The organism is Kocuria sp. GQ42, from assembly GCF_059758435.1.
The window spans coordinates 1-56,041 of record NZ_JCAXEN010000007.1; the positions used below are offsets into that span (position 1 = coordinate 1).

The 56,041-nt window shown below is 73.4% G+C and carries 53 protein-coding genes, 1 tRNA gene and 1 riboswitch (1 of these 55 cut by a window edge); of the genes, 25 read left to right on the top strand and 29 right to left on the bottom strand.

What is annotated here, in order from left to right; genetic code table 11:
* From AC6CH6_RS14105 to ppgK, 4 genes are all read left to right on the top strand, one after another.
* On the top strand, positions 1 to 739 hold a 739-nt coding region (locus AC6CH6_RS14105), incomplete at its 5' end, for an SGNH hydrolase domain-containing protein (RefSeq protein ID WP_498255596.1).
* 204 nt (positions 740 to 943) lie between these two features.
* On the top strand, positions 944 to 2,467 hold the full coding sequence (locus AC6CH6_RS14110; RefSeq protein ID WP_498255597.1) for a SulP family inorganic anion transporter: 1,524 nt from the start codon (positions 944 to 946) through the stop codon (positions 2,465 to 2,467).
* 607 nt (positions 2,468 to 3,074) lie between these two features.
* A complete protein-coding gene (locus AC6CH6_RS14115) occupies positions 3,075 to 3,374 on the top strand; it encodes a hypothetical protein (RefSeq protein WP_498255598.1) in 300 nt (99 codons plus the stop codon).
* 208 nt (positions 3,375 to 3,582) lie between these two features.
* Positions 3,583 to 4,419 (top strand): polyphosphate--glucose phosphotransferase, encoded by an 837-nt coding sequence (gene ppgK / locus AC6CH6_RS14120; RefSeq protein WP_498255599.1) that lies wholly within the window; start codon positions 3,583 to 3,585, stop codon positions 4,417 to 4,419.
* On the opposite strand, the gene AC6CH6_RS14125 is transcribed toward ppgK, so the two are convergent.
* The gene (locus tag AC6CH6_RS14125) at positions 4,389 to 4,997 is read right to left on the bottom strand and encodes a CDP-alcohol phosphatidyltransferase family protein (protein WP_498255600.1); all 609 of its coding nucleotides are present in this window, start codon (positions 4,995 to 4,997) and stop codon (positions 4,389 to 4,391) included. The two genes, ppgK and AC6CH6_RS14125, sit on opposite strands and share 31 nt — an antisense overlap.
* 342 nt (positions 4,998 to 5,339) lie before the next feature.
* Here AC6CH6_RS14125 and AC6CH6_RS14130 point away from each other — a divergent pair, with 342 nt between their 5' ends.
* On the top strand, positions 5,340 to 5,756 hold the full coding sequence (locus AC6CH6_RS14130) for a VOC family protein (protein WP_498255601.1): 417 nt from the start codon (positions 5,340 to 5,342) through the stop codon (positions 5,754 to 5,756).
* Positions 5,757 to 5,819: 63 nt separating this feature from the next.
* Here the strand turns inward: AC6CH6_RS14130 and AC6CH6_RS14135 are convergent, their stop codons facing one another.
* Positions 5,820 to 6,371: a DinB family protein gene (locus tag AC6CH6_RS14135; protein ID WP_498255602.1), complete on the bottom strand. Its 552-nt coding sequence runs from the start codon at positions 6,369 to 6,371 to the stop codon at positions 5,820 to 5,822.
* Between the two features lie 76 nt (positions 6,372 to 6,447).
* Positions 6,448 to 6,981, bottom strand: a complete 534-nt coding sequence (locus AC6CH6_RS14140; protein ID WP_498255603.1) for a hypothetical protein — start codon at positions 6,979 to 6,981, stop codon at positions 6,448 to 6,450.
* 68 nt (positions 6,982 to 7,049) lie between these two features.
* Here AC6CH6_RS14140 and AC6CH6_RS14145 point away from each other — a divergent pair, with 68 nt between their 5' ends.
* Together AC6CH6_RS14145 and AC6CH6_RS14150 are read left to right on the top strand one after the other, a co-directional pair.
* Entirely contained in the window at positions 7,050 to 7,763 is a 714-nt protein-coding gene (locus AC6CH6_RS14145; RefSeq protein WP_498255604.1) for an HAD family hydrolase, read from the top strand.
* A complete protein-coding gene (locus AC6CH6_RS14150) occupies positions 7,760 to 8,419 on the top strand; it encodes an HAD family hydrolase (RefSeq protein WP_498255605.1) in 660 nt (219 codons plus the stop codon). The genes AC6CH6_RS14145 and AC6CH6_RS14150 overlap by 4 nt, the downstream gene beginning before the upstream one ends.
* A gap of 91 nt (positions 8,420 to 8,510) precedes the next feature.
* On the opposite strand, the gene AC6CH6_RS14155 is transcribed toward AC6CH6_RS14150, so the two are convergent.
* From AC6CH6_RS14155 to AC6CH6_RS14165, 3 genes are all read right to left on the bottom strand, one after another.
* Entirely contained in the window at positions 8,511 to 10,037 is a 1,527-nt protein-coding gene (locus tag AC6CH6_RS14155) for a DEAD/DEAH box helicase (RefSeq protein ID WP_498255606.1), read from the bottom strand.
* Positions 10,038 to 10,399: 362 nt separating this feature from the next.
* Positions 10,400 to 11,152, bottom strand: coding sequence for an SDR family NAD(P)-dependent oxidoreductase (locus AC6CH6_RS14160; RefSeq protein WP_498255607.1), 753 nt, complete (start codon positions 11,150 to 11,152; stop codon positions 10,400 to 10,402).
* A 133-nt stretch (positions 11,153 to 11,285) separates the two neighbouring features.
* Positions 11,286 to 12,062, bottom strand: a complete 777-nt coding sequence (locus tag AC6CH6_RS14165) for a type 1 glutamine amidotransferase domain-containing protein (RefSeq protein WP_498255608.1) — start codon at positions 12,060 to 12,062, stop codon at positions 11,286 to 11,288.
* A gap of 188 nt (positions 12,063 to 12,250) precedes the next feature.
* On the opposite strand from AC6CH6_RS14165, the gene AC6CH6_RS14170 reads away from it, so the two are divergent.
* Complete coding sequence (locus AC6CH6_RS14170) at positions 12,251 to 12,646, top strand: hypothetical protein (RefSeq protein ID WP_017832595.1); 396 nt, start codon at positions 12,251 to 12,253, stop codon at positions 12,644 to 12,646.
* Positions 12,647 to 12,767: 121 nt separating this feature from the next.
* A complete protein-coding gene (locus tag AC6CH6_RS14175; RefSeq protein ID WP_498255609.1) occupies positions 12,768 to 14,381 on the top strand; it encodes an HNH endonuclease signature motif containing protein in 1,614 nt (537 codons plus the stop codon).
* 20 nt (positions 14,382 to 14,401) lie between these two features.
* On the opposite strand, the gene AC6CH6_RS14180 is transcribed toward AC6CH6_RS14175, so the two are convergent.
* The 3 genes from AC6CH6_RS14180 to AC6CH6_RS14190 form a co-directional block, all read right to left on the bottom strand.
* Positions 14,402 to 15,277: a D-hexose-6-phosphate mutarotase gene (locus AC6CH6_RS14180; protein ID WP_498255610.1), complete on the bottom strand. Its 876-nt coding sequence runs from the start codon at positions 15,275 to 15,277 to the stop codon at positions 14,402 to 14,404.
* Between the two features lie 66 nt (positions 15,278 to 15,343).
* A complete protein-coding gene (locus tag AC6CH6_RS14185) occupies positions 15,344 to 16,789 on the bottom strand; it encodes an alanine/glycine:cation symporter family protein (RefSeq protein WP_017832598.1) in 1,446 nt (481 codons plus the stop codon).
* A 155-nt stretch (positions 16,790 to 16,944) separates the two neighbouring features.
* Positions 16,945 to 18,210, bottom strand: coding sequence for a multidrug effflux MFS transporter (locus tag AC6CH6_RS14190; RefSeq protein WP_498255611.1), 1,266 nt, complete (start codon positions 18,208 to 18,210; stop codon positions 16,945 to 16,947).
* Between the two features lie 157 nt (positions 18,211 to 18,367).
* On the opposite strand from AC6CH6_RS14190, the gene AC6CH6_RS14195 reads away from it, so the two are divergent.
* From AC6CH6_RS14195 to AC6CH6_RS14205, 3 genes are read left to right on the top strand one after another with little or no spacing between them, the layout of a single operon-like run.
* Positions 18,368 to 18,982 carry an LOG family protein gene (locus AC6CH6_RS14195; protein WP_498255612.1) on the top strand — a complete coding sequence of 205 codons (615 nt, stop codon included), beginning with the start codon at positions 18,368 to 18,370 and terminating at the stop codon, positions 18,980 to 18,982.
* A gap of 4 nt (positions 18,983 to 18,986) precedes the next feature.
* A complete protein-coding gene (trmB, locus tag AC6CH6_RS14200) occupies positions 18,987 to 19,778 on the top strand; it encodes a tRNA (guanosine(46)-N7)-methyltransferase TrmB (RefSeq protein WP_133409163.1) in 792 nt (263 codons plus the stop codon).
* The gene (locus tag AC6CH6_RS14205) at positions 19,775 to 20,302 is read left to right on the top strand and encodes a GNAT family N-acetyltransferase (protein ID WP_419966332.1); all 528 of its coding nucleotides are present in this window, start codon (positions 19,775 to 19,777) and stop codon (positions 20,300 to 20,302) included. Before trmB ends, AC6CH6_RS14205 begins: the two co-directional genes overlap by 4 nt.
* 26 nt (positions 20,303 to 20,328) lie before the next feature.
* On the opposite strand, the gene AC6CH6_RS14210 is transcribed toward AC6CH6_RS14205, so the two are convergent.
* The 4 genes from AC6CH6_RS14210 to dnaK form a co-directional block, all read right to left on the bottom strand.
* Entirely contained in the window at positions 20,329 to 20,769 is a 441-nt protein-coding gene (locus tag AC6CH6_RS14210; RefSeq protein WP_133409162.1) for a heat shock protein transcriptional repressor HspR, read from the bottom strand.
* Between the two features lies 1 nt (position 20,770).
* A complete protein-coding gene (locus AC6CH6_RS14215) occupies positions 20,771 to 21,796 on the bottom strand; it encodes a DnaJ C-terminal domain-containing protein (protein ID WP_109221681.1) in 1,026 nt (341 codons plus the stop codon).
* 164 nt (positions 21,797 to 21,960) lie between these two features.
* Complete coding sequence (locus AC6CH6_RS14220) at positions 21,961 to 22,623, bottom strand: nucleotide exchange factor GrpE (protein ID WP_109244091.1); 663 nt, start codon at positions 22,621 to 22,623, stop codon at positions 21,961 to 21,963.
* A complete protein-coding gene (gene dnaK, locus AC6CH6_RS14225) occupies positions 22,620 to 24,476 on the bottom strand; it encodes a molecular chaperone DnaK (protein ID WP_031282565.1) in 1,857 nt (618 codons plus the stop codon). Before dnaK ends, AC6CH6_RS14220 begins: the two co-directional genes overlap by 4 nt.
* Positions 24,477 to 24,802: 326 nt before the next feature.
* Here dnaK and AC6CH6_RS14230 point away from each other — a divergent pair, with 326 nt between their 5' ends.
* From AC6CH6_RS14230 to AC6CH6_RS14245, 4 genes are all read left to right on the top strand, one after another.
* The gene (locus AC6CH6_RS14230; RefSeq protein ID WP_498255613.1) at positions 24,803 to 26,776 is read left to right on the top strand and encodes a BCCT family transporter; all 1,974 of its coding nucleotides are present in this window, start codon (positions 24,803 to 24,805) and stop codon (positions 26,774 to 26,776) included.
* An 84-nt stretch (positions 26,777 to 26,860) separates the two neighbouring features.
* Positions 26,861 to 27,400: a low molecular weight protein-tyrosine-phosphatase gene (locus tag AC6CH6_RS14235; RefSeq protein WP_133409159.1), complete on the top strand. Its 540-nt coding sequence runs from the start codon at positions 26,861 to 26,863 to the stop codon at positions 27,398 to 27,400.
* Entirely contained in the window at positions 27,397 to 27,990 is a 594-nt protein-coding gene (locus AC6CH6_RS14240) for a uridine kinase family protein (RefSeq protein ID WP_498255614.1), read from the top strand. The genes AC6CH6_RS14235 and AC6CH6_RS14240 overlap by 4 nt, the downstream gene beginning before the upstream one ends.
* Before the next feature lie 29 nt (positions 27,991 to 28,019).
* The gene (locus AC6CH6_RS14245; RefSeq protein ID WP_498255615.1) at positions 28,020 to 28,901 is read left to right on the top strand and encodes an aminotransferase class IV; all 882 of its coding nucleotides are present in this window, start codon (positions 28,020 to 28,022) and stop codon (positions 28,899 to 28,901) included.
* A gap of 8 nt (positions 28,902 to 28,909) precedes the next feature.
* Here the strand turns inward: AC6CH6_RS14245 and AC6CH6_RS14250 are convergent, their stop codons facing one another.
* From AC6CH6_RS14250 to AC6CH6_RS14295, 10 genes are all read right to left on the bottom strand, one after another.
* Positions 28,910 to 29,707: an energy-coupling factor transporter transmembrane component T family protein gene (locus AC6CH6_RS14250; protein WP_498255616.1), complete on the bottom strand. Its 798-nt coding sequence runs from the start codon at positions 29,705 to 29,707 to the stop codon at positions 28,910 to 28,912.
* Complete coding sequence (locus AC6CH6_RS14255) at positions 29,704 to 31,539, bottom strand: ABC transporter ATP-binding protein (protein ID WP_498255617.1); 1,836 nt, start codon at positions 31,537 to 31,539, stop codon at positions 29,704 to 29,706. Before AC6CH6_RS14255 ends, AC6CH6_RS14250 begins: the two co-directional genes overlap by 4 nt.
* Entirely contained in the window at positions 31,536 to 32,159 is a 624-nt protein-coding gene (locus AC6CH6_RS14260; protein ID WP_498255618.1) for an ECF transporter S component, read from the bottom strand. Before AC6CH6_RS14260 ends, AC6CH6_RS14255 begins: the two co-directional genes overlap by 4 nt.
* A gap of 90 nt (positions 32,160 to 32,249) precedes the next feature.
* Positions 32,250 to 32,369: riboswitch (TPP riboswitch) on the bottom strand.
* Positions 32,370 to 32,506: 137 nt separating this feature from the next.
* Positions 32,507 to 32,785: a DUF4235 domain-containing protein gene (locus tag AC6CH6_RS14265; protein ID WP_498255619.1), complete on the bottom strand. Its 279-nt coding sequence runs from the start codon at positions 32,783 to 32,785 to the stop codon at positions 32,507 to 32,509.
* A gap of 60 nt (positions 32,786 to 32,845) precedes the next feature.
* The gene (gene mnhG, locus AC6CH6_RS14270) at positions 32,846 to 33,313 is read right to left on the bottom strand and encodes a monovalent cation/H(+) antiporter subunit G (protein WP_498255620.1); all 468 of its coding nucleotides are present in this window, start codon (positions 33,311 to 33,313) and stop codon (positions 32,846 to 32,848) included.
* On the bottom strand, positions 33,310 to 33,582 hold the full coding sequence (locus AC6CH6_RS14275) for an MrpF/PhaF family protein (protein ID WP_498255621.1): 273 nt from the start codon (positions 33,580 to 33,582) through the stop codon (positions 33,310 to 33,312). The genes mnhG and AC6CH6_RS14275 overlap by 4 nt, the downstream gene beginning before the upstream one ends.
* Entirely contained in the window at positions 33,579 to 34,286 is a 708-nt protein-coding gene (locus AC6CH6_RS14280; RefSeq protein ID WP_133409152.1) for a Na+/H+ antiporter subunit E, read from the bottom strand. Before AC6CH6_RS14280 ends, AC6CH6_RS14275 begins: the two co-directional genes overlap by 4 nt.
* Complete coding sequence (locus AC6CH6_RS14285; protein WP_498255622.1) at positions 34,283 to 35,923, bottom strand: Na+/H+ antiporter subunit D; 1,641 nt, start codon at positions 35,921 to 35,923, stop codon at positions 34,283 to 34,285. The genes AC6CH6_RS14280 and AC6CH6_RS14285 overlap by 4 nt, the downstream gene beginning before the upstream one ends.
* Complete coding sequence (locus tag AC6CH6_RS14290) at positions 35,920 to 36,414, bottom strand: Na(+)/H(+) antiporter subunit C (RefSeq protein WP_133409150.1); 495 nt, start codon at positions 36,412 to 36,414, stop codon at positions 35,920 to 35,922. The genes AC6CH6_RS14285 and AC6CH6_RS14290 overlap by 4 nt, the downstream gene beginning before the upstream one ends.
* Positions 36,411 to 39,509 (bottom strand): Na+/H+ antiporter subunit A, encoded by a 3,099-nt coding sequence (locus tag AC6CH6_RS14295; RefSeq protein ID WP_498255623.1) that lies wholly within the window; start codon positions 39,507 to 39,509, stop codon positions 36,411 to 36,413. Before AC6CH6_RS14295 ends, AC6CH6_RS14290 begins: the two co-directional genes overlap by 4 nt.
* 265 nt (positions 39,510 to 39,774) lie before the next feature.
* On the opposite strand from AC6CH6_RS14295, the gene AC6CH6_RS14300 reads away from it, so the two are divergent.
* On the top strand, positions 39,775 to 41,118 hold the full coding sequence (locus tag AC6CH6_RS14300; protein WP_498255624.1) for an MFS transporter: 1,344 nt from the start codon (positions 39,775 to 39,777) through the stop codon (positions 41,116 to 41,118).
* Between the two features lie 95 nt (positions 41,119 to 41,213).
* Here the strand turns inward: AC6CH6_RS14300 and dcd are convergent, their stop codons facing one another.
* The gene (gene dcd, locus AC6CH6_RS14305; protein ID WP_017832625.1) at positions 41,214 to 41,789 is read right to left on the bottom strand and encodes a dCTP deaminase; all 576 of its coding nucleotides are present in this window, start codon (positions 41,787 to 41,789) and stop codon (positions 41,214 to 41,216) included.
* A 133-nt stretch (positions 41,790 to 41,922) separates the two neighbouring features.
* Here dcd and AC6CH6_RS14310 point away from each other — a divergent pair.
* The 7 genes from AC6CH6_RS14310 to AC6CH6_RS14340 all read left to right on the top strand — a co-directional run bounded on the left by AC6CH6_RS14310 (position 41,923) and on the right by AC6CH6_RS14340 (position 48,377).
* Positions 41,923 to 41,993 (top strand) — tRNA-Gly (locus tag AC6CH6_RS14310).
* Positions 41,994 to 42,157: 164 nt separating this feature from the next.
* On the top strand, positions 42,158 to 42,604 hold the full coding sequence (gene panD / locus AC6CH6_RS14315) for an aspartate 1-decarboxylase (RefSeq protein ID WP_017832626.1): 447 nt from the start codon (positions 42,158 to 42,160) through the stop codon (positions 42,602 to 42,604).
* A gap of 92 nt (positions 42,605 to 42,696) precedes the next feature.
* The gene (locus tag AC6CH6_RS14320; RefSeq protein WP_498255625.1) at positions 42,697 to 43,623 is read left to right on the top strand and encodes an AEC family transporter; all 927 of its coding nucleotides are present in this window, start codon (positions 42,697 to 42,699) and stop codon (positions 43,621 to 43,623) included.
* A gap of 294 nt (positions 43,624 to 43,917) precedes the next feature.
* A complete protein-coding gene (locus tag AC6CH6_RS14325; protein ID WP_017832628.1) occupies positions 43,918 to 45,240 on the top strand; it encodes an extracellular solute-binding protein in 1,323 nt (440 codons plus the stop codon).
* Positions 45,237 to 46,229, top strand: coding sequence for a carbohydrate ABC transporter permease (locus AC6CH6_RS14330; RefSeq protein ID WP_498255626.1), 993 nt, complete (start codon positions 45,237 to 45,239; stop codon positions 46,227 to 46,229). The genes AC6CH6_RS14325 and AC6CH6_RS14330 overlap by 4 nt, the downstream gene beginning before the upstream one ends.
* A gap of 3 nt (positions 46,230 to 46,232) precedes the next feature.
* Positions 46,233 to 47,066 carry a carbohydrate ABC transporter permease gene (locus AC6CH6_RS14335; RefSeq protein ID WP_095650364.1) on the top strand — a complete coding sequence of 278 codons (834 nt, stop codon included), beginning with the start codon at positions 46,233 to 46,235 and terminating at the stop codon, positions 47,064 to 47,066.
* A gap of 51 nt (positions 47,067 to 47,117) precedes the next feature.
* Positions 47,118 to 48,377, top strand: a complete 1,260-nt coding sequence (locus AC6CH6_RS14340; RefSeq protein ID WP_133409144.1) for an ABC transporter ATP-binding protein — start codon at positions 47,118 to 47,120, stop codon at positions 48,375 to 48,377.
* Between the two features lie 157 nt (positions 48,378 to 48,534).
* Here AC6CH6_RS14340 and AC6CH6_RS14345 read toward each other — a convergent pair whose 3' ends face one another.
* Entirely contained in the window at positions 48,535 to 49,185 is a 651-nt protein-coding gene (locus tag AC6CH6_RS14345) for a hypothetical protein (RefSeq protein WP_498255627.1), read from the bottom strand.
* A gap of 147 nt (positions 49,186 to 49,332) precedes the next feature.
* On the opposite strand from AC6CH6_RS14345, the gene AC6CH6_RS14350 reads away from it, so the two are divergent.
* Positions 49,333 to 50,316 (top strand): hypothetical protein, encoded by a 984-nt coding sequence (locus AC6CH6_RS14350; RefSeq protein WP_498255628.1) that lies wholly within the window; start codon positions 49,333 to 49,335, stop codon positions 50,314 to 50,316.
* A gap of 84 nt (positions 50,317 to 50,400) precedes the next feature.
* On the opposite strand, the gene AC6CH6_RS14355 is transcribed toward AC6CH6_RS14350, so the two are convergent.
* The 4 genes from AC6CH6_RS14355 to AC6CH6_RS14370 form a co-directional block, all read right to left on the bottom strand.
* The gene (locus AC6CH6_RS14355) at positions 50,401 to 52,293 is read right to left on the bottom strand and encodes an NHL domain-containing thioredoxin family protein (RefSeq protein ID WP_368810141.1); all 1,893 of its coding nucleotides are present in this window, start codon (positions 52,291 to 52,293) and stop codon (positions 50,401 to 50,403) included.
* 75 nt (positions 52,294 to 52,368) lie between these two features.
* The gene (locus AC6CH6_RS14360) at positions 52,369 to 54,525 is read right to left on the bottom strand and encodes a bifunctional copper resistance protein CopD/cytochrome c oxidase assembly protein (protein WP_498255629.1); all 2,157 of its coding nucleotides are present in this window, start codon (positions 54,523 to 54,525) and stop codon (positions 52,369 to 52,371) included.
* A 107-nt stretch (positions 54,526 to 54,632) separates the two neighbouring features.
* Positions 54,633 to 55,901: a Dyp-type peroxidase gene (locus AC6CH6_RS14365; RefSeq protein ID WP_498255630.1), complete on the bottom strand. Its 1,269-nt coding sequence runs from the start codon at positions 55,899 to 55,901 to the stop codon at positions 54,633 to 54,635.
* Positions 55,894 to 56,041 carry the 3' end of a copper chaperone PCu(A)C gene (locus AC6CH6_RS14370; RefSeq protein ID WP_498255631.1) on the bottom strand. The gene runs 569 nt beyond the window's last position, so 148 of the gene's 717 nt are visible here — the last part of the coding sequence; the start codon falls outside the window, past its right edge; it ends in the stop codon at positions 55,894 to 55,896. The genes AC6CH6_RS14365 and AC6CH6_RS14370 overlap by 8 nt, the downstream gene beginning before the upstream one ends.

A 56,041-nucleotide genomic window follows, 5' to 3' on the forward strand; every position in this document is an offset into this window, starting at 1 on the left:
GGACCCCTGTCCCCCCGACCAGACCCCGGCGGGCATCGCCGAGCTGGGCGAGTGCTGGATCATCACCCCCGACCCCGCCGGTGGCACCGATCCCCGCGGCACCGAGCCCGGGCTGACCCTGGTGGTGCTCGGGGACTCCCACGCCCGGCAGTTGCTCACGCCGATCCACCGGGTCGCCGACGCCCAGGGCTGGACGGTGGTCTCCTACCTGCGGATGGCCTGCCGCTACACGAGCGAGTCGGAGAACTACCAGGCCGAGTGCAACGACTTCAACACCGCCGCCCGGGAGGCGGTCCTAGAGGACGAGCCCGACGCGGTGCTGACCGTCGGCACCCTGAGCCTGCCCGAGGCCCCGCACGAGAAGCTCGTCGAGGGCTACGAAGCCGGTGTGCGGCCCTTCCTGGACGCCGGCATCCCGGTGGTGGCCTTCCGCGACAACCCGCGCTTCCCCTACGACATGTTCGAGTGCGTGGAGACCTATGGGCCCGACCGGGACCGCTGCAACGTCCCCCGCTCCGAGTCGCTGCTCCCCGTCAACCCGCTGGAGGAGCTGGCCGCCCGGCACGAGGACCTGCACAGCATCGATCTCACCGACCGGCTGTGCACCGGGACCACCTGCCCCGGGGTGATCGGCAACATCATGGTCTACCGCGACCTCGACCACGTCACCTCCAGCTACGGAGAGACGCTGGTGCCCGACGTCGAGGAGCGCCTGCTGGACGCCCTCGACCGGACGTGAGCCACCTCTCCCCTGCCCCGCGGCGGAGGACCCTACCCTCACGTTAGGATCGAGTGACGACGCGGTCTCCGCCGGCGCGCCTCCGCGCCCGGACGCCGCACCTCCCGCGCAGCGCCGTGTCCACCCGCGTGCACGCCACCCGGGACGACTCCAGCCCTTCCGCCCAGCCCTCCCCCGTCCTCCTCCCCTGCGAACGGAGCCTCCTTGGCCACGACGACAGCCGGCCCCGCGGCCGACCTCACCCCCGAGCAGCGCCAGTCGGTGCGCCTGACCCTCCGGTCCCCCCGCCACCTCAAGACCGAGGTCCTCGCCGGGCTCGTGGTGGCCCTGGCGCTCATCCCGGAGGCGATCGCCTTCTCGATCATCGCCGGGGTGGATCCCCGCCTGGGCCTGTTCGCGTCCTTCACCATGGCCGTGACCACCGCCGTGCTGGGCGGCCGGCCCGCGATGATCTCCGCGGCCACCGGCGCGGTGGCCCTGGTGATCGCCCCGCTGGTGGCCTCCCACGGGCTGGACTACTTCATCGCCGCGGTGATCCTGGCCGGGGTCTTCCAGGTGGTCCTGGCCCTGATCGGCGCGGCGCGGCTGATGCGCTTCATCCCGCGCTCCGTCATGGTGGGCTTCGTCAACGCCCTGGCCATCCTGATCTTCAGCTCCCAGATCCCCGAGCTGATCGGGGTGCCCTGGGCCGTCTATCCGCTGACGGCCCTGGGCCTGGCCATCGTGTTCCTGTTCCCCCGGCTGACCGGCGCGGTCCCCGCCCCGCTGGTGGCCATCGTGGTGATCACCGCGATCGTGGTGCCGATGGGCATGGACGTGCCGAGCGTCGGCGACAAGGGCGAGCTGCCCGAGTCCCTGCCGTCGCTGTTCTTCCCCGACGTCCCGCTGGACCTGGAGACCTTCCGGATCATCGCCCCGTTCGCCCTGACCATGGCGCTGGTGGGCCTGCTCGAGTCGCTGATGACGGCCAAGCTCGTCGACGACATCACGGACACTCGCTCGAACAAGACCCGCGAGTCCTGGGCGCAGGGCGCGGCCAACATCGTGACCGGCTTCTTCGGCGGGATGGGCGGGTGCGCGATGATCGGCCAGACGATGATCAACGTGCGCGCCTCCGGGGCCCGCACCCGCATCTCCACCTTCCTGGCCGGGATCTTCCTGCTCCTCCTCGTCGTGACCCTCGGCGAGGTCGTGGCGGTCATCCCGATGGCCGCCCTGGTGGCCATCATGATCTTCGTGTCCTGGGCGACGTTCGACTGGCACTCGGTCCGCCCCTCGACCCTGGCGCGGATGCCCCTCCCGGAGACCCTGGTGATGCTCTCCACCGTGGCCGTGACCGTGTGGACCCACAACCTCGCCCTCGGCGTGATCGTGGGGGTGCTCGTGGCGATGGTCGCCTTCGCCCGCCGGGTGGCCCACTTCGTCACCGTCGACCGTGCGCTCGAGCGGCGCGACGGCCGGGAGACGGCGGTCTACACCGTGCACGGGGAGCTGTTCTTCGCCTCCTCCAACGACCTCTACACGATGTTCGACTACGCCGGGGATCCCCAGCACGTGGTCATCGACTTCTCCGACTCCCACCTCTGGGACGCCTCCACCGTCGCCGCCCTGGACTCCGTGACGGACAAGTACGCCCACTACGGCAAGGACGTGGCGATCGTCGGGCTCAACCAGGCCAGCCGCCGGATGCGGGTGCGCCTGGGCGGATTGCTCAACTCCGAGCACTGACCCGGCGCACCGGCCCGACGGGTCGAGCCGCGGCACGGCGCTTGAGCACGCTCTGCCGACCCGTGCATTTGCGATCACAACCCTTTGTGTCTGCATGTGAACTGGGTCACACGAAAGGCCTTGCCGTACGCCGCAGGATCGAGCATTGTTGCTTCTCACCAGGGGATTCTGTGGTCCGCCAAGGATCATCCCCCGGCTCCCGCACCGTCGACCGACAGCGCGCCGCCTCCGGACTCCGGGGGGCGTCACCCGCATCGGGTCCGGGCGCGGGAGCAGCAGGGAGCGGGGCCGGCTGGGGGGCCGCCCCGCTCCCCTTCTGTGTGCCGGCCCCGTCCGCCGGCACCCCCGCACCCCGCTCCACCCGACCCCGTCGGTGCTTCCTCCGGACCCGGGCGTCCGGAGGAAGCACCGACGGTCCGGAAAACGCACGCGCCCGGGCTCCGTGTGGTGACCCCGCGGCCCACCCGGAACCATGATGGGGGCGGCGGCGCCACCGCGCCGCCACGGACGGTCCCGGACCGCTGCGCAGCGTCGCGCCCGGTCCGGGACCGTCCTCGGACCGACGCACCACAGTGGGGGGACCGTGGACGACGACAGGATCGGAGCCGTGCAGGCACGCCTCGCCCGGCACGCCGTCGAGCGCGCCGGTCTCGACGCGACCCGGGTCTGGTGGCACTGCTTCCAGCTCGGCGGCGAGGCCGGGATGCTGGAGGTCGACGCGTACCTGCACGGGTGCCTGAGACTGCCGGCCGCCCACCGCGACCTGCTCGCCCGCGCGGTCAACGGACTCGTCCGGGACGCGCCCGTCGCCCGGGTCCCGTTCTCGTGGGAGATCGACGCGGGCTCCCGGGACGACGCGGGCCCGCAGGACCGCGGCAGCGCGCCGGGCCTCTGGCCGCGCGCCTGAGCCGGCACCGCCACCGCGACGGATCCTCCTCGGAGCCCCCCGGACCGTGCCTCGGGCGCGGCGCCACCTCCACGGCCCCGGCGGCCGCGGTGGCACAATGGTCCGGGGTGCCGGCCCCGACGACGGCCCGCACCCGGTCGGGCGCAGCGAGCCGGACGCAGCGCGCCCGTCGTCGCCCCGTGCCCCCACCTCGACCCTAGGATGTCGGATGGCCAACCTCTCGCCCCGCCCCGTCCCACCCCCCGCGCCGGCCGGCTGGTCGACCCTGCACCGGCACCACATCGGGGTGGACGTCGGCGGCACCCTGATCAAGTACGCGGCCGTGGACATGGCCGACGGCGAGCTGACCACCCCGGTCCTCCAGCGCCCCACGCCCCTCCCTGCCACACCGGAGGCCCTGGCCGAGCAGCTCGTGCTCATCGTGCAGGAGCTCGCCGCGAGCCCCCAGGCCCCGCACCCGGAGGCCAGTGTGGGAGTGGCGCTCCCCGCGATCATCCGCCACGGCGTGGCGCGCTCCGCCGCGAACATCGACGACGCGTGGATCGGCCTGGACGTCCACCGGTTCCTCACGGAGCGGCTGGGACGCACCGTCCACGTCCTCAACGACGCCGACGCCGCGGGCCTGGCCGAGCTCCGCTACGGCGCCGGGCGCGGGACCAGCGGCACCGTCCTGGTCATCACCCTGGGCACCGGCATCGGCTCGGCGCTGTTCGTGGACGGGAAGCTGGTGCCCAACGTCGAACTGGGCCACCTGGAGCTCGGCGGGGTCGACGCCGAGGTGCGGGCCTCGGCGGTGGCCCGGGAGCGGGATGGACTGGACTGGCCGGACTACGCCGAGCGTCTCCAGCAGTACTTCGCGCACCTGGAGTTCCTCTTCTCACCGGACCTGATCGTGGTCGGCGGCGGGATCTCCGCCCGGCACGAGGACTTCCTGCCCCGTCTGCGCCTGGACACACGCGTCGTCCCGGCCGAGCTGCGCAACGCGGCGGGCATCATCGGCGCCGCCCGGCACGCCTACCTCGCCGTGCCGCCGGCGTCGGCCTGACCCCGGAGGGCCTGACGGAAGTACTGCACGCCCGCCAGGACGTGCAGGACGGCCGCCACCTGGACCATGACCCGGCCGACGTCCGTCACCTCGGGGGTGGACCAGGCGGGCCCCGCCAGGACGAGCACGGTCCCCATCATGAGCAGAGCGGTCTTCGCCTTGCCGACCGTCGTGACCCGCAGGGTGCCGAGGGACCGCCGGACCAGGGTGGCGATCCCCACCACGACGTCGACGACCGCGATGACGACCAGCACCCACCAGGGGAACAGCCCGACGATGCTCGCGGCCACGGCGATCGCCACGGTCCCCAGCCGGTCGGCGATGGGGTCCATGACCTCCCCGACCCGGCTGCGCTGCCGGAGCGCCCGGGCCAGGGTGCCGTCGACCCAGTCCGTCAGGGAGAAGAGGGCGACGAGGACCAGCGCGCGCACCGGCCGCTCGTCGATGTCGAGGACGGCCAGCACGGCCGGGACGATGAGCGCGAAACGCACCACCGAGACCACGTTGGGCACCGTGAGCACCCGGTCGTAGTACGGCGACTCCGCCGGCTCGACCGCGTCCTGGTGCTGCTGTGCCATGTGCCTCGTCCCGTCCTCCGGCGCTCCCGGGCGAACGGTCCGCGCCCGTCGGTGCTGCCCTCGAGACTATCCCGTCGGCGCCGGGCGACCCGGGAGATGACGCCGCCCGGCGCGAGGGCCGGCACGGTCCCTGGCCGCGCACGGGCCGCCCGGGCAGAATGGGACGGGAGCCTCGTCGCCGGTCGTCGGTCCGCCCGCAACGGTTCCGCCGGCGCACGCCGTGCACCCTCGTCCGGTGGGCCGCGACCCGGTGCGCGTCCTCGGCCCGACACCGGGCGCGCCACCCCGTCCGCCCCGCTCACCGGGGCCGGACCCGACCGAAGGACCGCTGTGGATCCTCGCGTGCACTTCCTCACCCTGTCCACCCCGGACCTCGACGCCGCCCGCGAGTTCTACGCGCGGGGTCTCGGCTGGGAGCCGCTGCTCGACGTCCCGGGCGAGATCCTCTTCTTCCAGATCGCCCCGGGGACGGTACTGGGTCTCTTCGACGCCGGGAAGTTCGCCGAGGACCTGGGCCTCCCGTCGGCCACCCCGGCGCAGGGCGTGACGCTCGCGCACAACGTGGACGGCGAGGCCGCGGTGCGCGCGAGGGTCGACGCGATGAGCGCCGCGGGCGGGACCGTGCTCACGAGCCCGCGGCCGGGCGCCTTCGGGGGCGTCTTCCACGCGCACGTCGCCGATCCCAACGGCGTGGTGTGGGAGATCGCGCACAACCCGGGGTGGCGGATCGACGACGACGGGACCGTGCACCTCGGCTGAACCAGCTCGCCCGGCCCGTCCCCGCCCGGCCCGTCCGCGCCGGGAGGTGCGGCCGGGGCCGGCTCAGCCGCGGACGTCGACGCGCAGGTGGTGCTCGACGTCGTGCAGGAAGTACGCCGCGAAGCTCGCCACGGTGAAGTCCTTGCCGTCCCCGCGCCGGCCGGTCCGGGCCCACTGCTCCCCGGTCACGGCGTCGAAGGCGTCCGCGGTGGCGCGGACCTCCTGCGCGAGCTCCCCGGAGACCTCGTAGGGGTCCTGCAGGTTGTACTGTCCCTCGACCGCCGCGGCGTCCTGGTCCCAGTCCGCGAAGACCGGGTCCTGCTCGTCGAGCATGAGCCGCAGCCGCTCGCGGAAGACCCGGCAGAGGTCCCGGACGTGGCAGGCGTATTCCAGCGGGGACCACGTCCCCGAGCCGGGCCGGTCCGTCATGCCCAGACGGTCGAGGACCGCCGCCCAGCGCTCGACCGTGGCCCGCGCCCGCTCCCCCGTGCTCGTGACGTCGTAGTCCGGGTCGAACCCGCAGTCGGGACAGCCCCGGTCGAGCACCACGGTCCAGTCCTTGGTCTCCGGAGGGACCGGGGAGGTGTCGGGGGTTCCGGGGCGCTCGGTGGTCATGCGGCCAATGTACCCGGGCCCACCGGGTGCGGCGAGGTCCCGCGGCGGACGGGGCGGGCCGGGCGGGCCGGGCGGGTCACAGCCCCTGCCGGTCCAGGATCTCGTCCTCGTCGAGCGGCTCCCCGCGCTGGACCCGGCGGGTCCGGCGCAGGTCGGTCGCGGCAAGCACCACGGCGGCGGTCGCCAGGACGAACGAGAGGATGCCGAGGGTGTTGGCGAACCCCGCGGACAGGCCCAGGTGGACGGGGTCGGTGGCCCGGGTCAGCACGGAGGCGCCGGCGCCGTCCACACGGTCCGGGAGAACGGCGCCGAAGCCGAGGAGCACGGCCCACGCGGCGAGCACCGTCAGCGAGGACCGCAGGGACACCCCGGGCGGGACGTGGGCGCGGGCGTCCCGGCGCAGCAGGACCCCGGCCACCACGAGCAGCGCGGTCAGCGGAAGGGCCAGCGTCAGCGTGTGGAGCAGCACCAGGTCACCGGCGGCGCCGGCCAGACCGCGGCCCACGGCCACCCACACCCCGAGCAGCAGGGCCGCGGGGATCCCGAGGACGGGCACGGCGCGCTGCAGGACGGCGGGACGGTGCGGCACGCGGTCGAGGGCTGTTTCCACGCCCGCCAGTCTATCGACGGGCCTCCCGCCAAAGACCCGCCCGCGGGCGCCCCGGTAGGCTGGAGCGCATGCCCTCCCCCGGATTTCCGCACGCCGTCCTCTTCGACCACGACGGGACCCTCGTCGACACCGAGCCGCTCTGGGACCGCGCCAAGCAGAACCTCGCCGCCGAGCACGGACGGCTCTGGACCCCCGAGGACTCGCTCGCGACCCTGGGCCGGCCGGTCGCCGCGACGATCGACCGGCTGCAGCGGGTCGGCGTGCCGCTCGGTCCGGACGAGCTGTTCCGGGCGGTCTTCGAGCACAGCATCCGCGTCCTGGAGGACACCGAACTGACCTTCATCGAGGGGATCGAGGAGCTCCTCGAGGAGCTTTCGGCCGCGGGGATCCCCGCGGCGATCGTCACCAACGCGAGCTCGGCGATGGGCCACCACACCGCGGCCACCGCTCCGGAGGATCTGTTCCGGGTCGTCATCGGCACGGACGAGTACGCGCAGGGGGTCCGCCCCAAGCCGGACCCGGACGCCTACCTCACGGCGGCGCGCCGCCTCCGGGTCGACCCCCACCGGTGCGTCGTGGTCGAGGACTCCCCCGCCGGGGCCGCCGCGGGCGTCGCGGCGGGCATCCCCACGGTGGTCGTCCCCGGCGAGCTGGAGGTCGAGCGCGGCCCCGGGCTGCTGCACCTGGGATCCCACCGGGAGCTGACCCTGGAGCTGCTGCGCTCGCTGGACCCGCAGTCCCCGTCGTCGCCCTTCCACCCCGTGCAGGAGACCCGCCCGTGAGCGCCCCCGACTTCCCCGCCGCCGTCCTGTTCGACCACGACGGCACCCTCGTGAACTCCGAACCCCAGTGGGCCGTGGCCAAGCGGGCGGTGGCCGGCCGGTACGGCGTCGGCTGGAGCACCGAGGACGACCTCGCCACGCTGGGCCGGACGGTGCCCGCGTCGGCGCGGCTGATGGTCGAGCGCGGCGCCGAGGGGACCGTCGAGGCCATCACCGCCGAGCTCGGGCGGGAGGTCGCGGCCTCGCTCACGGGCGAGGTCCCGTTCCTGCCCGGCATGCGCGAGCTGCTGACCGAGCTCGAGCGGGCCGGCATCCCCGGCGCGGTGGTGACGAACGCCCTGACCGTGGTCGCGGAGGGCACCGCGTCCGGGGCGCCCGAGGTGCTGCGGGTGGTGGTCTCGCAGGAGGACGTGGAGCACGCCAAGCCGCACCCGGAGCCCTACCTGCTCGCGGCGCGGCGGCTGGGCGTGGACCCGGCACGGTGCGTGGCGGTCGAGGACTCGCAGACGGGGGCCGCGAGCGCGGCGGCCGCCGGGATGCCGGTGGTGGTGGTGCCCGGGGAGCTGCCCGTGGATGCCGCCCCCGGCCTGGTGCTCGTGGACGCCCACACGGACGTCACCCTGGAGTTCCTGCGCGGGCTGGGTCCGACCGCCTGACGAGGGCCACCACGACGACGAGGGCCCGTTCCCGGCCGGTCCGCGCGATGCGGGACGGCAGGGAACGGGCCCTCGAGCGAGGTGCCGGGGCTCAGCGGGTCGCGGTGCCCTGGGGGGAGGACGCGCGGCGCGGGCTCCGGGTGCGGCGACGGGCCGCGGCCTGGGTGGAGCGGTCCGGCGCGGACTCGGTCGAGTACGCGGGCGCCGCGGAACGGCTGGGCGCGGCCGAGCGGGCCGGTGCCGCCGAGCGGGAGGCCGAACCGTTGCCGGGGCGGGAGCCGCCGCGGCCGCCGGTCTCGCCACGCTGGTCGCGGGAGGCGCTGCGCGGCTGCTCGGAACGGTTCTGTCCGCCGCGGCCGCGGTTGCCGCCGGAGCCGGCACGGCCACCGGAACGGCCGGCGCCGGAGCGCTGACCGCTCGCCGGGCGGCCCTGCGCCTGGACGGGCGGCGCCACGTAGGCGACCTTGTCGGCGAGCTCGCCCACGAGCGCCGTGACGGCCGGGGAGCCGACGGTCACGGTGTCGAAGTTCGCGGTGACGCCCGCGGCCTTCATGAGCTGCGTGACCTCGCGGCGCTCCTCCTTGGTGGCCACCGTGACCACGGAGCCGGAGGCGCCGGCGCGGGCGGTGCGCCCGGAGCGGTGCAGGTAGGACTTGTGCTCGGTGGGCGGGTCGATGTGCACGACCAGCTCGACCTCGTCCACGTGCACGCCGCGTGCGGCGACGTCGGTGGCGACGAGCACGCGCACGTCACCGGCGGAGAACTGGGCCAGGTTGCGGTCGCGGGCGTTCTGGGACAGGTTGCCGTGCAGGTCCACGGCGGGGATGCCCATCTGGCTGAGCTTGCGGGCCATCTTCTTGGCGCGGTGCTTGGTGCGCGTGAACATCACGCGGCGGCCGGTGCCGGAGGCCAGGGCCTCGATGAGCTCCTGCTTCTCGTCCGCGTCCACGACGAGCACGTGGTGGTCCATGGTGGACACGGACGCCTGCGGGGCGTCCACGGAGTGCTTGACCGGGTTGGACAGGAACTGCTTGACGAGCTTGTCCACGCCGCCGTCGAGCGTCGCGGAGAAGAGCAGCCGCTGGCCGCCCTGGGGGGTGCGCTTGAGGATGCGGGTCACCACGGGCAGGAAGCCCATGTCGGCCATGTGGTCGGCCTCGTCGATGACCGTCACGCGGACGTCGTCGAGCGTGAGGACGTTCTGCTTCAGCAGGTCCTCGAGCCGGCCGGGGCAGGCGATGACGATGTCGGCGCCCTTGGCGAGCGCCTTCTCCTGGTTGCGCTGGGAGACCCCGCCGAAGATGACGGTGGTCGTCTGCCCGGCGGCCTCGGCCAGCGGGGCGATCGCGCGGTCGATCTGGGTGGCCAGCTCGCGGGTGGGGGCGAGGACCAGGCCGGTGGGCCGGTTGGCCCGCCGGGCGGCGCGGGCGCCGTTGCCGGTCAGTCCGGCGAGCCGGGACACGAGCGGCAGCGCGAACGCCACGGTCTTGCCCGAGCCGGTCTTGCCGCGGCCGAGCACGTCACGGCCGGCCAGCGAGTCGGGGAGGGTCTTCTCCTGGATGGGGAACGCCTGCTCGATGCCCTGCTGGGCGAGGACGGCGGAAAGGGCCTTGGGCACGCCAAGGTCGGTGAAAGTAGCCAAAACTGGGATACGTCTTTCGATCGGATGTCCCGGCAAGGGGGTAGCGCGCCGGGTTGCGCCGAATGACTCCTGGAGCCCCTGCGAGCGGGCTGAGACCGTCTGGAACGGTGCCACGCTGGAAGAAGAACGGGGTGCTCGACGCCTGCCTGCTCACCCGGGAACGGGGAGCAGTGCCATATGCAATACGCCTCACCCTACAGCACCGGCGGCACGCCACCACCCGGATGTGGCGGAGGGCACGGCCGCGCCCTGACGGCGCCGGACCCACCGCGCCGGTGCGGGGTGCGGTGACGCGTGCACGCATCCGGGGCCGGTGCGGTGAGTCCGCGGTGCGGGGGCTACAGCGCGGTGTAGCCGCCGTCGACCAGGTAGTACCCGCCCGTCATGAAGGAGGCCTGCTCCGAGAGGAGGAACGTGGTCAGGGCGGCGACCTCTTCGGCGCGGCCCAGCCGGCCGAGCGGGTGCTTGGCGGTGAGTCCCTCGAGGACGGACGCCGGCGCGGTCCTGAGCAGCGGGGTGTCGATGTAGCCGGGGCCGACGGCGTTGATCCGCACCCCGCGCCCGCCGTACTCCACACCGGCCTGCTTGGTGAGCCCGACCACACCGTGCTTGGCGGCGGTGTAGGCGCTGTTGCCCGTTGCCACGGCCACGGTGCCGTGCACGGAGGCCATGTTGACGATCGCCCCGCCGCCGGCCTGCTCGATGGCGGGCAGCTGGTAGCGCATGCCGAACATGACGGAGTGCAGGTCGATCTGCACGGTGCGCACCCACGCGTCGAGGTCCGACTCCCCCACCGCGTCCGCCGCGCCGCCGACCCCGGCGTTGTTCACCGCCAGGTGCAGGGCGCCGTAGGTCTGCTGGGCGAACTCGACCGCGGCCTCGCAGTCCTCGGGCTTCGCCACGTCCTGCCGGAAGCCGGCGGCGTCGCCGCCGGCGGCCATGATCGCCTGGACGACGTCGTCGATCCGCCGGGTGTCGATGTCCGTGACGACGACCTTGGCGCCCTGCGCCGCGAGGTCCTTCGCGCAGGCCTCGCCGATGCCGGAGGCGGCGCCGGTGACGAGCGCGACCTTGTCCCTGAGGTCAGCCATGTGGTTCTCCTGCCGTGTGTCCGCTGGGCCGGGCCGGACGGCCCGACGCTCCCAGTCTGTCCGGAAACGCCGGGGCCCGCGAGGGGTGGCACGGGCGCCGCCGGCCGTGCCGCCCCTCGCACCGGACGGAGGCTCAGCCCTCGGCGTCCTCGGACTTCTCGGCGTCGTGCGCCTGGCGCAGCGCGGCGGAGTCCGCCTCCTGGGCGGCCTTCTGCTCGCGCACCACCTCGGTCAGGAGCTTGGTCATCTCCTTGGCCACACCGGCCGCGGACTGCGGGTTCTGCCCGGTGACGAGGCGGTCGTCCACGACGACGTTCTCGGTCCAGTTCGGCGCGGTCCGCACGTCCGCGCCCTGTTCGACGAGCTTGTCCTCGAGCAGGAACGGGACGACGTCCGACTTGCCGACCTCGTCCTCCTCGGCGTTGGTGAACGCGGCCACCCGGCGCCCCTCGACGATGCGCAGACCGTTGGCGAGCTCGACGTCCACGAGCCCGGAGGGTCCGTGGCAGACGGCGCCGACGACTCCCCCGGCGTCGTGCACGGCGGCCACCAGCGCCTGCAGGTCCGCGTTGCCCGCGAAGTCCCACATGGTGCCGTGCCCGCCGACGAGGTAGACCGCGTCGTACTGGGCCGGGTCGACCACGCTGATCCGCGGGGTGTTGTAGAGGGAGGCCCGCACGGTCTCGTCCTCGAGGTACTGCCGCTGCACCTCGTCCTCCTCGTCCTTGCCGTCCTGCGGGGGCTGCCCGCCGGCGATCGAGGCGAAGTCGACGAAGTAGCCGGCGTCCCGGAACACCTTCCACGGGTGGGCCGCCTCCCCCACGAAGTAGCCGGTGGGCTCCCCGGTGTCGCCGAGGGTGTCGTGGCTGGTGAGAACGAGCAGAACCTTCTTCATGGTCTCGATGTCCATGTCTGTCCTTCCGTCGGGTGGCGGGACGCGGAGGGCGTCCTGCGAGCGGGTGGCCAGCCTAGGCGGCGGGGGCCGCTCCCGGGGACGGTGTTCGCTCCCGGCCCCTCCTGCACGGAGGGCGCGAGTCCTCCCCTGATAGGGTCGTTGACGACTCAATGACCCTGTTCGCCCTCCTGAAAGGACCGACCATGAGCCTCTCCAACGCGATCCTGCGCGGCGTCTCCGGCGCCTACCTGCTGCAGTCCGGCTACGGCAAGAAGGACCTCCCCACGGAGGCCGCCGCGGGTCTCCAGCAGTTCGCCGCCACCGGCGTCCCCCAGTTCGAGGAGTGGGACGCCGACACCTTCGGCAAGTTCGTGGCGTACTCGGAGATCGGCATCGGCGCCGCCCTGCTGACCCCGTTCGTCAACAAGCGCCTCGCGGGCCTGGCCCTGGGCGCGTTCTCCGCCGGGCTGCTCGCGATGTACTTCCGCAACCCCGAGATGACCCAGGAGGACGGCGTCCGCCCGTCCGAGGCCGGCACGGGCCTCTCGAAGGACGCCTTCCTGGCCGCGATCGCCGCGGCCCTCGTCGTCTCCAAGTAGGCACGGCCCCGCAGGACCCCACGGGTGCCGCTCGTCCGCACGGACGGGCGGCACCCGTTCTGCATTCCCGGTGGCCTTTCCGGAGTTTTAGGACGTCCGACGTGCCCGGGAGAATGGGGCCATGACGACGACGGCGCACCGCCGGGCCCGTCCTGCTCCGGGTCCGCACCGAGCCGCTCCCGCCGGGGAGCGGGTGCTGGACGCCGGCGTCCGGGCCGAGGTGCGGGCGGTCGTCGGGGAGCTCGTGGACTCGGCGGCCGCACAGGCGCGGGAGGCGGGGCACCAGCTGCGCTGCATCGTCCGGCTGTGGCTGCTGGCCTGGGAGGACCGAGAGATCGACTGGGTCTCCACGGCCGGGCTGATGCCCTACGAGGCCGATGAGCTCGTCTGCTCCCTCCTCGAGACCGAGGACCAGATGGTGCGTGACCTCGCCGACGAGATCGGCCCGGCGTTGCACCTGCCCGCGGGCACGGCCCTCGGGCGCGTCCGCGAGGCCCTCGTGCTCGGACTGCACCTGCCCGAGGTCCTCGAGGCGCTGGAGGCGGGCCTCTTCAGCGCCCGGCACGCCTCGGTGATCGCCGACCAGTGGCGCGAGCTGGTCGAGGACGTCCCGGCGGGCCAGGAGGCACCGTCCGCCGTCGTGCAGCGGCTCGCCGCCGAACTGGTGGAGCGGGCTCCGCACTGCACGGTGGCGCAGCTGCGCGCGTGGGCCCGGCGCCGGCGCGCGGCGCTGCTGGCCGAGACGCAGGAGGCGAGGCACCGGGCGGCCCGGGCCGGACGCCGCGTGTGGGTCGAGCACGGTGAGGACGGCATGGCGTGGCTGCACGCCCTGCTGGACGCGCCCACGGCGCTCGCGGTCCAGGACCGGCTCGACACGCTCGCGTCGCTCCTGGAGCCCGTGGAGGAGACCGCCCGCGCGGGGACGGGGCGAGAACCGGACCGGTGCGGCCCGGCGCAGTGCGGTCCAGTGCAGTGCGGTCCGGAGGAGGGCGGCCCGGACGGGTTCGAGCCGGGTGCCAGGACTGCCCGGACGGAGGCGCAGCTGCGGGCGGACGTCCTCACTGATCTCCTGCTGGAGGGGGAGCTCCCCGACGACCCCGCGTTCCCGCGCGGTGTGCACGGCCGGGTCTGCGTGACGGTCCCCGTGCTCACGCTGCTGGGGTGCCGTCCCGGCGGCCCGGCCGCCGGCGTGCCCGCGGACGCCCCGGTGCTCGAGGGTCACGGCCCGATCAGCGCGGACGTCGCCCGGGAGCTGGCCGCCGGTGCGGCCTCGTGGCAGCGCGTGCTGACGCACCCCGTCACCGGCGCCGTCCTCGACCACGACCGCACCACCTACGCCGTGCCCGCGGATCTGCGCCGCCGGCTGCGGCTGCGCGACGGGACCTGTCGTTTTCCGGGGTGCCGGCGGCGGGCCGAGCGCTGCGACCTCGACCACACGGTGGCGTGGCAGGACGGCGGCCGGACCGCCGCGGACAACCTGGCCCACCTGTGCCGCCACCACCACCTCGTCAAGCACCGCCGCGGTGCCCTCGGCTGCTGGTCGGTGCGGCAGCCGGGGCCGGCGCCCGCCGGCGGAGTGCTCGAGTGGACCTCACCGGCCGGACGGACCTACCGGACCGTGCCGGACCCCTCGGCCGGTGCCACGTCGGGCGGTGCCACATCGGGCGGACCGGTCCCGGACGTCGGGGGGCGGGGCAGCTCCGTGCCCGAGGACGCAGACCCTCCCCCCTTCTGATCCCCGGACGGTCCCGAGGATCAGGCGGGTGGGCGGCCCGGGTCCTCCGCCGTGGTCTCCACCGACAGGCGGTAGCCCATGCTGTGGGTCTCCTCGGGCTCGAGGTGCACGGCGTCGGCGTGGGTGTTGGCGCCCTCCACGCACACGAAGTCCGTCCAGCCGTCCGGCCCCACGTCGGGCATCGCCGCCGCCATCTCCGCCCCGGGGTTCCACACCACGGTGGTGCCGGAGTTCTTCTTCCGGATCCGCAGCACCCGCCCCAGCACGGGGTCCACCACGGCGACGTCGCCGGTCGAGCGGTACACCCGGTCGGTCTCGCCGTCGAACCGGAGGTCCCCCTCCTGGACGCGGTCCTCCCGGTCCAGGACCTTGTCGCGGTAGGACGCCCCGTCCAGCCCCTCGACCCGGATCTTCCGCACGTCCCCCACCACCAGGTAGGCGTGCAGGGCCTCCTCGAAGTCGAACGGGCGCTCACCCGTGTTGGTGACGCTCAGCTCGAGGGACAGCTCGGTGCCGAAGCGCACCACGCAGTAGGCCTCGAACTGGTACGGGAACTGTTCCCGGTGCGCGGGATCGGTGACGTCCGCGTCCGAGAGCCGGTAGACGATCATCGCCTCGTGGTCCGAGGACTCGCGCGACTCGACGTGCCACGGGAGCGTGCGGGCGAAGCCGTGCTTGGGCTCGCGCCCGCCCTCCGCCCCGTCCGCGAACCAGGGGAAGCAGATCGGGACACCCCCGCGCACGGGCTTGCCCGTCTCGAGCGCGGTGCTCGGGGACAGCCACAGCACCGGGGCGTGGCCCGTGGGGATCCAGTCGATCACGTGCGCGCCCTGGTCGTGGACGGCGCCGGTGGCGTCCGCGCAGGAGAACAGGCGGGGCTCGGGGAGTTCGCTCATGCCCCTCAGGCTAGACCGAGGGCCCGGTCCCCGTCAGGAGGCCGGGCCCTCGTGCGCCGACAGCCGTCAGACGCCGGTGCGCTCGTACGAGTCGATCGCTCCGGGATGGCCCTCCATGAACGCGTCGACCTGGCGGCGGTCCGCCCGCAGCTTGGGGTCGTGGTCCAGGTAGTGCCTGGTCTCGCGGACGACCAGCCCGGAGAGGAGCAGCAGCCCGAGGAGGTTGGGCAGGGCCATGAGGCCGTTCATCACGTCGGCGAAGTTCCACACCACCGCCAGCGGCACGGTGCAGCCCACGAACACGACCAGGGAGAACACGACCCGGTAGGGCATCACGGCCGGCCGGCCGAAGAGCCGCTCCATGCAGCGCTCGCCGTAGTAGGCCCACCCGAGGATCGTCGAGTAGGCGAACATCACGAGCCCGATGGTGACCACGTAGTGGCCCCACTGCCCGGGCAGGCCCTGGCTGAAGGCGTCGCCGGTCATGGTCGCGGCGAAGTCCGCCCCCTGCTCCCAGACCCCGGTGGTGATGAGCACGAGACCCGTGCAGGTCACCACGATGATGGTGTCGATGAAGGTCTGGGTCATGGAGACCAGCCCCTGGCGGACCGGGTGGGTGGTCTGGGCCGCGGCCGCTGCGATCGCGGCCGATCCCATGCCGGACTCGTTGGAGAAGATGCCGCGGGCCACGCCCATCTGCACGGCCAGCATGATGGCCGATCCGGCGAACCCGCCGACGGCCGCCGTGCCGGAGAAGGCATCGGTGAAGATCAGGACGACCGCCTGCGGGATGGCCGCGACGTTGACGACGAGGATGAACAGGGCGCCCAGGACGTAGAAGAGGATCATGACGGGGACGAAGCCCGCCGTGACCTTCCCGATGGACTTGATCCCGCCCACGAGCACGGCGAGCGTCAGCACGGCGAGCACCACACCGGTGATCCAGGTGGGGACGCTGAACGAGCTCTCCAGGTTGGAGGCGATGGAGTTGCCCTGGGTCATGTTGCCGATGCCGAACGCGGCCAGCGCGGCGGCGACGGCGAAGAAGATCGCCAGGAACTTCCCGAACCCGTTGCGGATGCCGCGCTCCAGGTAGTACTGCGGGCCGCCGGAGATCTCACCCTTGGCGTCCGTGGTGCGGAACCGCACGGCCAGGAACGCCTCGGAGTACTTGGAGGCCATGCCGAGCAGACCGGTGACCCACATCCAGAACAGTGCGCCGGGCCCGCCGATCGAGATCGCGGTGGCCACGCCCACGATGTTGCCGGTGCCCACGGTGGCCGCGAGCGCCGTGGTCAGCGCCTGGAACTGGGAGACGTCGCCGCCGCGGGCGTCCGCGTCCTTGCGGTCGAACAGGGCCAGTCGCAGCGCGGAGCCCAGCTTGTGGAACTGCAGCCCGCCCAGCCGGACGGTCAGGTACAGACCGGTGAGCAGCAGCAGGGGGATGAGGACGTAGGGCCCCCAGATGATGCCGCCCAGCTCGCCGAGGGCAGTCTCGATGGTTTGGAGCATGTGTTCTCCCGTGGGTGTCGGGTGGATCGGGAATCGGGCCGGAACGGGACTGTGACCTCGGTCTCGGCCGAAGGCATCTAATCACAGGTCCGCTGCTCCCCCGGTCAGGGACCGATGGATCGGCCACAGTGTGGCCCCGGCCCGTTTCCGCCCGGTTACGGGCCGGACGGGGCGGCGGGGCCCTCCGGCGCCCGCCGCGAGAGGCGGCGCGCGAGCAGCACGGCTCCCGCGGCGAGCAGCGAGCACACCGCCATGGACACGGCCATCGGGACGGCGGTGTGCTGACCGGCCAGGCCGGTCAGCGGGCTCACGAGCCCGCCCAGGAGGAACTGGACCAGTCCGAGCACCGCCGACCCGGCCCCGGCCCGGCCCGGGACCCGGCCCTGGGCGAGGGCCACGGCGTTGCCCATGACGAAGCCGATGCAGGTCTGGCTCACGAAGAGGTGCGCCAGGGTGGTCCACCCGGTGATCCCGGCCAGCACCAGGCCCAGACCCACCACGTTGACGGCGGCCATGACCACGATCGCGGTGCAGAGGATCGTGCCGGGCTCGACCCGGTCGACGAGGCGGGTGTTGACGACCGCGCCCAGGATGGAGCCGCCCGCGTTGACGGCGAACACCACGGAGTAGCCGAGCGCCGAGTAGCCGAGCACGTTCTGCAGCACGAAGGAGGAGGCGGAGATGTAGGAGAACAGGGCGCCGAACGCGAGTCCGAAGGCGAGGGCGTAGGCCATGAAGGACGGGGTGCGCAGCACCCGCCAGGACCCGGTGACGACGGCGCCGACCCCGCCGCGGTGCCGCCGGTGCGGGGGCAGGGTCTCGGGGACCACGAGCACGGAGCACGCCAGCATCAGCAGCCCGAACGCCGCGAGCACCCAGAACACGGTCTGCCACGGGGCCACCGTGGCGATCACCCCGCCCAGGAGCGGGGCCACCACCGGGGCGAGGGAGGTGATGGTCGCGAGGATCGAGAACAGCTTCGCGGCCCCGCGGCCGGAGGCGATGTCCGAGACCACCGCGCGGGCGATCACGACGCCGGCCGCCCCGGCGAGGCCCTGCACCGCGCGCAGGACCAGCACCGTCCCGATGCTCGGGGCCAGGACCACGGCGACGGAGCTGAGCAGGAACAGCGCGTTGCCGGCCACCATGAGCCGGTGCCGGCCCAGCACGTCGGACACGGGCCCGAGCAGGAACTGCCCCACGGCCATGCCGACCATGTACGTGGTCAGCGTCAGCTGCACCGCGGAGGCCGACGCCCCGAAGTGCCCGGCCATGGCAGGCATCGAGGCCAGGTACATGTCCGTGGCCATCGGGCTCACCGCGCTGAGGATCCCCAGCGCCGCCACCAGCACCACCCGGTCCTTGCCGCCGGAGAGACGCAGGCGGGAGCGCACGGGGTCGTCGGGCGGCGGTGAGCTCACGGGAGGTCCTTCGGCACGGGTCGGCAGGGCGGGCGCGGGGCGCGCCTCATGCTATCGACGCCGCGACGTGGAGAAGGACGAGGGACAGAAATGAGGGACGAGGACGGGGATGAGGGACTGCGACGGGGACTGCGACGGCGACGGCGACAATGTCCTCATGAGACTCGCCGTGTACACCGGGGCATCCCTCGGCTCCGACCCCCTGTTCCCCGAGGCCGCCCGGGCCTTCGCCACCACCCTCGCCCGCCGCGGCGTGGGCGTCGTCTACGGCGGCGGCCACGTGGGTCTGATGGGCGTCGTCGCCGACGCCGCGCTGGCCGCCGGTGGCGAGGTGGTCGGGGTCATGCCGCAGTCGCTCGTCGACGACGAGACGGCCCACCCGGGACTGACCGAGCTGCGCATCGTCCGGACGATGCACGAGCGCAAGGCGGAGATGGCCGCCCTCGCCGACGGGTTCGTGGCCCTGCCCGGCGGCCTGGGCACCCTCGAGGAGATCTTCGAGGCGTGGACCTGGCTGCAGGTGGGGGTGCACGCCAAGCCGGTCGGGTTCCTCGACGTGGCCGGCTACTGGAGGCCCCTGCTGCACGCGGTGGCCTCGATGTCCGCGGCCGGTCTCGTGCGTCCCGAGTACCGGGACGCCGCCGTGGTCGCCCAGGACGCCGACGAGCTGCTCGCCCGGTTCGCGGCGTGGGAGGCGCCCCGCCGGCGCTGGTCCGAGCCGCCCGTTCCCGGCGCCGACGCGCCCGCCGTCCGCCCAGCCCCTAGGATGTAGGGCGATGAGCGAGCACACCCCTTCCCCCGCCGAGGGCCCCGCGCAGGGCCCCGTCCCCGAGGCGTTCCACCGCCGGCCGTACTCCTTCGTGCGCCGCGGCGACCGCCTCACCGCCCGCCGCCAGAAGGCCTGGGACGACTGGGCGCCCACCCGGGTGCTCGACGTCCCGCGCGTGCGCACGGACACCTCCGTCCACCCCGACCACGAGTTCGACGCGGCCGCGGCCTTCGGGCGCGAGGCGCCGCTGGTCGTGGAGGTCGGCTCCGGGCTCGGCGAGGCGGTCGTGCACGCCGCCGCCCAGGACCCGGCGCGGAACTTCCTCGCCGTCGAGGTGTACAAGCCCGGGATCGCGGATCTGCTGCTCAAGGCGGCCCAGGCCGGGGTGGACAACGTCCGCGTGGCGCAGGCCAACGCCCCCGAGGTCCTGGAGCACATGCTCGCCCCGGCCTCGGTCGACGAGCTGTGGGTGTTCTTCCCGGACCCCTGGCACAAGACCCGCCACCACAAGCGGCGCCTGGTCTCCCCCGCGTTCGCCGAGCTCGCCGCCCGGGTGCTCGTCCCGGGCGGGCTGTGGCGGCTCGCCACGGACTGGCAGGAGTACGCCCTGGTGATGCGCGAGGTCCTCGACGCGTCCCCGCAGTTCGAGAACGTCCACCCGGGCCCGCTCGCCGACGACGAGCACCCGGACACCGGGTGGGCCCCGCGCTGGGAGGGACGGGTCCTCACGAGCTTCGAGCGCAAGGCGCGGGAGGCGGGGCGCGTCCCCCGCGACCTCGTCTACCGCCGGACGGCGTGAGCGCCGTCCCCGGCGCGGAGCGCAACGGCGTGCGCGCAGTGCCCGGCCCGGAGCGGGACGGCTTCGTCGTCGTGCCCCCGGGCGATCCCCGCACGCAGCCGCTGCTCGAGGGCCTGCACCACGAGTACGTGGAGCGCTACGGTCCCGAGATCGGGGCGGAGGAGATGGCCGAGCACCCCGTCGACGACTTCACCGCCCCCGCCGGAGCGCTCCTGCTCCTCCTCGAGGGCGGCACGACGGTGGGCGGCGGCGCGTTCCGCCGGCACGACGACGCCACGGCGGAGCTCAAGCGCGTGTGGACCGCCCCGGCGCACCGCCGGCGGGGGATCTCGCGGCGGGTCCTGGCCGAGCTCGAGCGGCTCGCCGCCGCGGCGGGCTACCGGCGCATCCACCTCACCACGGGCAGCCGCCAGCCGGAGGCGTCCGCCCTGTACCGCAGCAGCGGGTACGTCCTGCTGCCCGGGACCGCCCGGGTCTATCCGGGCGGCGTGTACGACGTGGGCTTCGAGAAGCACCTGCGCTGACCGCCCGGCCCGGGCACCGGTGCGGCTCAGCGCTCCTGCTGGCGCGGGGGCCGGTACAGCACCACGGCCTGCGAGATCTTGCGGGCCCGGGGGCGGGCGCCGCGGGCCATGCGCACCACGTCCCCGCCGACGCCGGCGGCGAAGATCCGCGAGGACTCCTCGGCCCGGTCCCGGGCGTCCTCGAGCTCCTGGGACAGCTCCGCCACGCGCGACCGCAGGGCCGCGACCTGGTTCTCCAGCTGGAGGATGCGCCGGATGCCCTCGAGGGACACGCCCTGCTGGGACAGCACCTGGATCTGCTGCAGCTTCTCGATGTCGCGCTGCGAGTAGCGGCGGGCGCGGCCGGGGGCGCGGGACGGCCTGACGAGGCCGAGCCGGTCGTACTGGCGCAGCGTCTGCGGGTGCATCTCCGCGATCTCCGCGGCCACGGAGATCACGAACAGCGGCTGGTCGGCGTCCAGTGCCATCTCACACCCGTGCCTTCTCGGCCAGGCGGGCCCGGGGGTCCTCGTCCGCGGTCGCCTCGGCGAACGCCCGGACCGCGGCCTGCGCCTGCTCGTCCAGCTCGGCCGGGACGTGCACCTCGACCGTCACGATCAGATTGCCGGTGCCCTTCGCCGTGCCGAACCCGCGCCCCTTGACGCGGAAGCGCCGGCCCGAGGACGTGCCCGCCGGCACCTTCACGCGCACGGTGCCGCCGTCCAGCACGGGCACCTCGATCGTGGCGCCCAGGGCCGCCTCGGGGAACGTGATCGGCACGGTGACCTCGACGTCGTCCGTGCCCTCGACGCGCCGGAAGAAGGGGTGCGGGGTCACGTGGACGGTGACGTAGAGGTCGCCGGCCCCGCCGGCACCCGAGTGGCCCTTGCCGGCGAGCTTGAGCTTCTGCCCGTCGCGCACGCCGCGCGGGATCCGCACCGTGGTCTCCTGGCCGTTGCCCCGGCGCAGCTTGACCGTGGTGCCGTGCACCGAGGAGCGGAACGGGATGGTCGTCTCCGTCCGGATGTCCTCCCCGCGCGCCGGCGGGGCCTGGTAGCCGCCGTAGCCGCCCGGCGCCCCGTACCCGGTCTGACCGCCGAACTGGGCGAACAGGTCCTCGAACCCGCCCGGGCCGCCGGGGCCGCCCGCGCCGCCGGTGGAGTAGGTCGTGCGGCGGCGGCGTCCTCCGCCGCCTCCGCCGAAGATGTCGCCGAAGAGGTCCTCGAAGTTGGCCGAGCCCCCGGCGCCGCCGGGGCCGCCGGCGGTGAAGCGCGCCCCGGAGCCCATCGCGCGGATCGCGTCGTACTGCTTGCGCTCCTCGGGGTCGGAGAGCACGGAGTTCGCCTCGGTGATGTCCTTGAACCGCTGCTCGGCCTCCGCGTCCCCCGGGTTCTGGTCCGGGTGGTACTGGCGGGCGAGCTTGCGGTAGGCCTTCTTGACGTCGGCGGCGGACGCGTCCTTGGAGACGCCGAGAATGCTGTAGAAGTCCTTGTCGATCCAGTCCTGGCTGGCCATGACGCCTCCTTTCTGTGGGGCCGGTCGGGGTCCTGCGGGGCAGGACCCGGTGGTGGTCCGGGGGTCGTCCCCGGCGCCGCGGCGCCGGGGACGGGTGGACGGGTCAGGGGAGGCCCGAGGGACGGGCCTCCCCTGACGTCGCCGGGATCAGGCCGGGTCCGGCCTCACTCGGCGACCGCGACGGCGACCTGGGCCGGCCGCACCACGCGCTCGCCGATCCGGAAGCCGGAGCGCAGCACCATCGAGACCTGGTCCGGCTCGACCTCGCTCGTGGGCTGCTGCAGCACCGCCTCGTGGACGTTCGGGTCGAACTTCTCCCCGACCTCCCCGAGGCGCACCAGCCCGTGCCGCACGAGGGTCTCCTCGAGCTTGTTCGCGATCGCCGCGAACGGGCCGTCGGTGAGGTCGCCCGCCTGCCGGGCCGCGTCGATGTCGTCGAACACCGGCAGCAGCGTCTGCAGGAGGTCGCCCGTCACGAAGGTCCGCAGCTGCTCCTTCTCGCGCGCCGTGCGGTGCTTGAAGTTCACGAACTCGGCCTGCAGCCGGCGCAGCTCCTCGAGCCGCTCCTCGGCGAGGGCGGCCGCCGGGGACTCCTCCGCGGCGGCCGGCGCCGGTGCGGCGTCCCCGGACTCCGCGTCCGTCGACTGGGGCGTCGAGAGGATGTCGTCCACCGTCAGGCCCTCCGGGCCGGCCTCCTCGCGGGGGCCGGCGCCGGAGTCCTGTGCGGACTGCTCGCCGGGGTGCGCGGCGGGGTCGCCGGGAACGCTCCCGGCGCCGTGGTCGTCCGCGTTCTCGTCGGGTCCTGGCGTGGGGTCGGGCATGCTCACTTCTTCTCGTCCTCGTCGTCGACGACCTCGGCGTCGACGATGTCCTCGTCACCGGTGGCACCGGTGGCGCCCGCACCCGGAGCGCCCTCGGCGCCCTCGGTCTGCGACTGCGCGTAGAGGGCCTCGCCGAGCTTGGTCTGGGACTGCTGCAGCTTGTCGTAGGCCGACTTCACGGCGTCCTCGTCCTCGCCCTCGAGCGCCTTCTTCAGGGCGTCGACGTCCGCCTGCACCTCGGACTTGACGTCCGCGGGCAGCTTCTCGTCGTTGTCCTTCAGGAGCTTGTCGACGGAGTACGCCTGCTGCTCCGCGTTGTTGCGCAGGTCGGCCGCCTCGCGGCGCACCCGGTCCGCTTCGGCGTTGGCCTCGGCGTCCTTGACCATCCGGTCGATGTCCTCCTTGGAGAGGGAGGACCCGCCCGTGATGGTCATCGACTGCTCGGTGCCGGTGCCCTTGTCCTTCGCGGAGACGTGCACGATGCCGTTGGCGTCGATGTCGAAGGTGACCTCGATCTGCGGCATCCCGCGCGGGGCGGGGGCGATGCCGGTCAGCTCGAAGGTGCCCAGGTTCTTGTTGTCCCGGGTGAACTGGCGCTCGCCCTGGAAGACCTGGATGGACACGGACGGCTGGTTGTCCTCGGCGGTGGTGAAGGTCTCGGACCGCTTGGTGGGGATGGCCGTGTTGCGCTCGATGAGCTTGGTCATCACGCCGCCCTTGGTCTCGATGCCCAGCGACAGCGGGGTCACGTCGATCAGCAGCACATCCTTGCGGTCGCCCTTGAGCACGCCCGCCTGGATCGCGGCGCCGACGGCGACGACCTCGTCCGGGTTCACGCCCTTGTTGGGCTCCTTGCCGGCCAGGCGCTGAACGGTCTCCGCGACGGCGGGCATGCGGGTCGAGCCGCCCACCAGCACCACGTGGTCGATGTCGGACACGGAGATGCCGGCCTCGGCGATGACGTCCTTGAACGGCTTCTCGGTGCGCTCGAGCAGATCCCGGGTGAGCTCCTCGAACTTGGCGCGGGTGAGGCGCTCGTCCAGGTGCACCGGGCCCTCGGGGGTCACGGACAGGTACTGCAGGGAGATGCTGGTGCTGGTCGCGGAGGACAGCTCCTTCTTGGCCTGCTCCGCGGTCTCCTTCAGGCGCTGCAGGGCGATCTTGTCCTTGGACAGGTCCGCGCCGGTCTTCGACTTCACCTGCGCCAGCAGCCAGTCGACCACGCGCTGGTCCCAGTCGTCGCCGCCGAGGCGGTTGTCGCCGGCGGTCGAGCGGACCTGGATGGTGGAGAAGTCGTCCTCGTCCTTGCCGACCTCCAGCAGGGAGACGTCGAACGTGCCGCCGCCGAGGTCGAAGACCAGGATGAGCTCGTCCTCCTTGCCCTTCTCCAGGCCGTAGGCGAGCGCCGCGGCGGTGGGCTCGTTGACGATGCGCAGCACGTTCATGCCGGCGATCTCACCGGCCTCCTTGGTGGCCTGGCGCTCGGCGTCGTTGAAGTACGCCGGGACGGTGATCACGGCGTCGGTGACCTTGTCGCCGAGGTAGGACTCGGCGTCGGTCTTGAGCTTCATCAGGATGCGCGCCGAGATCTCCTGCGGCGTGTACTTCTTGCCGTCGATGTCGGTGGACCACCCGGTGCCCATGTGGCGCTTCACCGAGGCGATCGTGCGGTCCACGTTGGTGACGGCCTGGCGCTTGGCGATGTCGCCCACCAGGGTCTCGCCGTCCTTGGAGAAGGCGACGACGGACGGCGTGGTCCGGTTGCCCTCGGCGTTGGCGATGACGGTGGGCTCGCCGCCCTCCAGCACGGACACCACGGAGTTGGTGGTGCCGAGGTCGATTCCTACTGCACGAGACATGGACGTGTTCTCCTTCGGGTCGAGCTGAACCGGGCGGGCCGTACCGGCCCCGTTGGGGTCCCGGAGGTCTCAGTTCTTGAGTTTTCCTGGCTCAAGTCTGCCACGTGAGCCGCTGATGTCAACTTAACTTGAGCCACATCGACTCAACCCGGGGTGCCGGGTGATGTGAGACGCCGCGCACTCTCTCCCGGCGGGGCAGGACGTCGGATACCGTGGAGTGTTTGAGCCCGTTCCCGCGGGCCACCGCCACACCCCCGGGTCCGCCCCGCACGTCACCGCACGCACCGACACGACACCGCACGCACCCCGACACCTCAGGAGCCACCGTGAGCACCACGCCACCCCATTCGCCGCATCCGTCCAGTGAGGCCGACGGCTCCCGCCGGCCGAAGCCGCGGGAGGTGCTGCGCGAGATCAACTACCCGCACGGCATCCACCCCGCCCTCGTCCCCGGCATCGCCGTCGAGGACCAGAAGCTGCACTACGGCACGGACAAGGTGGTCTTCACCGTCACCGCCGCGCTGATCGTGGGGTTCATCGCCTGGGGCGTGCTCTCCACCGAGTCCCTGACCGCCGCCTCCACCGCGGCCCTGGGCTGGGTCACCGGCAACGCCGGGTGGTTCTTCACGGCCCTGTCCACGGCCGCCGTGCTGTTCATGCTCGTCGTCGGCTTCACCCGGACCGGGCGGATCCCCCTGGGCATGGACGACGAGAAGCCCGAGTACTCCTTCTTCTCATGGCTCGCGATGCTCTTCGCCGCCGGCATGGGCATCGGCCTGATGTTCTACGGCGCCTCCGAGCCGCTGAGCCACTTCGGCGCCGGCGTGCCCGGCTTCGGTGCGGAGCCCGGCTCCGAGGAGATGACCGTCTACGCCCTCGTCCAGACGGCCTTCCACTGGGGTCTCAACCCCTGGGCCATGTACGCCGTGGTCGGCGCGGCCGTCGCGTACGGCGCCTACCGCCGCGGACGCTCCCCGCTCATCAGCCGGATCTTCGTGCCGCTGATCGGCCAGCGGCGCGCCGAGGGCGGCCTGGGCCGGCTCATCGACGTGTTCGCCATCTTCGCGACCCTCTTCGGCACCGCGGCCTCGCTCGGGATCGGCGCGCTGCAGATCTCCCGGGGCCTCGAGATCGTCGCCGGGTGGGGACCGGTCGGCAACGGCGGGCTCATCGCGATCATCGCCGTCCTCACCGCCGCCTTCGTGGTCTCCGCGGTCTCCGGCGTGGCCCGCGGCATCCGCTACCTCTCCAACACGAACCTGCTGCTGGCGTTCCTGCTGGCCCTGTTCGTGTTCGTGGCCGGGCCCACCGTCCTGATCCTGGACCTGGTCCCCGCCGTGTTCAGCACCTACCTGCAGGAGTACCTCTGGATGACCGGTCAGACCGGCGGCTGGGGCGAGGACGCGACCGCCTTCGCGGGCGGCTGGACCGTCTTCTACTGGGCCTGGTGGCTGTCCTGGTCCCCGTTCGTCGGCATGTTCATCGCGAAGATCTCCCGCGGCCGCACGCTGCGCCAGTTCGTGACCGTGGTGCTCGTGGTCCCCTCCTCGATGTGCGTGCTCTGGTTCGTGGTCATCGGCGGCACGTCCATGTACCTCCAGCGCACCGGGACCGACCTGGCCGCCGCGGGCGGCCAGGAGGCCGCGCTGTTCGGCATGCTCGACGCCCTGCCCTTCGGCGCGATCACCTCGGTGCTCGCCATGGTCGTCATCGGCATCTTCTTCGTGACCAGCGCGGACTCCGCGTCCATCGTCATGGGCACGCTGTCCCAGCGGGGCCAGCCGGAGCCGAACCGGCCGATCGTCGTGTTCTGGGGCCTGTGCCTCGGCGGCATCGCCTCGGTCATGATGCTCGTGGGCGGCGACGACGCCCTGACCGGCATGCAGAACCTCGTGACCGTCTCGGCCCTGCCGTTCGCGGTGATCGTCGCCTTCCTGATGGTCTCCTTCTACAAGGACCTGCGCAGCGACCCCGCCACGATCCGCCACGCGTTCGCCCTCACGGCGGTGCGCAAGGCCGTGATCCACGGCATCGAGGAGCACGGCGACGACTTCGCCCTCCAGGTGGAGCACGCCCCGGGCGCCCGTGCCGCCGGCGAGACCTTCGACTCGCACCACCCGGACGTCACCGACTGGTACCGGCGGGTCGACGAGAACGGCGAGGAGATCGACCTCGCCGCGGAGGCCGGTTCGCACGCCGACCAGCAGAATGAGCAGGGGCAGGAGCGCCCGGACGCCCGTCAGGAACGACTGGACCCGGATGAGCAGCGACCGCTCGACCCGACCGTCCGCCGGCCCTGACCGGACCCGCGCCGTGCGGCCGTCGCCCCTCGGGGCGGCGGCCGCACTTCTCGTGCCGGGACCGGACGGCTTAGACTGCCCGCTATGTATTCGATCGTGGCCGTGTGCACCGGCAACATCTGCCGCTCGCCCATGGCGGAGTTCGCCCTGCGCCGCGCCTTCGAGGCCGCAGGACTGGCCGAGCGCGTGCGGATCGACTCGGCCGGCGTCAGCGACGAGGAGCTCGGCAACCCCGTGGACCCCCGCGCCGGCGACCTCCTGCGCCGCGAGGGGCTCGACGCCTCCGCGCACGCGGCGCAGGTCTTCGACCCCGTCCGCTTCGGCGACCGGGACCTCGTGCTCGCCCTGGACGTGGTGCACTGGCAGCGCCTGCGGGCGCTCGCACCGGACCGCTCCGCCGCCGCCAAGGTGCGGCTGCTGCGGGAGTTCGACCCCGCCGTCGAGGACCTCGAGCACGGCGACCTGGGGATCTACGACCCCTGGTACGGGGGCCCCGAGGACTTCGAATCCACCTGGGGCATGATCGACGCCGCCGTGCCGGGCGTCGTCCGCGCCGTCGCCCGGGAGCTCGGCGCCGACCGGGGAGCCGCGCCGGGCCCCGCGCAGGACGCCGGACGCGCGTGATCGACATCGAGCTCGAGCTGGATCCGGCGCTCGCCGCGGCCCACCCCGCCGGCACCAACCTGGCGCGGCTGCTCCCCTCCCCCACCCGCCGCCCGTACCTCATCGGCATCGACGGGCGCTCGGGGGCCGGCAAGACCAGCCTCGCCGAGCAGCTCGCCACGGTGCTGCGCCCGGTGCGGGACGTGACGCTCTTCCACCTCGAGGACCTCTACCCGGGCTGGGACGGGCTCGGCCCCGGCCGCCGCACCTACGTGGACGAGGTCCTCACGCCCCTCGACGAGGGCCGGGACGCCGAGTGGAGCGCATGGGACTGGGTCACCGGCTCCCCGGGGACCCCGCGGCTGACCCGCGTGGCGGAGGTCGTGATCCTGGAGGGCGTCGGCGCGTGCAGCGCCGAGGCCCGGGAGCTGCTGGACGTCTCCGTGTGGGTCGAGCTGCCCACCGCCCTGCGCTACGACCGCGCGCTGAGCCGTGACGGCTCCTACTACGCCGAGCACTGGGACCGCTGGGCCGCCCAGGAGGACGCCTACCTGGCGGAGGACCACGTCTGGGAACAGGTAAACATCCTGCACCCCGGCCCGGTCTGCTGAGCCCCGCGACCGCACCGACAGGAGGATCCGTGACCAGCACCGTCGTCGTCCTCGACGCCGCCCACCCGGAGGGCGTCCTCGCCGATCCGTCCGTCCCGCTCGTGCGGATCGACGACCAGGGGCTCACCCGCGGGGACGGTGTCTTCGAGACCATGCGCGCCGTCGACGGGCTCGTGCAGAAGTTCGAGGCCCACCACCAGCGGCTGTCGGCCTCCGCGCGGCTGGCGCAGCTGCCCGTGCCGTCGGCGCGGGACGTGCGCGGAGCGGTGGAGCTGGCGCTCGCCCACGCCGCCCCCGGCGGGGACGGCGGCCTGGGGGCCGAGCACGCCGTCAAGGTGGTGATCAGCCGCGGCACCCCGGCGGACGGCCCGTGGTCCTGGATCGTGGTGACTCCCGTGCCGGAGACGACGTTCCGGCAGCGCCGGGACGGCGTGACCGCCGTTCTGCTGCCGCGCGGCCACGACCCCGCCCAGGACGCCGGGTACCCGTGGCTGCTCCCCGGGGCCAAGACGCTCTCCTACGCGATCAACATGGCCGCCCTGCGCCACGCCCGCTCCCTCGGCGCGGACGAGGCGGTCTTCACCACGGAGGGGCGCAGGATCCTGGAGGGCGCGACGTCCTCCGTGGTCTGCGCCCGGGTGCGCGCCGGCCGCCGCACCCTGCTGACGCCGGAGCCCTCGCACGGGATCCTGCCCGGCACCACGCAGGCCAAGATCTTCGCCGCCGCCCGCCGGGACGGCTGGGAGCTCGGCTACGGGCCCCTGTACCCGGCGGACCTCATGGAGGCCGACGCCGTGTGGCTGGTCTCCAGCGTCCGGCTCGCGGTGCCGGTGCGCCGGCTCGACCACCAGCCGCTGCCGGTGGACCCGGACCTGACGAGGCTCGTCACGAGCTGGGTCTCGCAGGCCTGATCCTTCGCTCAGGCCCAGATGAACCGGTGCGTCCCGAGCAGGACGGACACCGCCGGGCCCGCCGCGGCGGCCGCCGCGCAGCCCGCGAGAACCGCGGCGTCCCGCCAGGAGTACCCCGGGACGCGGGCCCACGTGCGCGGACCCGCACCGAACCCGCGGGCCTCCATGGTGACCGACAGCCGGGTGGCCCGTCGCAGGGACTGCACCAGCAGAGTGAAGGCCTGGCCGCCGAACTCCCGCAGCGCGCCCACCGGACCGTGCCCGGACCCCGCCCCGCGCGCCCGCCGCGCCATCGCCAGGGTGGCCCACTCGCAGACCATCACCCCCACCAGCCGCAGCGCGGCCAGGGACGCGAGCACGAAGCGGGCCGGCAGGCGCAGCGTCTGGGCGAGGCCGTCGGCGAGGTCCGTGGGATCCGTGGTGAGCACCAGCATCAGCCCGGGCAGCGCCAGCGCCAGCCCGCGCAGGGCGATCGCCGCCCCCGCGGCCACCGAGCCGGACGAGATCCCGGTGACCCCCAGGTCGAGCAGCACCGGCCCGGAGTCCTCGGCGAGCAGGGCCGTGCCCCACCCGCTCACGAGCGCCGCCACGACCACCGGCCACGCCCGGCGCAGCAGCGCGAGCGGACGCTGACCGGCCAGCGCCAGCAGCAGCACCTCGCCCAGCAGCACGGTCCCCGACGTCACGGGGTCCGCACTGAGCAGCAGCACCACGGTCAGCAGCAGCGCCCCGGCCAGCTTGACCACCGCGTTCGTCCGCCCCAGCAGGGAGGCCCGGGCCGACGGCGCGAGCGCGGTGGCGCTCACCGGACGGGCTCCCGCCGGGCGGGGACGACCCGCACCGCGCCGGCGCCCGGCGCCGCCGGGGCGCTGGCGGCCGCGGACGCGGACCGCACGACGGGAGCAGCCGCGGTCTTCCCCGCCGCAGGCGCGGACCGCACGGCAGGAACGGCCGCCGCCCCTTCCGCCGCCGGTGCCGTGCGAGCGGCGTGGCCCCGCTCGCACGGGGTGTCCAGCGCCAGCACCTCGGCGCCGAGCGCCCGCACGAAGTCCTCGTCGTGGGTCACGGCGAGGACCGACGTGCCGGCGTCGACGAGCTCCACGAGCAGGTCCACGAGCTCCGCCCACGTCAGGGCGTCCTGACCGAACGTCGGCTCGTCGAGCACCAGCACGTCCGGGTCCGTGGCGAGCACCGTGGCCACGGACAGCCGCCGCTTCTCGCCGCCGGAGAGGGTGAACGGGTTGGCGTCGGCCAGGTGCGAGAGCCGCAGCCGGCGGAGCAGTTCGTCCGTGCGGCGCTGCCGCTCGGCCACCGGCGTGCCGGCCAGCCGGGGGCCGAGCTCGAGCTCGGCCCGCACGGTGGCGCGCAGGAACTGGTGCTCGGGCTCCTGGAAGACCGTCCCCACGCGGGCCACGAGCTCCCGGCCGCTCCACTCGAGCGGGTCGGGGCCCGCGGCGCGGTCGAGGAGCGGGTGGGCCCGCACGGTGCCGCGCACGGGGGCGAGCAGGCCCGCCAGCGTCAGCGCGAGCGTGGACTTGCCGGCGCCGTTGGGCCCGGTCAGCGCGAGCGCGCGGCCGCGGCGCAGGGTCAGCTCCACGTCGGCCACCGCCGTGGGGAGGGCGCGGCCCGCGGCGGCGTCGTCCACCGGGCGGCCGCGCCGCGGCGCCCGCCGCCGGGCGCGCAGCTGCCGCGCCGAGGGCTGGCTGCGCGAGACGCCCAGACCGGTGGCGCTCAGCAGCGGTGCGCCGTCCGCCCCGGAGCCGGCGCCCGGGGTTCCGGCGGGACCCCCGGCGGAATGTGCACCGGAGCCTGCGCCGGGACCCGCGGCGGGGCGAGCGGGCGCACGCGTGGCAGGCACCCGGCCGGGCACCCACACCCCCGCGCCGCTGAGCTCGTCGGCCGCGGCGCCGAGCACCCGGCCCGGCGCGCCGTCGTGGGTGATGCTCCCGTCCCGGCCGAGCACGACGACGCGGTCCACGACCTCGGCCCACACGGCGACACGGTGCTCCACGACCACGAGCGTGGCGCCGCTGCGGTCGAGGCAGGACACCACGGCGTCGCGGACCTGACGCACGCCGGCGGGGTCCAGGTTGGCGGTCGGCTCGTCGAGCAGCAGCAGCCCGGGGCTCATGGCCACGGCGCCCGCGAGCGCCAGGCGCTGCTTCTGCCCGCCGGACAGGGCCGCGGTGGAGTGGTCGAGGGGGAGGTCCAGCCCCACGTCCTCGAGCGCCGCGCGCACCCGCGGCCAGATCTGCTCCCGGGGCACCGCGAGGTTCTCGAGGCCGAAGGCGGTGTCGTCCCCGATCCGGGACAGCACCACCTGGGACTCGGGGTCCTGCTGCACGAGCCCGGCCCGGCCGCGTGCCTGCTCCGGCGGCATGCCGTCGAGCAGCAGCTCGCCGGAGGCGGACTGCCCGTCGTCGTCGTGGAGGACTCCTGCCAGGGCGTGCAGGAGGGTGGACTTGCCCGCCCCGCTGGGTCCCAGCAGGAGCACGCGCTCCCCCGGCTCCACCACGAGGTCGAGGCCGTGCAGCGCCGCCGCGTCCCGCCCGGGGTGGTGCCAGCCGAAGCCGCGGGCCTCGACCCGCGCCCCGCGGGTGGCGGGCACCACGGGGCCCGGGGTCGTGGGAGCCGTCATCGCCGCACGGCCCGCCCCGACGCGAGACCCTGCAGCACGCCGGTGGCCGCGAGGGCCCGCACCACGGCCTGCATGAGCAGGCCCGCGAGCACCACCCCGGAGACGGCCGCCAGGACCACGTAGACCACCTGGTGGCTCAGCGCCCACTCGTAGTTGTAGACGATGTTCTCGTGGACGCCGAGGAAGATCCCGCTCACGGCGCCCGCCACGGCCGCCGCGAGGGCGTCGAACCGGCGGTACCGGAAGGCGGCGAAGGCCAGTTCCGCGCCGATGCCCTGGACGAGCCCGGAGAGCACGACCAGCAGGCCGAAGTGGGTGCCCAGGAAGCTCTCGATCACGGCGGCGAGCAGCTCGCAGAACAGCGCGGCGCCGGGCTTGCGGATGATCAGCCCGCCGAGCACGCCGGCCACGAGCCAGCCGCCGGCGATCAGCCCCACGGCGGGCGGGTAGGCGACCGCGGCCGTGCCGACCAAGGGGTAGAGCAGGTTCGACCACGCCCAGAAGACGACGGCGCACACGGCGGCGAGGACGGCGGCCACGACGATGTCGACGACGCGCCAGGACGACGCGCGGGACGTGCCGGGTCGGCGGGCGGGGCGGTGGGTGGTGGTGGTGTTCACGGTGGGTTCCTCCTGGGCTCAGCGAGCCGTCGGTGCCAGGAGGGGACGGGGTTCCGCGGGCCGCGCCGGTGGCGCGTTCCCGGGGAAGCACCCCTGAGATGCTCGACTCCCTTCGCCGGTGCTAGCCGGAGCAGGTTCGAGGGTCTGCGGCGATCCGCACTCTCAGCGCCGCGCCGGTCTCACCGGCGGGGCGCTCCCCTGTCGTTCAGTGGCACCGAGTCTACCCCTCCCTCGCCCGCTCCGTGCACGGCCGGCGCACGGCCGGTGAACGACGCAGGGGCCCGTCCGGCCGGACACCGGTGCGGTGTCCGGCCGGGCGGGCCCCTGCGCGAGGTGCTCGCCGGGCCTCAGACCTCGGCCTGGCTCGAGGCCTTGGGGTTGGTCTGCGGCCTGTTCTCCATCTTCGCGATCTGGCGGGAGATGCCGACCTTGATGACGGTGCCCACGAGACCGGTCACGAGCGACCAGACGATGATGCCCGTCCAGGCCTCGTCCGGGTCCGGGTTCTTGGCGGGGGGCGGGTCGCCGGTGATGCGCGTCCACGCCGCGCCGAGCACCTTGTGCGAGAGCGCCACGCCGCCGAGCGAGAGGCCCGTGCCCACGAGTTCGAGGACCTTGGTGTTCATGGAGTGCTGCTCCTTGTCGTCCGAGGGGGACGCGGGTGCGCCCTGTCGATCCTGCCCAGCCTAACGCGTCCCCGGCGATCCGTCAGTCTGCTGTCCGTCCGCCCGCCGGCCGTCCGGGCTCGGCACCGGCGGTCCCGCGGCGACGCCCTCCGCGGAGCCCTCCGCCCCGCCCTCCGCGGCGCGGTTGAGGACCTTCTGCAGGTCGTCCTGGGTCAGCGTGGTCCGGTTCAGGTGCTTGGTGCGGTACGTCGAGCGTCCCACCATGTGCGCCGAGACGGGCACGGTGAGCAGCTGGAAGATCCAGCCGAGGGCGATGAGCGGGATCATGACGGGTTCGCGGTTCTCGAGGGCGACGGCCGTGAGCATGAGGAGCAGCCCGAAGACCTGGGGCTTGGTGCCGGCGTGCATGCGCGTCAGCAGGTCCGGGAAGCGGACCAGGCCGATGGCGGCGGCGAGGGACATGAGCGCGCCGACCACGAGGCACACGGCCGCGGCGGCGTCCAGGACGGTGTCCAGCACGGCGCTCACCGCCCGTGCTCGGCGGTCTGGGTGGCGAAGCGCGCCACCGTCACGGAGCCGATGAACCCGACCAGCGAGACGATCACCATGAGGATCAGGTTGTTGAGGTGGCCGTGGTAGGCCATGTCCACGGCGAGGGAGGCCGCGACGATGGCCAGCAGCACGTCCGTGGCCACCACGCGGTCCAGCAGGGAGGGCCCCTTGGCGAGGCGGTAGAGGGTGCCCGCGGCGGCCGCGCTGAGCAGCACGGCCGCGACGGCCACGGCGATCTGCATCACGGGCGGTCCTCCTGGGGGGCGTCGGTGGGGGTGGGTCCCGGGGCGTCCGCCGGGGACCCGGTGGGCACCTCGTCCCGGCGGCGACCCACGATCTGCTGGCTCGCCGTGACCGGGGAGCTGAGCGCGGCGCTGTCCCGCCGGTCCGTGCCGGAGGCCCGTCCGCCGCGCCGCTCGGCCCGCAGGGCGGCGAGCTCCTCCGGGCTGCCCATGATCCGGATCCAGGCGGCCTCCACCTGCAGGGCGGACCGGCGGAAGTCCTCGGCCTCCTGGGCGCTGCGGACGTTGAGCGCGTGGAAGTACAGCGTGCCGGAGGCCCGGTCCACCTCCACCACGAGCGAGCCCGGGATCAGGGTCATGGTGTGGCCGGTGGCCGTCAGGAGCAGGTCGGAGCGCGTGCGCAGCTGGACGCCGACCACCGCGTTGCGCGCGCGCGGCCCCACGAGGATCGCGATGAGCATCACCTCGAAGCTCGCCTTGGCGACCTGCCACACGAACGTCACGGCGAAGAGGGCGAACTGGAACGGGTTGAACCGGCCGGACAGCTGCACCGGCGGCAGGTAGAGCACCCACGTGACGAGCAGGGCCAGGACCAGCCCGACGAGCAGGTTGCCGGGGCCGAAGTCGCCCCAGAGGGCGCCCCACACCACCACGAGCCACACCAGCAGCGGCAGCTCGACGAGCAGGGAGTTCTTAGGACGGGTCACGGCGCCTCCTCCACGACGGGCCGCGGCGCGGACGCGGGGTCCAGCACGGCCTCGACGTAGCGCTCGGGGTGGACGAGGTTCTCCGCGGCGTTGTCCGCGAGCTGGAACAGCGGCCCGGCGAACACGGTCAGGGCCACCCCCACGGCGACGAGGGCCGAGGCGCCGCCGAGCATCGAGGGGGACATCAGGCGCACGTCGCCCTTGCCCGCGAACCGGCCCGCCTGGTCGTCGACGGCGCCCGAGGTCAGCAGGAACCGGGAGCCGGCCGGCACCGGGGCCAGCAGGATGGGGTCCGGGTACTCCGCGTCCTCCGGGGCGCGCAGGAACACGCGGTTCCACACCCGGATCATGGCGAGCAGGGTCAGGAGGGACACCGCCACGGAGCCCGCGACGAGGGTGTAGGCCAGCCCGTCGCCCTGCTCGACGCCGGCCTGCAGCAGGCCGGTCTTGCCCAGGAAGCCGGAGAACGGCGGGATGCCCCCGAGATTGAGCGCGGGCACGAGGTAGAGCAGCGCGAGCAGCGGCGAGATCTTGGCCATCCCCGCCAGCCGGTCCACGTTGGTGGACCCGCCGCGGCGCTCGATCAGCCCGGCCACGAGGAACAGGCTCGTCTGGATCACGATGTGGTGGGCCACGTAGTAGACCGTGGCGGAGAGCGCCTCCTGGGTGCCCACGGCCACCCCGAAGATCATGTACCCGATGTGGCTGATCAGGGTGAAGGACAGCATGCGCTTGATGTCGATCTGCGCGAGCGCGCCCAGGATGCCGACCACCATGGTGAGCAGCGCGACCCACATCAGGAGGTCGTCGAGCCGCTCCCCGGGGAAGAGCACGGTCTCGGTGCGGATGATCGAGTACACGCCCACCTTGGTCAGCAGGCCGGCGAACACGGCGGTCACGGGCGCGGAGGCGGTCGGATAGGAGTCCGGGAGCCAGAAGGACAGCGGGAAGACCGCGGCCTTGATGCCGAACGCGATGAGCAGCATCAGGTGCAGCTGCATCTGCGTCCCCACCGGCAGGCCCTCGAGCTTGACCGAGAGATCGGCCATGTTGATGGTGCCCGTGGCCGCGTAGATCATCGCGATGGTGATCAGGAACAGCACGGAGGAGATCACCGAGACCACCACGTAGGTCACGCCGGTGCGGATCCGCTGCACGGTCCCGCCCATCGTCATGAGCACGTAGGACGCGGTCAGCAGGATCTCGAAGCCCACGTAGAGGTTGAACAGGTCCCCGGCGAGGAAGGCGTTCGAGACCCCCGCCACGAGGATCAGGAAGGAGGGGTGGAAGATCGAGATCGGCCCCTCCTCGTCGCCGTCGGCCACGCCCTGCCCGCTCGCGTAGACGAGCACGGCGAGGGAGACGACCGTGGAGACCACGAGCATCAGGGACGAGAGCTGGTCCACGACCATGACGATGCCCCAGGGCGCCTCCCAGCCGCCGAGGTGGACGGCCTGCGGGCCGAGGTTCCACGTGGTCCCGAGGATGAGCGCCTCGACCGCGAGGGTGAGCACGAGCGAGCCGATGGCCACGGTCCGCTGGAGGGCGTTGCGCCGCAGGAGCAGGAGGCTCAGGGCCGCGCCGAGGAACGGGATGATGACGGCCAGGGGGGCCAGCTGGGCGAAGTTGACGGTCACCGCTTCCCTCCCCACTCGTCGACGCCGCGCACACCCGGGGTCTCCAGGGACTCACCGGGGTCCTGGGGCCGCGGGGCGTCGTCGAACTCCGTGGTGTCGGCGGGGACGTCGGCGTCGTCCTCCATGTCGTAGGAGGACTGCCGCGCCACGCGCCGGTCCTCGACGTCGTCCTGGATCTCGTCCCGGCGCCCGAGGACCCAGGACCGGTAGATCATGCCCAGGAGGAACGCGGTGACCGCGAGGGAGATCACGATGGCGGTGAGGATGAGGGCCTGGGGCAGGGGGTCGCTGTAGTCCTCCGCGGCGATCGACCCCTCGTACAGGGGCGCGAAGCCGGCGGCCCCGCCGGCGTGCAGGATCAGCAGGTTCGTGCCGTTGGTCAGCAGCATCAGCCCGAGCAGCACGCGGGTGAGCGAGCGCTCGAGCAGCAGGTACACGCCCACGGCGTAGAGCACGCCCATCACGACCAGCAGGGTCAGGTTCACGGTCATCGGTGCTCGTTCCCTCCGTCGGTGCGGATCCGGGCGATCGCGGTCGGCGACGTCGCGGACGAGACCGCGGTCGCTCCGGCGGCCACCTTCCGCTGCCGCGTGACGCGGATGCGCGTGCCGCGCCCCGGGGTGCGCCGCCGCCGGCGGACGGCGTCCTCCTCGATCCGCTGGTCGATCCGGCCGCCGAGCGAGCGCAGGATGTCCAGGATGAGCCCCACCACGATGAGGTAGACCGCGATGTCGAAGATCAGGGCGGTCACGAACTTCTCCGCCCCGAACAGCGGCAGCTCGGCCTCGAAGGTGTAGCTCTGCATCACCGACCCGCCGAAGAACACCGGGGTGACGGCGTAGAGCGCGGCGAGCGCCAGGCCCGTCCCGAGCATCGTGCCCGCGTTGATCGGCGTGGCCAGCTCCAGCTCGTAGCGCCCGCCCGCGAGGTAGCGCACGGTGAGGGCGAGGCCGGCCATGAGGCCGCCCGCGAACCCTCCGCCGGGGTCGTTGTGCCCGGCGATCAGCAGGTAGAGCGAGACCATCATGAACGTGTGGAACAGCAGCCGGGTGACCACCTCGAAGACGATCGAGCGCCGCTCGGGGGCCATCGTCCTCCCGGCGAGCAGGTAGGGGTCCTCGAGGTCGTCGTCGCGGCGCGCGAGGCCCACGTCCAGGGGCTCGCCGCCGGGCGAGACGGCCGCGGCGTTGCGCCGCCGGATCACCCGCAGCTGGTCGGTGGTGGGATCGTCCCCGGAGCGGACGATGCGGTCCCCGCGCCCCGTGACGAAGATCAGGGAGGCCACGCCGGTGGCGGCGAGCACGAGCACCGAGATCTCCCCGAACGTGTCCCACGCACGGATGTCCACGAGGATCACGTTGACGACGTTCTGTCCGTCACCGAGCTCGTAGGCCATCCGGGGCAGCTCCAGGGAGATCGGGTCGGCCGTGCGGGAGGAGATGCTGAACGCCGCGAGCGCCATCATGAACAGCCCGAAGGTCACCGCGATGGTGCCGCGCAGCAGCCGGCGCCCGGCCGGGTTGCGGTGCCACAGGGGCGCGGGCAGCGAGCGCAGCGCGAGCACGAACGCCACGAGCAGCACGGTCTCGACGAGCGTCTGCGTCAGGGCGAGGTCCGGCGCGCCCTGCAGGGCGAAGATGAGGGCCAGCCCGTAGCCGGTGACCGACACGAGCAGCACCGCGAGGAAGCGCTTGCGGGCCAGGGGCACCAGCAGGGCCGCGACGACCATGGCGGCGCCGGCGATCAGCTGGCCCGGGCCGTCGGAGACCCGCAGTGCCCCCAGTGGCGGGGTCTCCTCGGCGATCAGCGCCACGAGCGGCACGACGATGGCCGTGATCAGGATGACGGAGAGGTAGAACATCAGCGAACCGCGCTGGGTGCGGCCGGTGATCCACACGGCGGCGAGGTCCAGCACGTTGACGACCCGCCGGTAGACGAGCTCCCCCGGGGGCAGGGACGGCAGGGCCCGCTGGAGGTCCGCGACCTGGCGCCGGAGCAGGTGGAGCACGATCCCGCCCGCGACGATGAGGGCGGAGAACCCGAGGGCCGGGGTGAACCCGTGCCAGAGGGCCAGGTAGAAGTCGTGCTCCACGACCGGGAACTGCTCGACGTAGGGCTGCAGCATCGCGTCGACCGGCTGGGGCCACAGGCCGAACACCACGGTGAGCACGGAGAGCACGAGCGGCGCGGCGAGGAACGCGGGCTCGACCCGCTGCATGTCGCTGACCACGGCCCTGCCGCCGACCCCGGCGTCGAGCTCGGAGAACTCGGCGGACTTGTGGGCGAACCCGCCCCACACGAACCGGGCACTGTAGGCGAAGGTCAGCACGGAGCCGACCACGAGCCCTGCGAGCACCACGATCCCCGCCGCGCCCTGGACGTCGTGGGCGAACGCGGTCAGCACGGACTCCTTGGCCACGAAGCCGGCCAGCGGGGGCAGCCCGGCCATGGACGCCGCGGCCACGAGCGAGACGGCGAACAGGACGGGCACGCGCCCGGCGAGCCCCGACAGGCGGCGGATGTCCCGGGTGCCCGCCCGGTGGTCGATGATCCCGACCACGAGGAACAGCGTCGCCTTGAACAGTCCGTGCGCGAGGAGCATGGCCATGCCCGCCTGCGCCGTGTCCGCGGAGCCGCGGCCCACGATGACCATGAGGAAGCCGAGCTGGCTGACGGTGCCGTAGGCGAGGATCAGCTTCAGGTCGTACTGCTTCAGGGCCGCCCAGCCGCCGAAGAGCATGGTGCCCAGCCCCAGCACCGCGATGGTCGGCTGCCACAGCGCCGTCTCGGCGAAGCCCGGGGCGAAGCGGGCCACCAGGTAGATGCCGGCCTTGACCATCGCGGCGGCGTGCAGGTACGCGGACACCGGGGTGGGCGCGGCCATCGCGGAGGGCAGCCAGAAGTGCAGCGGGATCAGCGCGGACTTCGTCACGGCGCCGACGAGGAGCAGGAGGACCGCCACGTCCACCACGGTCCCGCGCTGCGCCAGCTCGGGGGCCGCCGCGAGCACCTCGGAGATCCGGTAGGTGCCCGCGGCCTGGCCCAGCATCACGATGCCGACCAGCATGGCCAGGCCGCCGGCGGTGGTGAGCACGAGGGCCTGCAGCGCCGCGCGCCGGGCGGACAGGCGGGTCCGGCTGTAGCTGATGAGCAGGAACGACAGGACGGTGGTGATCTCCCAGAAGACGAACAGCACCAGCATGTCGTCGGCGGTCACCAGGCCGAACATGGCGCCCGCGAAGGCGAGCAGCTGCGCGCCGAAGCCGCCGATGCCGCTCGCGCCGGACTTGAAGTAGCGGGCGCAGTAGAACAGCACCAGGGAGCCCACGCCGAGCACGAGCAGGGACATCGTCCACGAGAGGGCGTCCATGCGCAGCACCAGGTCCAGGTGCAGGGACGGGATCCACTCGCCGCCCTCGGTCCAGCCGCCCTCCGGGCCGTAGACCCGCGGGCCGGAGCCCAGCAGCCACAGGAAGCCGGCGAACGGGACCGCCGCCAGGAGGTAGAAGGCGCTGCGTCCCATCCGCGCGAACAGCAGGGGCGCGACCGCGGCCACCACTGCGTGGAGCAGGAGCACAGCGGTCATCAGGCGCCTCCGGAGGTCGGGGAAGAGATCGGCGGGCGGGCGTCGAGGGGCCCGGACGCGGGCACGGAGGACCTGTGCGAGCACGGGGTGGCCGGGGCGCACCCGGGTGTTCCACCCTATCAAAGGGGTGTTGCCGCCCCCGCTCGCATGTCCTGACAGCACCTGTACGTTCCCGGGCGATTTCCTGGGCGGAAACCGGATTGCGGGGCGCCCCTCCGGCGAGGCCGCCCTCCGCGACGGGCACCGCGGGCCTAGCATGACTGCCATGGACGCCACGCCCCCCGGCCCTCCCGCCCCCGCCCCCTCCCTCCCCGCGACGGCGTTCGTGCCGCGCCGCTCGCACGTGTGGGCCTGGAGCCTGTGGGACGCCGGATCCGCGGCCTTCAACGCCGTGATGACCACGTTCGTGTTCACCGTCTATCTCACGAGCGACCCCTTCGGCGGGGAGGACCACGCCTCGGAGGTGCTGGGCTACGGGATCGGGGCCGCCGGCGTCGTGGTGGCCCTGCTGGCCCCCGTGGTGGGCCAGCGCAGCGACGGCGCGGGGCGGCGCAAGCTGTGGCTCGGGATCAACACGATGCTCACGGCGCTGCTCACGGCCCTGTGCTTCCTGGTCCTCCCCGACCAGCCGTTCCTCTACCTCGGGGTGGGCCTGCTGGCGCTGGCCAACGTCTTCGACGAGTTCGCGGTGGTCAACTACAACGCGATGCTGCCGGGGATCGCGGGCCGCGAGCACATCGGGCGGGTGAGCGGCCAGGGCTGGGCGATGGGCTACTTCGGCGGGATCGTGGCCCTGACGATCGTGCTGTTCGGGTTCATCACCCCGGGCCTGCTCGGCATCCCCGAGGAGGACGCCCTCAACGTGCGGGCCGTGGCCCTGTTCTCGGGGCTGTGGATCGCGCTGTTCTCGATCCCCGTCCTGCTGGTGGTGCCCGAGATCCGCCCCACCCGCCGGGGACCGCGCCCGTCCGTGGCCCGCTCCTACCGCCAGCTGTGGCAGACCCTGCGGGAGCTGTACCGGGACGCCCCGCAGACGCTGTGGTTCCTGCTCTCCTCCGCCGTGTTCCGGGACGGGCTCAACGCGGTGTTCACCTTCGGCGGCGTCATCGCGGCCGGCACGTTCGGCTTCACCCTGAGCGAGGTCATCGTCTTCGCGATCGTCGGCAACGTGGCGGCCGGGGCGGGCGCCCTCGTGGGCGGCCGGCTCGACGACCGGGTGGGGCCCAAGCGCGTCATCGTGGCGTCGCTCGTCGGCATCCTGCTGGCCGGGACCCCGCTGCTGTTCCTCGAGGGCACGGCGGCGTTCTGGGTCTGCGGGCTGCTGCTGTGCCTGTTCGTGGGCCCCGCGCAGTCCGCCTCCCGCACGTTCCTCGGCCGGCTCACACGGACCGGCGAGGAGGGCGCCCTGTTCGGCCTCTACGCCACCACGGGCCGGGCCGTGAGCTTCCTGGCGCCCACCCTGTTCGCGGTGTTCGTCTCCGTGCTCGGCGCGCAGCGCTGGGGGATCCTCGGGATCCTCCTGGTGGTCGGCGCCGGCCTGCTCCTGCTGCTGCGCGCGCGCGACCCGAAGACCGCGGCGGCCCCCCACCACGGCGCCGCCGGCTCGTGAGCCCACCGGTTCGCGGGCCCGCCGGTTCGTGGGCCCTCCGGTTCACGGGCCGCGGGGCGCCGGCACACCGCCGGGTGCGGCCGGAGCGTGTCGGGTCAGATGCGGGTGCGGGAGAACCCGAGGTGGCTGCGCGAGGCCGTGGGTCCGCGCTGCCCCTGGTACCGGTTGCCGTAGGCGCCGGAGCCGTACGGGTGCTCCGTGGGCGAGGACAGCCGGAAGAAGCACAGCTGGCCCACCTTGGAGCCCGGCCACAGCTTGATCGGCAGCGTGGCCATGTTGGACAGCTCGAGCGTGACGTGCCCCGAGAAGCCCGGGTCGATGAACCCCGCCGTGGAGTGGGTCAGCAGGCCCAGGCGCCCCAGCGAGGACTTCCCCTCGAGACGGGCGGCGATGTCGTCCGGGAGGGTCACCTTCTCGTAGGTGGAGCCGAGCACGAACTCCCCCGGATGCAGCACGAAGGCCTCCTCGGGGTCGACCTCCACGAGCCGGGTGAGCTCCGGCTGCTCCACGGACGGGTCGATGTGCGCGTACTTGTGGTTGTCGAAGAGCCGGAACCAGCGGTCCAGCCGCACGTCGATGCTGGCGGGCTGGATCAGGGCGGGATCGTAGGGCTCGAGGACGACCCGGCCGCCGTCGAGCTCCCGGCGGATGTCGCGGTCAGAGATCAGCACGGTCCCCAAGGTATCGCACGGCCGGGCGCCGGACCGCGCTGCGCCGCCGCCCCGTGCCCACCCCCGTCCCGGCGGGTGGTGTAGAGTGTGTGCTGTCCTCGTCCGGTGCTCGCGCCGGACGGACCACGGATGCGCGGCTGTAGCTCAATGGTAGAGCGCACGCTTCCCAAGCCTGATACGCGGGTTCGATTCCCGTCAGCCGCTCTCGCACCGAACGCCCCGAGCCCACCCGGCCGGGGCGTTCGTCGTCTCCCGGGACCGCGCGGTAGGATGTCCCCGCGCCCCGTTCCCCGCATCCGCACCGGGACGACCGCCCGGGCCCTGCGCCCGTCACCCGCACCCCGCTCACGAGGAGCACATCTCCCGTCATGCTGCGCACCATGTTCAAGGCCAAGATCCACCGTGCCGTCGTGACCCAGGCCGACCTCCACTACGTCGGCTCGGTCACCGTCGACCAGGACCTCCTCGACGCCGCCGACATCCTCCCCGGCGAGCTCGTCTCCATCGTGGACGTCACCAACGGCGCCCGGCTGGAGACCTACACGATCGCCGGCGAGCGCGGCTCCGGCGTCGTCGGGATCAACGGGGCCGCCGCCCACCTCGTGCACCCCGGGGACCTCGTCATCCTCATCAGCTACGCGCAGATGGACGACGCCGAGGCCCGCGCCCACGTGCCGTCCGTGGTCCACGTGGACGCGGACAACAGGATCGTCGACCTCGGGTCGGATCCCGCCGAGGCCCTGCTCGACGGCGTCGCCCGCCCGCCCCACTCCCGCACGCTGAGCGCCGCCCGCGCCGACCTGCCCGCCGCGTGACCCGCCCCGGCCCGACCGCGGACGGGCCGGTGATGGGATAGAACTGTAGGGGCCCGCGGACGCGGACCCGCAGCAGCGCGAGGGAGGGTCCCGTGACCGGAGTGTTCTCGGGGTTCTTCATCGTCTGGGCCGTCATCCTGACCGGCTACGCCGTGGGCCGACGGGGCGTGCTGGGCCCCCAGGGGCAGCTCGTGCTGAGCAAGTTCGCCTTCTACGTGGCCAGCCCGCCGCTGCTGTTCCTCACCATCTCCGAGGCGGACATCGCCCAGATCCTCTCCGCGCCGCTGCTGGTGGCCGCCGTGTCCGCCGTGGCCACCACCCTCGTCTACGCCGGGATCGCCCGGTGGGTGCTGCGCCGGGACGCGGCCACCACCCTGATGGGCGCCCAGGCCGCCTCCCAGGTGAACTCGGCCAACCTCGGCATCCCGATCGCCGTCTTCGTGCTCGGGGACGCGTCCCAGGTGGTCCCCGTCATCCTGTTCCAGCTGGCGCTCAACACCCCCGTCTACCTGACCGTCATGGACACCCTCACCGACGGCCGCCGTCCCAGCCTCGGCAGCGTCCTGGGCAACGTGGTCACCAACCCGATGATCGTGGGCTCCGGGCTGGGGATCCTCTTCGCCGTCACCGGGTGGCGGCTGCCGGAGGTGGTGCACGAACCCGTGGAGCTGGTGGCCGGGGCCTCCATCCCGGCGATGCTGATGGCCTTCGGCATCTCCCTGGTGGGCGCCTCCCCGCTGCGGCGGGGTGCCGGGCCGCGCCGGGACGTGGTGCTGGCCAGCACGCTCAAGCTGCTGCTCCACCCGGCGCTGGCGTTCCTGTTCGCCCGGTTCGTGCTGGGCCTGGACGGGCACCTCCTCTACGCCGTGGTGGTGATGGCCGCGCTGCCCACCGCCCAGAACATCTACGTGGCGGCCGTGCGCTACGGCCGGGCGGAGCAGCTGTGCCGGGACACCGTGCTCGTCACCACGGTGGTCGCCATGCTGACCATGGCGGTCGTGGCCCTGCTGCTCTCCTGAGCCGCTCCGCCGCGCCCCAGAACCTCCCGGCGCGGGGCCGCGCCGGGCGCCGTACCGAGCGAAAACGACCGGGCGCACCGGGACACGCAGGGACACGCCCGGGCCCACGGCGGCACACCGATGCAAACCGTCAGGTTACTGGTCTGTGAGGTAGCGCACTCATAGACTGAAAGCTCCGTGCAGGGGTGGTCGACCGGCAGCACCCGCCGCCGACCGTCCCGCCGACCGGGTCCCACAGGATCCCCTCGACGCCCCTCGCGGACCGCCACATCGCCGAAGGGGAGGAACAGACCGTTGACCACCACCTCACACCCCCACAGAGCACCGGGCAGGCGGCGGCTCAGCGCCGCCGCGGCCCTCGGTGCCGTGGGCGCCCTGCTCATGACGGGGTGCGGTGACGCCGACGCCGGCGCCACCCCCACCCTGACCTGGTACATCAACCCCGACGCCGGCGGTCAGGCGGAGCTCGCGCAGCAGTGCTCCGAGGAGTCCGGAGGCCGATACAACATCGAGACCTCGCTGCTCCCGCGCGACGCCGCGTCGCAGCGCGAGCAGCTCGCCCGGCGCCTGGCCGCCGGGGACAGCTCGATGGACATCATGAGCCTGGACCCGCCCTTCATCCCCGAACTGGCCGAGCCGGGCTTCCTGTCCCCCGTGCCGGGGGACGTGGAGGAGGCCACGACCCAGGACGTCCTGGCGGGGCCCCTGGAGGGCGCGAAGTGGAAGGACGAGCTGGTCTCGGTGCCGTTCTGGGCCAACACCCAGCTGCTGTGGTACCGGGAGTCCGTGGCGGAGGCCGCCGGTCTGAACATGGACGAGCCGGTGACCTGGGACCAGATCATGGACGCCGCGCGGGAGCAGGACAAGTACCTCGGGGTGCAGGGCACGTCGGCCGAGTCGATGACCGTGTGGGTGAACGCCCTCGTGGCGTCCGCGGGAGGCTCGATCGTGGAGAACCCGGAGGCCCCCTCCGACGAGATCTCGATCGGCCTGGACTCCGACGCCGGCCGGAAGGCGGCCGAGATCGTCGGGACCATCGGCCAGGACGGGCTCGGCGGTCCCGGCCTGCCGACCGCCGACGAGAACGCCTCGATGATCCAGTTCCAGTCCGACGACGGCTCCTTCATGGTCAACTGGCCCTTCATCTACGCGGCGACCGCCGCCGCCGTGGAGGGCGGGACGGTCGACCGGTCCGTGTACGAGGACATCGGCTGGGCCCTGTGGCCCCGGGTGGACCCGGACGAGCCCTCCGCTCCCCCGCTGGGCGGGATCAACATCGGCGTGGGCGCCACGTCCGAGCACCAGGAGCTGGCGTGGGAGGCGGTCGAGTGCATCGTCCAGCCCGAGAACCAGGCCTACTACTTCGTGAGCAACGGCAACCCGGCGGCGTCCGAGGCCGCCTACGAGGACCCGGAGGTCCGGGAGGCCTACCCGATGTACGCCACGATCCGTGAGTCCCTGGACAACGCGGCCCCGCGCCCGCAGACGCCGTTCTACAACGAGGTCTCCACCGCCATCCAGCAGGAGTGGACCCCGCCGGCGTCCGTCACCGAGGACACGCCCCGGCTCACCGCCGAGTTCATCGAGTCCGTCCTGAGAGGAGAGCGGCTGCTATGAGCACCGTCGTCAACCCCAACGCCCCCGGCACCGGGCCCCGGGAGGTCTCCCCGGCCCCCGTGACCGGCCGCCGCAGCGCGAAGCCGCTGATGTCCGACCGGGCCCGGTCGGAGCGCAAGCTCGGCTGGATGCTCGCCGGTCCGGCGTTCATCGTGATGCTGCTGGTCACGATGTACCCGATCCTGCAGGCGCTGTGGGACTCCTTCTTCTCGTTCCGGCTCACCGCCCCCGGGGAGAAGGAGTTCGTCTTCCTCGGCAACTACGCCACGGTCCTCACCGACGGGGTGTTCTGGCAGGACCTGTGGATCACGGTGCTCATCACGATCGTCACCGTGGTCGTGGAGCTCGTCCTCGGCTTCGCCCTGGCGCTCGTGATGAACAACGCGATCCGCAACACCAAGGGTCTGCTGCGCACCGCGATCCTGGTGCCCTACGGCATCATCACCGTGGTCTCCGCGTTCGCCTGGTTCTACGCGTTCGACATCACGACCGGCTACATCAACAACTGGTTCTCCTGGGTCCCGGGCATCGGCCCGGACTTCAACTGGTTCGCGTCCCAGTGGCCGGCCCTGTTCGTGATCATGGCCTCCGAGATCTGGAAGACCACGCCGTTCATCTCGCTCCTGCTGCTCGCCGGCCTGGCCCAGGTGCCGAGCGAGTACACCGAGGCGGCGCGGGTCGACGGCGCCACGTGGTGGCAGCGGATGTCCCGGGTGGTCCTGCCCAACATGAAGGCCGCGATCATGGTGGCCGTGGTGTTCCGCGCCCTGGACGCGTTCCGCATCTTCGACAACATCTTCATCATGACCCAGGGGCAGTACGGCACGGAGACCCTGTCCCTGCTCGCCTACCGCACCTCCATCGGCCGACTGGAGATCGGGCTCGGCTCCGCGATCTCCGTGATCCTGTTCGTCTGCGTGCTGCTGATCGCCTTCGTCGCCATCAAGGTGTTCAAGGTCGACCTCGCCGGCGCCGGGAAGGGAAGGTAACCCATGACCACCAAGCAGAAGGTCGGATGGGGCGTCGTCACGGTCCTGGTCCTCGTCTACGCCCTGTTCCCCGTCGCCTCGATCCTCATGACGTCCTTCAAGACGCCCGCGGACCTGACCTCCGGGAAGTTCCTGCCCACGCAGTGGGTCGGGGAGAACTACTCCTCGATCTTCGTGGGGCAGGCCCGCGAACTGTTCGTGCCCTCCCTGATCAACTCGATCGGCATCTGCCTGATCGCCACGGCCGTGGCCGTGGTGCTCGCCACGCTCTGCGCCTACGCGATCGCCCGGCTGGACTTCCCGGGCAAGAAGATGATCCTGACGGTCGCCCTGGCGGTGTCCATGTTCCCCGTGGTCTCGATCGTGACCCCGCTGTTCAACCTGTGGCGCCAGATCGGGCTGTACGACACCTGGCCCGGCCTGATCATCCCCTACCTCTCGCTCACCCTGCCGATCTCCATCTGGACGCTGACCGCGTTCTTCCAGCAGATCCCGTGGGACCTGGAGCGGGCGGCCCAGGTGGACGGCGCCACCACGTGGCAGGCGTTCCGCAAGGTCATCGTGCCGCTGGCCCTGCCCGGTGTCTTCACCACGGCGATCATCGCGTTCTTCATCGCCTGGAACGACTTCGTCTACGGCATCGGCCTCACCTCCACCGAGGCGGCCCGGCCCGTCCCGGCGGCGCTCGCGTTCTTCACCGGCGCCTCGCAGTTCGAGGACCCGGCGGGCGCGATCTCCGCGGCGGCCATCGTCGTCACCATCCCGGTGGTGCTGCTGGTGCTGCTGTTCCAGCGCCAGATCGTCTCCGGCCTCACCCAGGGCGCGGTCAAGGGCTGAGCCCGCGCCGCCTCCCGCATCTTCCGAACCGAACGAAGGACTGAGTCCCAGATGGCATCCATCACCCTCAACCACCTCGTCAAGAAGTACGGCGACGGCTTCCCGGCCGTCAACGACGTGTCGATCGACATCGCCGACGGCGAGTTCCTCATCCTCGTGGGGCCCTCCGGCTGCGGCAAGTCCACGCTGCTGCGGATGATCGTGGGCCTCGAGGACATCACCTCCGGGGACCTCCTGATCAACGGCCAGCGGGTCAACGAGAAGGAGCCCCGCGAGCGCAACCTGTCCATGGTGTTCCAGAACTACGCGCTCTACCCGCACCTGACCGTCTACGAGAACATCGCGTTCCCGCTGCGGCTGTCCAAGGGCAAGTTCTCCGACGAGGAGATCGACCGCAAGGTGCGCGCGGCGTCCTCGACCCTGGACCTCGACGACCACCTCGAGCGCAAGCCGGCCAACCTCTCCGGCGGTCAGCGCCAGCGCGTGGCGATGGGCCGGGCGATCGTGCGGGACGCCGACGCGTTCCTGTTCGACGAGCCCCTGTCCAACCTGGACGCGAAGCTGCGCGGCCAGATGCGCACCGAGATCGCCCAGCTCCAGCGCCGGATGGGCATCACCTCGGTCTACGTGACCCACGACCAGACGGAGGCCATGACCCTCGGCGACCGCGTGGCGGTGCTCAAGAAGGGCATCCTGCAGCAGATTGCCTCGCCCCGTGAGCTCTACGAGCAGCCGGCGAACCTGTTCGTGGCGGGGTTCATCGGCTCCCCGTCGATGAACTTCCTCCCGGCGCACGTGAAGGGCAGCGTGTTCGACACCCCGCTGGGCGAGATCCCGGTCCCCGAGAAGGCCGCCGGGAAGCTGCCCGCGGACGGGTCGATCGTGCTGCTCGGCCTGCGCCCCGAGCACTTCAACGACGCCAAGTTCGTGGACGAGGCGATCGCGTCCCGCGGCACCGTCTTCGATACCGAGTTCACCCACACGGAGTGGATGGGCAACGAGCAGTACGGCTACATCAACTACCGGCAGGACGACTCGGTCAAGGCGAAGCTCGACGAGCTGGCGCAGGAGCTGGACGGGGACGAGATGCACCCGCAGATCGTCGTCTCCCTCGACGCCACCTCCCGCATCCGCGGGGGGACGAAGGGCAGGATCTGGGTCGACACCCGCCGGATGCACGTCTTCGACCCCGAGACCGGCGCGAACCTGACCCGGGACGAGGAGGCCGGCGCCGAGCTGACCCGCGAGGCCGTCGAGGAGCGCAAGGCCGAGATCGAGCGGGCCCGCCAGGAGCTGGCCGCCGCCGGCTGAGCACAGGGCGCTGCGCCCGGTGCCCGAGGAGCCCGCCGCCCGCTGCCGGGGCGGCGGGCTCCCGCGCGTCCAGGACGCGGCAGGTGTCTGCGAGCCCAGTGGCGCGACAGGTGCACGGGAGCCCAGGGGCGCGGCAGGTGCCGGCGAGCCCAGGGGCTCAGCCGGTGCCCGGCAGGCCGAGCGAGAACCACCCCACGAGGGCGAGGACGGCGAGCAGGCCCGCGGAGGACGCGGCCGAGCTCAGCCGCGGGTGCCGGAGCCCCCAGGGCACGAGCCGGTGCCAGCGGGCCGCGGCCTCCCGCGCCGTCGCGCGCTCGAGGTGGGTGCGGGGCGCCCCCAGCGCCACGGCGACGTCCTCGAGGGCGCGGGCGTCCCACACCGCGCCGTCGAGGCCCAGGACCCGGCGGCCCGAACGGCCCGCCGCCCACAGGTGGGGGCGGTCGGCCGAGCGCGGGGCGCCGGCCGCCCGGTGCAGGGCCCCGACCGTGACGACGTGCTCCACCTCCGTGAGCGGCGTCGCGGCGAAGCCCACGGTGCGGGAGCGCAGGACGTGGCTGTCCGTGCGGACGACCAGCACGGGACGCAGCCGGACCCAGCACGCGGCGGCGGCGGCGAGCACGAGTACGAGCACCACCACCGACACGCCGGGGGCCGGCCGCCGCGCCCAGAGGAACAGCACGAGCACCACGACCACCAGCAGCGGGCCCAGGCAGGAGAGCAGGCGCCGGCCGTAGGAGCTCAGCCGGGGACGCAGCACGGCGCGGACGGGTCCGTACTTCTCGGGGACCTGGCGGACGGAGTCGGCCATGGGGAGTCAGCTCCAGACGGGGGACGATCGGTCGGGGGAAGGGGTGCGGCACGTAGCGTACCCGTCCGGGGGCGGACCGTGCCCCGGACGGGCCTCGCCCGGCCCGGTGCACGCACAGGCCGGGGGGCGATCGGCTAGCGTGATCGGATGGAGTCCAACGTCCGCGTGCTGAAAGCCCTCGGGGCCTGGCTGTTCCTCGTGCTGCTCGGGGTGGCGGCCGCCGCCGTCACCATCGCCCTGGTCAACAAGTACATGTACGGCCCGGAGACGGACGTGCGGGCCTACATCGAGGACCTGCGGGACGGGGACGGCGGCGAGGCACTGGGGCTGCTCAACGCCCGCGTCCCGGAGGCCAACGCGGCGATGCTGGACGGCGACCCGCTCGAGGCCGCGGCCGAGGACCTCGAGGACCTGGAGGTCTCCACCGTCTCGGAGGACGGCGAGCGGGCCGTGGTCCGCGCGGACTACACCCTCGACGGCGAGCCGCACAGCTCCGAGTTCGCCCTCCACCCCGTGGACACCCAGTGGGGCTTCTTCACGGTGTGGGCGTTCGACGAGACCCCCCTTCCCACGGTGACGGTCAGTCTGCCGGGGGCCACCTCGGTCGACGTGAACGGCATGTCCGTGGCCCTGCCGGAGTCCTCCGCGGAGTTCTCCGCCTTCTTCCCGGGCGCCTACACGGCCTCCTACACGTCCGAGCTCGTGGCGGCCGACCCGGTGCGCACCGTGCTGACCGACCCGGGCCAGCAGGCGGAGATCGTCCTGGAGGCCCGGCCGACCGAGGCCCTCGAGCAGGAGGTGGACCGGCAGATGAAGGAGTATCTGGACGGCTGCGCCGGGCAGGGCAGCCTCTTCCCGTCCGGCTGCCCGTTCTCCTTCGAGTTCGACGGCCGGGTCTCGGGGGACGTGGAGTGGACGATCGAGTCCTATCCGGACCCGGAGATCGTCGTGGGCGCCGAGGGCGGCCCGGGCTGGGCCCTGGAGCCCGCGCAGGGCACCGCGCGGATCGCCTTCGACTCCCTCGACCTGTTCACCGGGGACGTCGAACGGCTCGAGCGCACCGTGCCGTTCGAGGTCGCCGCCGACCTCGACATCGACGGCTCGACGGTGCGGGTCGACCCGCGCGGCTGAGCCCGTCGCGCGGGGACACCCCGGGGAGACATCCCCGGGCCATCCCCCGGGACACCTCCCGGCTCGACCCTCAGCCGGGACCGATCAGTTGACGCCGCGCAGGTCCAGGACCAGCTCGCTCTCCCCCTCGGCGTCCAGCACGAAGGGGATGCCCCAGTCCTGCTGGTAGAGGTGGCAGGCCGCGTGGTCGGGGATCTCCCCGCCCGGCTCGCCGTCGCACGCCGCGGCGCGCGCGGTGATGTGCAGGACGCCCTCGGTGACGCCGTCCGCCAGCACGAGCTGCCGGCGCAGGCCCTGGGCCGTGCCGGCGCCCTCGGCCAGCGCCTCCTCGGGGGAGGACGAGATCTTCAGCTGCGTCGGGTCCCCCCACCGGTCGTCGAGCTTCTGCCCGGTCGGCGCCGCGAAGCGCACCTCGACCGCGAGCGCGCCCGGGGCGAGCCTGGTGCGGGCCCGCTGGGTCCGCGACGCCCCCTCGTCGACGCGCTGGGCGGCGGCGGGGATCGGCACGCGCACCAGGCGGTGGGCGTTGGCCTCGACGACGACGAGCAGCGGCTCCTCCCCCGAGACGTCCAGCAGCACGTCGGAGGGCTCGGCCAGGCCGCGGGCCAGCGTGGCCACCTGCCGGGTCCGGGGGTCGTAGTGGCGCACGGCGCCGTTGTAGGTGTCCGCCACGGCCACCGACCCGTCGGGCAGCTGGGCCACGCCGAGGCAGTGCTGCAGGCGGGCCCCGCCGGCGTCTCCGTCGCGGAAGCCGAAGTCGAACAGCCCCTCGCCCACGGCGGTCTCGACCGCGACGGCCCCGTCGTCGTCGAACCGGAGCACGCGCAGGGCCGAGGTCTCCGAGTCGGCGATCCACACGTTGCCCTCGTGGTCCTCCGCGAGCCCCGAGGACTGCGCGAACCACGCCTCGGCGCCGGACCCGTCCTTGAGCCCCTCGTCCCCCGTGCCCGCGAGCACGGCGAGCCGGCCGGTCCGGGGGTCGAACGAGAACAGCTGGTGGGTGCCCGCCATGGCCACCACGAGCCGGTCGGCCCGGGCGGACCACACGACGTCCCACGGGGAGGACAGCGCCACCTCCAGCGGGTCGGCCTCGGGGTCGATGTGGTTCGGCTCCGCCCCCCGCGCGCGCTCCTCGTCGAGCAGCCGCTGCACCCCGCTGCCGGCCACCGTGCGCACCTGCCCCGTGGCGAGGTCCACGCCCCGGAGCCGGTGGTTGACGGAGTCCGCCACGACCACGTCGTAGCCGGCGGCCGCGCGCACCTCCTCGGGCAGCAGCGTGAGCCCCTGGGGCTCGGTGAAGCGCGCGGTCCCCGGGTCGCCGTCCGCGTGGCCCTTGCCCGCGCCGATCACCCGGCGGACGGTCTCGAGGTCGTTGTCGAGCTGGACCAGGCGGTGGTGGCCCGTGTCGGAGACCAGGAACGAGCCGTCCGGCAGCGGCAGCACCTTGCCCGGGAAGCGGAGGTCCCCCTCGGGCGCCGGCCGGGGCACGTACGGCCCGTCGCCGCGGTGCAGGGTGCCCCGGGCCTCGTGCTCGGCCACGAGCTCCTCCACGAGGGTGACGAGGCCCTGGACGTGGCCCTCCCCCGAGAGGTGCGCCACGATGTAGCCCTCCGGGTCCACCACCACGAGCGTGGGCCACGCGCGGGCCGTGTAGGCGTCCCAGGTGGTCAGCTCGGGGTCGTCGAGCACGGGGTGGTGGACTTCGTAGCGGTCCACGGCGGCCGCGAGCGCGTCCGGGTCGGCCTCGTGCTCGAACTTCGGGGAGTGCACGCCCACCGTGACGAGGACGTCGGAGAAGCGCTCCTCGAGGGGGCGCAGCTCGTCGAGCACGTGCAGGCAGTTGATGCAGCAGAAGGACCAGAAGTCCAGGACCACGACCTTGCCGCGCAGCGCGGCGAGGTCGAGGTCCCTGCCGCCGGTGTTGAGCCAGGCACGGCCCTGCAGCTCGGAGGCGCGGACGCGGGAGGTGAGGCGCATGGAGGGGGATCCTTTCGGGGCGGAGCAGGACGGGGTGGACCAGGGCGGGACGTGCGGCGGGACGGGCGGCGGGGCTCAGGGCCGGGCGGCGCGGTCGTCGCGCTCGGCGAGCCCGGCCATCATCTCGTTGTAGGCCTTGAGCTCGGCGTCGTCCGTGCGGTCGGCCTTGCGGTCCGCACGGCGGTTCTCTTTGGTGCCCTCGATCGCCCACATGATCGCGACGACGACGGCGACGACGACGGTGGGGAACTCGCCGATCCCCCACATGAGGGCCCCGCCGAGCTGCTGGTCCTCGATCGCGGAGCGGCCCCAGTCCCGGCCGGTGTTGCCGAACCAGGAGGCCTGCAGCAGGGTGTCGGAGCCCATGAGGGCGACCCCCACGAAGGCGTGGTAGACCATCGTGGCCAGCAGCAGGACCAGGCGCATCATGTGGCCGGGGCGGTACGGGACGGGGTCCGTGCCGATCAGCACCAGCATGAACAGGTACCCGGTGATCAGGAAGTGCACGACCATGAACACGTGGCCCACGTGGTAGTGCAGGGTGAAGTGGAACAGCGGGGTGAAGTAGAAGACCACGATGGAGCCGGCGAAGTTCACGGCCGCGAAGATCGGGTGCGTCACGACCCTGCCGAACCCGGAGTGCACGAGCCGCAGGATCCACTCGCGGGGCCCGCGGGTGCCGTCCGGGCGGGACTCCAGGGCCTTGAGCAGCAGGGTGACCGGCGCGCCCAGGACCAGGAAGATCGGCACGACCATGGTCAGTGCCATGTGCTCGACCATGTGCGCCGAGAACAGGACCCGGCCGTAGACGGCGAACCCGCCCGAGGTGATGAAGAACAGCACCCCGACCCCGGTGAGCCACGAGAGGGTGCGCAGCACGGACCAGGAGTCCCGGCGCCGGCGCACGCGCACGAACGCCCACAGGTAGACGGCCGCGAGGAACACGCAGACCGCGAGCCACAGCCAGTCGACGCGCCACGTGGTGAACCACGAGGCCGCGGTGGGCTCGGGCGGCAGCTCGTACCAGGTGAGGATCAGCGCCGGGGAGGCGTCCGGGGCGATCTCCTCGGGCACCGGCGGGGCGGTCCGGGACAGGGCCACGGCGACGCCCATGACGGCGCCCATCACCAGCAGCTCCCCGAGCACGAGCTGCCACACGGCGCGGCGGGCCGTGAGCCGACCGGCCTCGAGCGCGGGCACCAGCCACCGGCGGTGCGCGAGGCCCGCCAGGCCCAGGCCCAGCGTGAGGACGAACTTGACCAGCACGAGCCACCCGTAGCCGCTGAAGAGCTGCTCCCAGGAGCCGATGCGCACGGCCGCGTTGACCGTCCCGGAGAGCAGGACGAGGAGGAAGGCACCGAGGGCGACCGCGGAGAAGCGGCGCAGGACCACGGCCGCGATCGGCACCCGCCGCCGCGGGCCGGCGGACGGACGGCCCCGGGCGGCGCCCTCGGGGAGCGTGCCGGTGCCGGCCTCCGGGGCGCTCAGCTGCGGGGAGAGCCAGGCGAGCACCACGAGCCCTCCCGTCCACAGCCCCGCGCCCAGCAGGTGCAGGCCCAGGGAGTTGACGGCGCCCATGTGGTCGTTGCCGCCGGCGGAGTGCCCGTTGAGGGCCATGGCGACGAGGGCCGCGCAGGACAGGGCCAGGGTGAGCAGCAGCCCGAGCAGCGCCCGGATGCCGAAGACCAGGGTGGTCACGACGGCGGCCACCACGACGATCGCCGCCTGGGCCTGCCCGGTGGGGATGTCCGTGGTGTAGTGCAGCAGCTGCTGGGTGTAGGTCCCGTCCCCGCCCACGGGCACGCCCGCGACGTCGGAGTAGGACAGGACGAGCACGGCCACGGCGGCCACGGTCCAGACCACGGCTGCGGCCTCGGCGAGGCGCAGGGTGCGGCGGAACAGCGGGTGCTCGGGGGCCGCGGCGCGGTCCCGGGCGCCCCGGCGGCGCCCGCCGACGGTGGTCGGCACGACGCCCACCGCGAACAGCAGGGCCCCCATGACCACCACCAGCGCGCCGTTGTGCACGAGCTCCGCGGCGGGCAGCCCCCAGCGGACCAGCGCCCCGGGGTCGGCGGCGAGCCGGGCCGCGCCGGAGCCGGTCCACAGCATCGCCGCGAGGAGCGCCGCGAGGGCCACGAGGGGCACGGCCGCGAGCCACCAGGGGTCGATCCCCCGGTCGCCCGGCCGGGCGGCGGTGCCGTGGTCGGCGCGCTCGGCCGTCCTCGAACTCATGGTCAGTCTCCTTCATCCGCCCCACGACGACGGGGCGGCCCGTCTCCATTGTCCCTCCCCGAGCGCACCGGCCCGTGCGCGTGTGCCGGATCCCACACGGGCGGTCCTCAGTCCTCGAAGAGCACGTCCCCCACGAACCCTCCCTCCGCGCAGCCCGGGGGCACGGCGAAGACCGCGGACCCGACCGGGGTGGTCCAGGCGTTGAGCATGTCGAGCTCGTCGAGCCGGCGCTGGATCGGGACGAACTGGCGGTCGACGTCCGCGCAGTACGCCGCGAAGACCATCCCCGCGTCGCTGACCCCTCCGGTGGTCGCGCCCCGGCCCCGGGTGCCCGAGGCGCCCGTCACGGGCAGGTCGTAGTTGTAGACCCGCCGGTGGATCCGCTCGAGGGGGTCCTCCGAGCGGGAGCGGCGCACGTGGGCGTAGTCCGCGATGACGGGGAAGCCCAGCGGCCCCCGCGCGGCGAGGTCCGGCTCGTCGTGCTCGGCGCCGCCCGTCAGCGGGGCGCCGTCGCGCAGGCGCCGCCCGACGGCGTCCTCCCGCGCCGGGGTGTCCGCCTCGTCCCAGGTGTCCAGGTTCATGGCGATCCGGCGGACGACCAGGGCCGTGCCGTCCGGGACCCACGGCGCGAAGCCGTCCCGGCCGTGGACCACCCGCTCGTACTCCTCGCTGCCGCCCCGGGGGTTGACGGTGCCGTCCACCTGGCCGAAGAGGTTGCGCATGCTCTGCCCGTCCGGGACGGAGCCCACGGTGTGCCGGAAGCCGTCCTGCACCCAGCGCACGGCGGCGAAGGAGCGGGCGGCCTTGAGCAGCACCCGCTGGGCGTGCGAGACCGCGAGGCGGTCGTCGGCGCAGATCTGCAGCAGCAGGTCGCCGTCGCTCCACCGCTCCTCGAGCCGGTCGATCGAGAACGGGGGCAGGGGCCGCAGCCAGGCCGGCACGCGGTCCGGGGCGACCAGTCCGAGCAGCCGCCGCCCGAAGCCGAGGGTCACCGTGAGCCGCGCGGGGTGCTCGGCGAGCCACGGCTCCTGGTCGGCGACCGGCGCCCGGCCCTGGGTCAGGGCGGCGGCGTCCTCGGAGAGCACCCGCAGCAGGCGCCGCACCGCGTCCCGGGTGGTGTCCCGGTTCAGGTCCAGCGCCACGAAGGCGGCGAACGCCTGCGGCGCGGTCGCCACCCCGGCCTGCCGGGGGCCGTGGAAGGGCTCGACGGCCTGCCCGTGCCCCTGCGGTGCCGCCCGGGCGGTGTCCTGCGGGGCCGCGGCGGGGGCCCCGGCGCGGCGGGCCGACTCCAGGCCCAGGGCGGTGGCGGCGCCGACGCCGGCGGCGCCGCCCGCCACGAGCAGGCGCCGCCGGTCCAGGCCGCGGGCCTCACCCACGGCAGCCCAGCAGGTCCGCCGCCGGCGTGGCCCCGGAGGGCGACCCCGTCCCGCTCGCGTGGCCCCCGGCGTGCCCCCCGCCGTCGCCGGCGCCGGCGTCCTCGCTCCCGCCGTGGCCCGGGGCGTACTCCTCCTGGGCG

Bases quoted from the DNA above. Each gene is read 5' to 3' on its own strand.
- AC6CH6_RS14265 (WP_498255619.1), bottom strand. From the start codon at position 32,785: ATGAACACCAAGGTCCTCGAACTCGTGGGCACGGGCCTCTCGCTCGGC.
- AC6CH6_RS14330 (WP_498255626.1), top strand. From the start codon at position 45,237: ATGAGCACCGTCGTCAACCCCAACGCCCCCGGCACCGGGCCCCGGGAG.
- AC6CH6_RS14125 (WP_498255600.1), bottom strand. From the start codon at position 4,997: ATGGCACAGCAGCACCAGGACGCGGTCGAGCCGGCGGAGTCGCCGTAC.
- AC6CH6_RS14180 (WP_498255610.1), bottom strand. From the start codon at position 15,277: ATGAGCGAACTCCCCGAGCCCCGCCTGTTCTCCTGCGCGGACGCCACC.
- AC6CH6_RS14135 (WP_498255602.1), bottom strand. From the start codon at position 6,371: ATGACCACCGAGCGCCCCGGAACCCCCGACACCTCCCCGGTCCCTCCG.
- AC6CH6_RS14170 (WP_017832595.1), top strand. From the start codon at position 12,251: ATGAGCCTCTCCAACGCGATCCTGCGCGGCGTCTCCGGCGCCTACCTG.
- AC6CH6_RS14290 (WP_133409150.1), bottom strand. From the start codon at position 36,414: ATGACCGTGAACCTGACCCTGCTGGTCGTGATGGGCGTGCTCTACGCC.
- AC6CH6_RS14255 (WP_498255617.1), bottom strand. From the start codon at position 31,539: ATGACGGCTCCCACGACCCCGGGCCCCGTGGTGCCCGCCACCCGCGGG.
- ppgK (WP_498255599.1), top strand. From the start codon at position 3,583: ATGGCCAACCTCTCGCCCCGCCCCGTCCCACCCCCCGCGCCGGCCGGC.
- dnaK (WP_031282565.1), bottom strand. From the start codon at position 24,476: ATGTCTCGTGCAGTAGGAATCGACCTCGGCACCACCAACTCCGTGGTG.
- AC6CH6_RS14195 (WP_498255612.1), top strand. From the start codon at position 18,368: ATGAGACTCGCCGTGTACACCGGGGCATCCCTCGGCTCCGACCCCCTG.
- AC6CH6_RS14350 (WP_498255628.1), top strand. From the start codon at position 49,333: ATGGAGTCCAACGTCCGCGTGCTGAAAGCCCTCGGGGCCTGGCTGTTC.
- AC6CH6_RS14160 (WP_498255607.1), bottom strand. From the start codon at position 11,152: ATGGCTGACCTCAGGGACAAGGTCGCGCTCGTCACCGGCGCCGCCTCC.
- AC6CH6_RS14355 (WP_368810141.1), bottom strand. From the start codon at position 52,293: ATGCGCCTCACCTCCCGCGTCCGCGCCTCCGAGCTGCAGGGCCGTGCC.
- AC6CH6_RS14235 (WP_133409159.1), top strand. From the start codon at position 26,861: ATGTATTCGATCGTGGCCGTGTGCACCGGCAACATCTGCCGCTCGCCC.
- AC6CH6_RS14210 (WP_133409162.1), bottom strand. From the start codon at position 20,769: ATGGCACTGGACGCCGACCAGCCGCTGTTCGTGATCTCCGTGGCCGCG.
- AC6CH6_RS14340 (WP_133409144.1), top strand. From the start codon at position 47,118: ATGGCATCCATCACCCTCAACCACCTCGTCAAGAAGTACGGCGACGGC.
- trmB (WP_133409163.1), top strand. From the start codon at position 18,987: ATGAGCGAGCACACCCCTTCCCCCGCCGAGGGCCCCGCGCAGGGCCCC.
- AC6CH6_RS14295 (WP_498255623.1), bottom strand. From the start codon at position 39,509: ATGACCGCTGTGCTCCTGCTCCACGCAGTGGTGGCCGCGGTCGCGCCC.
- AC6CH6_RS14345 (WP_498255627.1), bottom strand. From the start codon at position 49,185: ATGGCCGACTCCGTCCGCCAGGTCCCCGAGAAGTACGGACCCGTCCGC.
- AC6CH6_RS14185 (WP_017832598.1), bottom strand. From the start codon at position 16,789: ATGCTCCAAACCATCGAGACTGCCCTCGGCGAGCTGGGCGGCATCATC.
- AC6CH6_RS14175 (WP_498255609.1), top strand. From the start codon at position 12,768: ATGACGACGACGGCGCACCGCCGGGCCCGTCCTGCTCCGGGTCCGCAC.
- panD (WP_017832626.1), top strand. From the start codon at position 42,158: ATGCTGCGCACCATGTTCAAGGCCAAGATCCACCGTGCCGTCGTGACC.
- AC6CH6_RS14360 (WP_498255629.1), bottom strand. From the start codon at position 54,525: ATGAGTTCGAGGACGGCCGAGCGCGCCGACCACGGCACCGCCGCCCGG.
- AC6CH6_RS14335 (WP_095650364.1), top strand. From the start codon at position 46,233: ATGACCACCAAGCAGAAGGTCGGATGGGGCGTCGTCACGGTCCTGGTC.
- AC6CH6_RS14165 (WP_498255608.1), bottom strand. From the start codon at position 12,062: ATGGACATCGAGACCATGAAGAAGGTTCTGCTCGTTCTCACCAGCCAC.
- AC6CH6_RS14145 (WP_498255604.1), top strand. From the start codon at position 7,050: ATGCCCTCCCCCGGATTTCCGCACGCCGTCCTCTTCGACCACGACGGG.
- AC6CH6_RS14300 (WP_498255624.1), top strand. From the start codon at position 39,775: ATGGACGCCACGCCCCCCGGCCCTCCCGCCCCCGCCCCCTCCCTCCCC.
- AC6CH6_RS14215 (WP_109221681.1), bottom strand. From the start codon at position 21,796: ATGGCCAGCCAGGACTGGATCGACAAGGACTTCTACAGCATTCTCGGC.